This window comes from Ensifer sp. ENS09, assembly GCF_014852425.1.
In the GTDB taxonomy this organism is placed as follows: Bacteria; Pseudomonadota; Alphaproteobacteria; order Rhizobiales; family Rhizobiaceae; genus Ensifer.
Genome location: NZ_JACVBP010000011.1, coordinates 1 through 57,671 on the forward strand (window position 1 = coordinate 1; position 57,671 = coordinate 57,671).

Below are 57,671 nucleotides of genomic sequence, written 5' to 3' on the forward strand. Positions count from 1 at the left end.
CTTCAGGCGTCTTGGCAACCTGCTCCTCAAACAACTCGTGAATGCACTTCTCAGAAGGATAATCCGCTGCCGTCTGGTTCCACGTCTCCAGCAAAAGCCTGCGCTCTTCATCGGAAAGAATATCCAATCGCGCTACCTGCTGCTGCAAATCCGCGACCATCGCCCGCAACGAATTCACATAGTAGCCAACATACCGCTCAACCGTATCCGCGCCGATTCTTTCCTCGGAAAACCCGATATCTCCTATAATTCCTTCGCCACCATAGTGTAGCTTAAATTCAAGCTGGTCACCACCCTCCACATTATTTATGCCAAGACCTTTTTTATCGAAATCGTTACTCCGAAGCTTAACAATAAATCTGTTTAACCATGCATTGTCGCGTCTCGCCGTCGCTTGATCGCGAGCAAACGCCCTCTCCTGTGAGGTGCGAAGCACGTCACGCACACCCTCAAGCAAATCTACCGCTTTAACGTCCTTCGAGGCCTCCACTTGGAGGAAGACCACACTGGCGTTGTTGATAGATGAAGTTTGCATCTCGTGCGGATCGACAGCGTCACTTGGCAAGCCAAATACGAACTCATCCTGGCCAGAAATACGGTTTAAGACTATGGCCCAACCGACGAGTAAGACTGCAAAGAGGGGAGTGGCCATTTCCGCGCTAAGTCGCTTCAATTTGATCGTAAGCTCGGTGTCGATCTCAAATGGAACGACACCAGCGCACGCGGCTGCAGGAGCAAACACTGTTGAACTCCCTAGCACCGGCCCCGATTGATGGAACTCGATATTAGCGCGCACACTTCCAGAATTCTCGGATTCCATTCGAACCCCTCAAATAGTTGAGACGTGAAACAATTCCTTCGATTCACTTGACAGGCGCTGTGACAACCTACGTAGTCTGGTAGCTGGATACTATATTGGCCGACCTCAGGTTGCAACTGGACAGAACCCCCGCCGCCATTTACCAATCTCTAATATTATTAAAAACAGGAGATTTTGGCATGAACAAACGTACACTCCCCAACGGAATTTCCATAACCGAGATAAATCGATATGAGACTGACTATCTTTACAAAGAAATATTTATCGACAACGTATATCTACCACCGTTTATGACATTCGGAAATGGTACAATAATTGATGTTGGGGCAAACATAGGTTTGTTTTCCATATTCATGGCGCTGAAGTTTCCACAAGCGAGAATACTTAGCTTTGAACCAAGTCCAGAATGTGCACGTATTTATCGACTGAACACTATGCCTTTGGTGAACACACCGATTCTGGTAGAATGCGCGGCAGGTAACACAAAACGAACATGCGTATTATACTATTATCCCGGTTACACCATCATGAGTTCTATCGTCTCTAACTCAGTTCTGGACAGGACAACATTAGAGATGAGTGCTCGGAATCAGGCGCAAAAAATGGGGGCAGAATTTTCAGAAAGCGAAATGTCACTCATGATCGACGCACTGTTGTCCCGTCGCGACCCTTATAGGTGCGAAATGAGAACGATATCGGAGGAGATCGAGAAGAACCACATCTCGGAAATCGACCTTATTAAAATCGATGTTGAAAAAGCGGAACTTCTGGCGCTCGACGGCATCACTTCCGCAGATCTTTTGAAGACGCGCAACGTAATCGTAGAGGTGCATGACCTTGGAGGCGGCGAGCAGTTCATCGCTCGCGATAGGCTTCGAAGAGAAGGCTTTTCAACAAAAATTGAGGTACAGCCTGGGTTGGAAGGTCTCGCGATTTACTCTGTTTACGGTTGGCGTACTTAAATTTACTCCAACGAACTGCGGGCTATTCTAGTCAGCCGATTAGCACGAAATCCCGCTAATCGGCATCAGCAACTTCCGATTGACGCAATTAGTATTGCTGTAAGCAATTTGGGGTTGACACAAGCCTACATTGTTCACAATATTGCCCTGCAACCCAGTATTTTTTCAGATGCAATCCCCTTCCGGAGGATGTTTTTGATGAATCCTTTGCATCTCGGCACGTCGAATCTCAAACATTCCGACACAGACCTTATCCGACCGCCCGGTAGTTGGCGACAGCCCGAAAACCACCTTTCGCAACTGATGAATAGCCCGTGGTATCGGCTGATTCATGAAGTTAGGTGCTCGATTGATATTGAGACACGAGCGTTTTTTCAGGGCTTCGGCGCTGATAACCTGCATGTCCCAATAACTACTGGTAGCGTCTCGAGCCCAATGGGGTTGGGAAGCGACTCGTTACCGGTACGAGCGATCATTCAAGGCAAGGAAGTCTACCTTGCCGACTCCTTACAATTTCTCCTCGAACTTGGCGTTCGAATAGCTAAACGCCCAGTCTACTATATCTCTTCTTCATTTCGAGGAGAGGATGTCGATACAACTCATCTAGCAGAATTCTCCCATTCCGAGGTCGAAATAGAAGGCGGATTGGATGATATCATTGAACTGGGCGGGAAATATGTTTCCCATCTGGCTCAGACCCTTCTCGAGAAATGCGAGAGGCAAGTACTGGAATCTGCTGGGTCGTTAGCTCACCTGCAACACGTCGCGAGCTTAAAAGGCAACTTTCCACGGTTGCGCCACAGCGATGCCCTAGAACTTCTTCGTTTTGCGCCTGAGGCAACTAAAGAGTTGTTGCCTGGGGTGATGACGATGACACGCGCGGGAGAGCACCAAATCATGGCCGTCGTAGGATCTCCCGTTTGGATAAGTCATATGCCTAGAATGAGTTGTCCATTTTACCAACGTCCGGAGGAGGGCACGCAGGCCTGCCTGAGTGCGGACTTGCTCCTTGGGCCTGGAGAAATTCTTGGGGCCGGAGAAAGGTGCCACAATTTTCAGAGCACTGAGCGATCCATTGCGGATCATGATGTGGATCCAATACCTTATCATTGGTACCTCGAAATGAAGAAGGTCAGTCCCCTTAGGACGGCGGGTTTCGGTCTAGGAATCGAACGCTTCATTATGTGGGCACTCGACGTAGGGGATATCAGGGACTGTTGTCTCTGGCTGAGAAAGCACGGCGAAGTTATCAACCCGTAAGGTATCAATAGATGAATATCGTAAAATTGACGGCCGATAGAGTGTCGGCGATGAGCTACAACGAATTAATCAGTGTGGTGCAGGAAACTAATCGTCCGCCCGGCGGCCTCGCGACTATTCACGAAGTTGCTGCGAAAGCGTTCATTCGCGGAGAAAGTCGGATCCTCGATATAGGATGCAGCACTGGGTTCACTGCTATCGAGTTTGCTCGCTTAACCGCAGCAGAAACCGTCGGCATCGACATAAACGAGGCGAGCATCGCCATCGCTCGGGCCCGAGCTGTGCGCGCCAATACGCCCTCCGCTACGTTCGAGGTCGCAGATGCCAAGGCGCTGCCGTTTAAAGATGGAACTTTCGATCTCGTGTTTTGCGGGAATGTTACATCGCTTATAGACGATCAATCGCAGGCCTTGAAAGAGTACCTGCGAGTCCTGCGGCCCAATGGGTTTCTTGCAGCCGTACCAATGTATTACCTGGAACCGCCGCCGAAGGATCTGGTGGATAAAGTCAGATCCGCAATCCAGGTCCCTATTGCGGTGAAATACAAACGGGAGGCAACGGATTTCTTTCGATCGACCGGCTTAGACCTCGTACATCAGAGTGACTGGGCATTTGACCAGAAATCCGACACAGATATCACCACCTTCTGCCGCAACATACTGGGTCAGATAGACGATACCCGCTTCGAGAGCGACGCATGGCGAACGCTGAATAACGTCTATGTATCCTATATGTCGCTCTTTCGCGATAATCTATCGCATATGGGTTATTCAGTTATGATACTGCGCCGAGACGCCGGTATCGACGAGGGTGAACTTTTTACCGGAACGCGAAGATAGGCCAGGCGCGATGACATACGACCACCGTAGCCGAGATGCGTTTTGGCAAACGAAATGGGACGAAAACCAAGTCTTTGAATGGGACCCTAATGCGACCGACAAGACGTTCTACGTCTTAGAGATGTTTCCATATACCTCCGGACATCTACATATTGGCCATGTCAGAAATTACTCTATGGGCGACACGCTCGCCAGAATGCAGATCGCTAGAGGTTACAGCGTACTCCATCCTATGGGATGGGATAGCTTCGGCTTGCCTGCGGAAAATGCCGCCATAAAGTTCGGAGTCCCTGCCGCGCAGTTCACAGGGGACGCGATCTCTTCGATGAAGAAATCGATGAAGCTACTTGGGTTTGGTTACTCTTGGTCTAACGAGCTCGCGACCTGCAGTACGCCGTACATTCTGGCTCAACAAAAATTGTTCCTCGAGCTATACAATAGCGGTCTAATTTATAGAGACGATACTTATGTCTATTGGGACCCAGTTGAGCAAACAGTTCTAGCTGCCGAGCAAGTTATCGATGGCAAAGGTTGGCGCTCAGGCGCCGCGGTTTTTAAACGTCGGATACCGCAGTGGTTTGTCAACATAAGGTCCTACGCCGACAGATTGTTGGACGATTTGGATAAGCTCGAAGGATGGCCTACTTCCGTCCGCAACATCCAGCGAAGTTGGATTGGGCGGACGGAGGGAGCGGAAGTTGACTTCGATGTTGAGGATTCCAGCATAACAATTAACGCCTTTACGACGCGGTTGGATACACTTGCGGGATGCACCTTTATCGCATTGGCACCGGAACACACAATCATAGGCGAACTCCCTATCTCTCCCAATCTCCGGAGTTCAGTAGAAGCATACTGTGAATCAGTTCTTGTTCTGTCGGCTGAGGAGAGATCGGCCGGTGCAAAGAATGGGATTTTTACGGGCCTTTATGCAAAGAATCCTCTCAATAAAGAACGAATTCCTGTCTACGTCGCAAACTATGTCATGCCGGATTTCGGTACCGGAGCTGTGATTGGCGTGCCGTCCCACGACGAACGCGACGCTGATTTCGCTGCATTATTCGGACTTCCAGTCCACAATGTCATATCAGTGGGTGACGACTTTTCAGTGGGTGACGGCGTTACAAATTTGTTCACTACTGATGGGATCGTCACGAACTCGCACCCACTCATCGACGGTCTATGCAGTGACAGCGCAAGAGAGCTTCTGATCGCCCACCTCGAAGCGGAATGTAAGGGAAGAAGGTCCACCCATTACCGACTACAGAATTGGTCTATCTCTCGGCAGCGATATTGGGGCTGCCCCATCCCCGTCGTACACTGCGCAGAATGCGGAGCAGTCCCCCTTGATCCGGAACAGCTACCGGTTCTCCTTCCAGAGAATCTTATCGGTGAAGGAAGCGGGAGCCCCTTATCGCGCGACAAAGATTGGATGACCGCACAGTGCCCGAAGTGCGGCAGCAAGGCTGCTCGTGACCCCGATACAATGGATACGTTTGTAGATTCATCATGGTACTTCCTGCGTTACCCTTCGCCCTCTAGTCAAACACCGATTGACTCCGAGCGCTGCAATAGGATTGCGCCCGCGGATGTATACATTGGAGGCATTGAACATGCGACACTTCATCTTATTTATTCGAGGTTCATAACTAAAGTTCTCCACGATCTCGGCTACATCGAGTTTGATGAACCTTTCGTCGAGCTTTACAACCAAGGTATGGTGAACGATGCCCAGGGCAGAAAACAATCGAAATCTCTCGGGAATGTAACCGATCCGTCGCTTGTGGTTCAGAAATTCGGCGCCGACGCGGTCAGGTGTTACTTGCTCTTTAAGACGACTTACAATGCTCCCATAAACTGGGACGACAATGGACCCCAGGCAATGCGTAACTACCTGGCTCGGGTTTTCCGCTTATTCACTAACAACGTTGATCTACTCAACAATTCTACCGCTGTCGAAATTTCTCCAGAACACTGTAAGAACGAAACTGACCAAGAGGTCGCTCGGGAGTTGCAACTCGCTATTGGAAAAGTAACGGCAGACGTTGAGCGCTTTCATTTCAATGCGGCAATCGCCGCGATCATGGCGATAACAAATCTGTTGTATGAGAAGGCGAGTAAAGTTAGCCCAAATGTGTTGGCCGGCTCTCTTCGTCTTCTCGTGAGATTGTTGTCTCCATTTGCCCCACATGTTTCAGAGGAACTCTGGGCTCTTTCCGGTCGCGCCTCATTGGTCGCGTCGGAACCCTGGCCCATGATAAATCATCGTCTCTTCCACTCGGCAACGATCGTGCTGCCCATTCAGATCAACGGCAAGCTGATCCGAACTATGACTATTGCAACAGACTTGGATGAGGCGGAAATTCTGTCAGCGGCACTTGCTCTTCCAGAGGTTAAAACGCGCGTCGCGAACCGAGAAATTAGTAATTACCACTATATACCCAATCGAATTATCAACCTTGTGGTGTAGCGATGATCGGTGCGAAGGCGGTAATGGACATTTTTAGTGTCCTTAATTTCGAGAGATTGATTTGCCCGATGGTATTGCCAAAACGAAAGGGCGCTATTGATGAATTATACTACGGCCAATCCGTTCGTATTGAATCCGGCGGAGAATTGTACGTACGGAGCGCAGAAGGCCCATTCAATTTATTGCCAAAAAAAGCCGTCAAACACGGCGTGCGTAAAGTGTTTGCGATTGGCCCGGGGATAGCGGAGGGCACGGAGTTTGAGAGCTTGGTCCACGCGCAATGGTTTGATCCTCCAGATCGCGCAACAGATGAAGTCCGAGGAAATTTCCCGGACGCAATCCTTACCTGCAGCGTTAATGAGTTGTTTGGCAAACGAAATTTGATACTTTCATTTGTCTGTGGAGGATAAGGTGAGTGAAGAAGAGAATTCATTCGGCATAAGTAGAAAGTATTACAGCCTCCTCGAAGAAACAGACATTATTTTGCCTGGGTCTAGTACTGGTAAGGGCTTTCACTTCATCCGCGGCTGGGGAGCTGCTTTACTAGACCGACTTGTGACGCACTTTGAAGCCGCAGTTTCAGTCAATTCTAACGCGAAAACGAGATCCCGGAACGTAGTCATTAGCTCCGAGCTATATGACGGCGAGGTGGCTGGTTTTGGGGGATTCGACGCCGTATACAGAGTCGAGTTGTTTGGGACACAGAGTGTTTTGCGCCCCGACGCTGCATTGGCTGGACTAAAAGAGTTAGTTGGACGCCCAGAGAACGAAGATCCCCGCGAAACAATTGCCGTTTTTCAGGGCTTTAGGAGCGTCAAGGGCGGAACCCCGACTCTATTTAGAGATCGCTTTATTTACCCGTTCGTCCAATACAACCGACTCGTTAGAGCGTCATCGGTAAACAAAGAGACCCAGCGCGCAATCGATGCGCTGGTGAGTTTTTTTGACAGCCTATGTATCCCGGTAAGAGTTCTCGATTTTGGACCGTGGAAAAACTACGCCAAACGTCTACTTGCTGTTGTATCGCATAGCGGAACTGGAGCGCCCACGATATTAGCAATGTTCTTTGTTGTCGGCGATGTTTACCGCGAGATGGCGGGCATACCGGCCTCTCACGAAGCGTTCGACATCGGAATAACCGAAAAAGTCTTGGGCTTCTGTGTTTTACTTCATAGAGCCAATGATCTCCAACTTCCCTCATCGATCTCTCCCGCTCAGGTTGTTGTCCACGGAGATGCTAGCGGTTTTGGTGATCTCCCATACGACAATCGAATACGGATTGTCTTTACCAATCTACCGCAAGAGGAGGCCCTCAAAGTTTGGGTAGGCCGTCGCGGTGCTCCGCTGTTTGTTACGCAAGGGAGAAGGAAAAGACGTGTCTTCTCCCGGTCCAGGCAATGGGAAGATTTTGATGAGTCCTCTGATCTCTCGCGCCTGCTCCGGCGCGAAGACGACGCCCTTACCCAGGCGGCAGTATCTAGAATGAGCAACAGTGCTAGCCCACCCATTTTTCTGAACGATAGTGAAAAGGAAGATAGCTCGGGAGGTATTGAAATAGTCAGCTATTCCTCCTCTCTAATTGGGAATCGCAGCACAAGTCTATTGCGTCAGCGCTGGCCGGAGGGACGTGCGTTTTACTAAGCTTCGAGGTGGTGGGGGCGATGAAATTAGCGGCTCATGTTAAGGTGGCGATAGTCGTAGGTGGGACGCGCGGAATTGGCCGCGCGATAGTCAACGATCTTTGCCGTCGCGGTTGGCTAGTAGTTTCAATGGCAAGAGGGGCACCAGATACACTTTGCAATGGCCTTCCGTTGGAACCGGGCGCTCTGCTCAGCCTTGGCATCGACGTTACTAACGCCCTGTCCGTTGAGCATAGCCTGGCGATGGTCAAAAACGTTTGTGGCAGGCTTGATCTTCTAGTTTGTAGCGCAGGTCTCGCAAAACTCGGAGGCATCGAAACGACTGACCCAAGCGATTTCGAGACCATTGTCCAAACCAACCTAGTTGGACCTTTCTATTTGCTCCATTACTCCAGCAAGCTTCTCAAAGCCTCGCGCGGGAACGTGATAGTGTTAGGATCGAGGGCTGCGCGAGGAAATTTTACTAACGTCCTGGCCTATGGCGCAGCTAAGGCAGGACTGCTTCACCTTGCACAGACAGCTGCAAGAGAGTTGAGCGAGGCTGGGGTCACGCTGCACGTGATCTCACCAAGCGCGGTTTCCACACCAATGCGTGCTGCTGTCTTTCCGGACGAAGACCCTGAAAGGCACCTTTCCCCAGAGCAAGTCGCCATTTTGTGTAGCTCGCTCGTGGAAAATCAATTCCGTATTACGGCAGGGAGTGTGATCGATGTACCGTTCTGAATCCAGTGAAAATGGCGGCGGCTACTCTTCAATAGCATCCGTCTACGACGAGTGGATGGCCGATTTTGATTACGCCTCGATCATAAATTTGTTGGACGAGTGTCAGATCAAGCGTGGAGCAAAAGTTTTAGATGCCTGCTGTGGTACTGGCCGGCTCACCGAAATGCTTAGCGCATCCGGTGCCACGATCATCGGTTTCGACCGCTCCCCTGAAATGCTCACGATCGCTCTGGAACGGCTTAAAGGAAAACCAAACGTTGAGTTTCGGTTAGCCGACCTTCGAGAAGATCTTCTATTACGCGATGTAGAGCTCGTCACATGTACCCTCGACAGCATGAATTACTTAAGCCCAAATGATATTGGATCAGCTATAGGCATACTTTCATCCTATATCCACGACGGCGGAACGTTGCTATTTGACATGAATACATCATACAAACTAAAGGAAATTTTTGGTAATACAACATACGCCGAATCTAGAGAAAAATTTGCCTACATATGGTCTAATAGGCTCTCTGCCTCTCATATAGACTTTGATATAGATATATTTAAGCATGCGGAACACGATTTGTATTCACGCAACTTCGAAACTCATCGACAATTCTTCTACGACGAGGACGTGATAATAGGAGAACTTGCGAGAAACGGCTTCAGAAAAACTTTTACTTTCGACGGATATAGCACGCAACCTACCAGTCCAACGACGCAGAGAACGGTTTTTCTTTCAACGAGGTGATCATGGCGAGCGTTTTTGATGCAACACGCCTCTGGGGCATTGACCATTGGGCGAAAGAAAACAAGCCGGAGTGGGTCCATTTTTCAGGAGTTGACGAGTGGCACCATGCTCAGAAGGACCTGTGCCAGCGAGGACACGAAATTCGAGGCGCTGCTATAATGCCCTTTCCATCAACACCTGATGGAACTTTTCTATCCGCGAATTCATACGTTGCAAAAGCGTCTCCAGGAATTCAGAAGAACTTGGCGCCAATCTATGCAGTGAGACCAGACTGCGGAGCTCAGGCGGTTGATGAACTAGCAACCGCAGACGAATTGCATCCGTCAGTGGGCATTAAACTATGGCCGTACCTAGGAAAATTCAATCTCGACGACCTTCTCTTGAATGACGAGCTCCTGGGGTACTTAAGGAGATACAAAAAATCTGTCCTCATGCATGTCGGCAACGGCCGCGAGAGGGCAACGAGGCCTCTGTTTCCGGACGTTCGGGCAACCCCAGATATTGCTGTCAAGTGCGCCATCGCGTTGGACGATATCCCGGTCGTCATTGGCCATGTGGCGCGGCTGTGCCCCAAGACTTTAGACCTGGTGCGGGAAGTACCAAACGCTTACCTAGATCTGAGTGGTCTGACTTCGCTCGGCAGATGGAAAGAAAACGGTGAAGATGGCTTGCCAGTAGCTGACGGAAAAGTTCTTGCTTCCCTTGGCCCCTACGGAGTGCTCGACCGCCTAATCACGGAATTTGGGCTCGAAGATAAACTAGTGTTCGGTTCCACGTGGCCGTTTTGCTCCTGGTGGGGATTAGACGTCACCGATGACGTCGACTTTCTTGATAAATCTGACCTATCTGCTTCAATTAAACACAAAATTTTCTGGGAAAATGCCCTCATTTGCGGGCTGAGACCGGAGGTGCTTTGATGTTTCTCAAGCCTCCGCCCCTCCAAAAAGGTGACAGAGTCGCGATCTTTGCCCCTTCCTCAAGCGCTTCTTACTTTTTTCCAGACAGGTTTCAACACGCCGTTTCGGTACTACGTAACGTGCTTCACGTCGATGTTGTTGTAGGCCAAACCTGCCTGACGGAGAGAGGGTTTGTGTCAGCGTCTACCAAAGCGAGAGCAGCCGAGCTGGCGCAGTTCTTAGAAGACGACACGATTAAAGCCATATTCTTCACGACTGGAGGATTTAATAGCGCCGAAATATTAGACCTGATCGATTTCGATTCCTTAAATACTCGGCCGAAGATAGTAACTGGATACAGCGATTGCACATCCTTACTGCTCGCAATCCATGCTCAATTGAAATGGATCACGTTTTATGGGCCAGCAGTTATGACACAATTCGGTGAGTACCCCACAATATTTCCTTTTACTGTCAAGAGCTTTTTGGATGTCGTTTCCCGTCGCCCGCACAGGCTGACGCTTGAGCATCCGGAGGCTTGGACGGATGAACGGCTGGAATGGGGAAACGGTGATTGGCGAACACGCCCTAGGAGAATGATCAAACAAGACGGCAATCGAACGTTGCGCGAAGGTTCCGGCTCGGGCATAATTTGGGGCGGCAACATTGAGACTTTGAACCTCCTTGCCGGCACGAGGTACTGGAGGCCTCCCGAATCGATTGTGCTCTTTATAGAAGCGGTCGAAGCTGAAGCTTTTTTGCCACGTGTGAGGCGGTCACTATCACATCTTCGGCAATGTGGACTGTTCGACCGCGTTCGAGGTTTACTAGTTGGCAGATCTCCGGACGCAAGGGATGTCAGCGGTCTATCGCTGGATGACATTGTCGTCGAAAGGCTGGCTGACGAACACTTCCCGATAATAGCTGATGTGGCCTTCGGGCACACCGATCCGATGCTTACACTACCAATCGGCGCCACCTGCACCATCAACACTCACGATGGGAAAGGTTCGATCGTTTTGGAAGAGACCGCCGTTGGAGGAAGCACATGACCTATAAAGAATTCTTTGATTCAACCGATCTGATCGGATCGCCAGCGGCGCTCCGGCAGCAGTTGAGGATGGATGGTTATCTTTTCCTGAGAAATGTGATCCCTAAGGACGAGTTGGAGAACGTTTTCCAGGACGTGAGGACGGAGATAGCTAAAGCGAACTGGCTCCAAAACGCAGAGATATCTTCTGATCTAACCGCCAACACCAGTTTAGCCTGCGTAGAACCGGAGCCAGAGTTTCGAAAAGTCTACGATAGAGTCTACTTTTTAGAGCGGTTCCATTCGTTGCCGCACTGCCACTCGCTGAAGGCTGTCATTTCAGACGCACTTGGCATTAGCGACTTGCTCCCCCATCCGCGTCCCATTGGTCGTTTGATTTTTCCTGTGAACCCGGAAGGGGACAACTTCTCCACACCAGCACACCAGGATTATTGGGCCCTCCAAGGTTCTCCCGACACAGTCACAGTATGGATGCCCCTTCACGATTGCCCGATGGAAAATGGCTCATTGATGGTTGCGAAGGGAACGCATCGCGACGGCCTCTATGATTACAAACTGGCTCTGGGCGCCGGGGGCGTAGAGGTTCGCGATCCATTAACGGACAGCTGGCGCTGCGGAAATTTCGCTGCTGGAGATGTGCTCATTTTTTATACGTTAACTGTGCACAAAGCGTTGCCTAATTTAACTAACCGCATGCGCCTTTCAGTCGATTGTCGGTACCAATCCGCACGCGATCCTATATGCGAACTAGCTTTCAATCTCAAAGGCGAGGGGTATGACTGGGAGGATTTGTACTCCAACTGGGAGTCGGAATCTCTCCGTCATTACTGGCTCCCCCTTCAGGTGCCCCAAGTACCTTACAGTCCGAAATACTATGCGCGACGCGATGAGCTGGCCTTGGATGAAGGCGCGATCGGTAATAAAGCTGCCGTGTCCACCTTGCAACGTTTAGTGCGCTTTGGACGTGATGACAGCGTTAGGAAAAGAGCAGCAGCTATCCTAGCAACGTTTGATTCATAGTGAGGTATGCCATGGGACAACTTGCTGACGAAATCGTTGAGCGCAGGATCAGGAATGTTGCCCTCGAACTAACCGAGGCTTGTAACTACAAGTGTATCATGTGCGACTACTGGCGCTTAAGTGCGCCAAAATCGATGAGTATCGAATCCGCTCGAGCCTTCTTGGACCTATTTCCTGGAGACACCCTAAAATCTGTTCTTATGACTGGGGGAGAACCACTCCTAAATCGATATTGGCGTGATATTGCAGCGCTTCTTCCTGCTGGAGCACGGAAGAGTGTCTGCACGAATGGTAGCCCAATTCTGATGAAGAATCGTGATATCGGCAAATACTTTGATCGTGTGACAGTTTCGATCGACGGCGCAAGGAAGGAGACCTTTGCAGCGATACGGGGCTATGATCATCTATACAAAATTTTTGATGCCCTCGAGCATACTAAGAGCTCTTACCCTAATACAATTATCTATCTGAAAATGACAATCCAACGACAAAATTTTCGTGAGATTGTGGAACTGATGGAGGTCGTGTCTCAGCTCGAATTTGTCGATGGCGTAGGCTTTGGGGCATTGGATTTTTCGGAAGCGGCATTTGCATTTGATCGTGAAAAGTTCAACCGAGATCCGTATATCAAAGCGACCCTCCTCACAGAAACAGAGATTGATGAGTTTGAGCGGTATGTCATCGAATTCGAGACAAGGTATCGGACTGAGATTGAAAATGGATTTGTTTATGAGGGGGATCTCAGGCGATACCTAAATCGGTATAAGAGCCTGCGCGGTCAACCATGCACGCCGCAACCAAGAAATTGTATCATTCCAAATGTCTCCGCCGTGCTACGCGCGGATGGCAGCATCCTCGGCTGTTATTTTCTTCCCAGCATGATTACACTTGATGAAGTTCTTGCTTCAGGAGTTGAACGGCTGGAGGAAATCGCTTTCCGGCACTCGTCGGCTGGGAACCAGACATGCGCGCGGTGCGATCAGTTACTATTCAGAAATAGTCCGTTCGAACTCCCGCCAGTGTAGGTATTCCGTGAACCTTCGTGCGGGCTGAGCTCGTCGACTTTCCGAACAACTGGGATGCGGCCAAATTGGTGGCGAGGTGCACCGAATATGGGCCAGCTGGAGCTGGATATTTCGGGGTTAGGGCTCATGTCGGCGGGGGCGCCGATGAGCAACTAATGAGCGAAATCGGCACCCTGTTCCTGATCCCGCTATGTGACCGGAACTCGTTACAGTGTCTATGCCAACACTCCATCTCTGCCCACGCATCGTCACTGCTCATGAACCAGTGGGGTGCTTGCTTTAAACATCCGGTGAAGGTCGCAGGTCTTTTCAAATCGGTATCCGTAAGCTAATGCGCCTTCTGCATTGTCGATCCTAATTAAGCATTGGACAGAACGGTATACGGTAATGTAGCGATGTAAAATCCTATAGAAAAACAGCTATTCAAGCCGCGCCTAATGAAGACGAGCGTTGGCTTTACCGAAATATAAAAAGGATCCGGCGAGCGATACGAGAACTAGAACGCCAATACGATTGGCTTACACACGAGAATCTCGCAATGGCAAGTACCGTTAATAAGCTTACCTTGATCAAGAGGTTGATAGATCTAGAAATAAAACTCGACCGAACATCGTTGTTTGTCGTTCTCGCCCTTGCAATAATGAGCGCAATATTGCCCATGGGCCTCCCTTTATTGTTCGGCCTCACGATCAACCGGCTTCTGTCGGGTGACAAGTTGTGGGAGCTTTGGCCGCTATTTTGCTACATGATGTTGTTGTCGGCAACGAGCGCCATTGCAGCCATTGAATCCAGCCGCCGCGCAACAAGGATTGGCTACAGCGCAGCACAGCACGTGTCCCGAAGAGTTTATGAAAACGTGCTTAAAATGCCGTATCTGACGTACACCACGATAAATCAAGGAGTGTTGATTAGCCGCCTGACGAACGATATTCGAATGCTCGAGCCTATGTTCGTTACAGTTCCCCTGGCCGCCGTTCGCGGCTGGACTTCAATCATTACTGCTGCGTTCGCCCTAACTGCGCTTGATCCGTGGTACCTGCTTGGATTCGTTGTTGTTCCGATCTCCCTGGTACTCGTTCGTTATGCCGAAGCCCAAATCAACGAAACGATCGAGGCATCGTTTGAGGATAGCGGACGGTTGTCGAGCATAATCGAAAATACTACCGGCGTTGATGCGATCAATCTGATTAGGCAGGCCGGGGCGACGGAGACTGAGGTCGCGAACTTTGATAAAGCTTCAAGAGACGCAGCAGATAATTCGACGATCCTAGAATTTTGGCGCTCGAGCATTAGCACATTTTATGATATGAGCTTTAGTCTTGTTTCGATATTCGTACTGGGAATTGCAACACTTCTTGCATCCCTTGACATTTCTTCTGTGGGTGGAGCTATTTCGGCACTTCTGTACATAGGTATTCTGAGGCACCCGCTGAGTGAATTGATTAGTCTTCGCTACCCCATCATCAGAGGCTCTATTGGGCTGAAAAGAGTGGAAGACGTACTGACATCCCCGAACAGTGGGTTGGCGAGTATATCTAAACCAAGTGCGATGGGGGCGACGATTGACACAATCTCTGCCCAAGCAGCTTTAAGACCAGCTTCATTACTAGCGTTTGAAAGTGTTTGGTTTCGTTACCCTTCGATAGAACAAGCGTCCATCGAAGGCCTCTCCAACGTATCGGCGGCACAATCAGCAACAGGCTTTGCAGGAACCGCCTCGCTTACGTCGCTTAAGATTGCGCCCAACCAAGAAAAGCCGACCACAGTCCCAGATTGGGCGGTAAAAGATCTCACTCTTTCAATTCAACGTGGGCAGACCGTTGCGGTTGCCGGTATGTCTGGGTCAGGCAAATCAACCATTGTTGGGCTGGCATGCGGCTTACTGCGCCCTAGCCGAGGACGGGTTCTCCTCGAAGGCAACGACACGCTTTCAATGTCCGAGGAGGAAATCCGATCAAAGGTTTCTCTGGTTAGCCAAGACACGTACCTGCGAAATACAACTCTAAGAGAAAATCTTAGTTACGTCGCTCCCACATCATCGAATTCAGATCTGCTTGAGGCTTGCCATCTGGCGGGACTAACAGAACTCCTAGAAAGACTTCCAGAAGGAATGGATACGTTGGTGGGCGCGCAGGGTCGTCGATTTTCTGGCGGAGAAAGGCAACGCATATCGATAGCAAGAGCGTTGCTCACGAATAGCGAAATCTTAGTACTCGACGAGGCAACTTCACAGTTGGACGCAACTCGAGAAGCGGGCGTGCTTGAAAGCATTGATTTGCTCCGCAAATCCCGTGCTGTACTGGTTATAGCTCACAGAAGGTCGGCAGTTTCAAAAAGCGACTTCGTTGTAATGGTTGAGAACGGAGTAGTTGCAGAAGTTGGGAAGCACACAGACCTCATAAATTCACACGGTCCTTACTCAAGGATGCACGCTGCGGATTCCGGGAGTTAACCGGACGGTTTTTCCGTCCTGACGATGCCTTTGGGTCAGCAGGCTGACCATGCGACACATACGACAGATGCTGCGGCTGTCTGCCGGCGGGACAAGCGTCCGCGAGATTGCCGTGGTGCTCGGGATCGCCCGAAGTACGGTGCAAGATAATCTGGATCGGGCTAAGGCCGCCGGGCTGAGCTGGCCATTGCCAGGAGAACTGACAGACGATGCTCTGGAGCATCGGCTTTTCACCCGCGCCGGCGTCAAACAGGGACAGCGACGACGTCACGTGTCGATACCGGATCAATACTCCCCAGAAGGAGGTGCCGTTTGAATCTTCCCCAGTTTGCGCGCTAGCCGGTCTTTCTGGGCGCGCCCCGGAAGACCGGCGGCGTGTCGTCATCGATACTCGTTCCGATGGTCGGAAGGTGGATTTCGGTGATCAAACGGGGGAGACGATCATGATCCTTGATTTGCATCGACAAGGTTTGTCGGTGTCGGCGATCGCCAGGCAGACTGGCATCGACCGCAAGACGGTACGCAAATACATCGAGCGCGGTCTGGAGGCTCCGTCCTACGGCCCACGAAAGCCACGGGCGGTGGTGATCGACCCGTTGCCGCCTATCTTCGTGACCGGGTAAAGGCCTATCCCGGTCTCACGGGCAGTCGACTGTTTCGTGAGATCAAGGAACGCGGCTATGTACATTGGGATGAAACCTGAGGGACGGTTAGCAAGGTGAAAAGATTGACTGAGGCAAGATGCCGCCAAGCCCTACTATAACAATAAACCTAAGCCAGATAGCCTCCATCTACATTGAGACTCGTCCCTGTGATGTAGGAAGATTCGTCACTAGCAAGAAATCTGACCAAGTTGGCGATATCGCTGGGAAGCCCCTTTCGCCCGGCCGGAATTGCGTGCTCTGCTTCCGGATTAAGAGCAGGGGAGGGAAATTTATTTGTATCAATAACACCCGGCTGAATGGTATTGACCGTTATTCCCAAATCAGCAACGTCGCGAGAAAATCCCCGTGCCATAGAAGACAGCGCTGCCTTGGTGGCCGCATAGAATGCGGAACCTTGAACTGCTGATCTATCTGCCGCAACACTCCCTACCATGACTATCCTTCCGCCTTTTGGCATGAACGGCAGGACCGCTTGCGACGTAAAGAAAGGGCCCCTGACGTTAATGTTGAATATTTCCTCAAACGCTAAAGTGTTGAATTCTTGCAATTTTCCACGCATTACAATGCCAGCATTGTTTACGAGAATGTCAATATGCCCAAGAAGCCCTGCTGCCTCATTGACAGCCCGGTCTACGCTGGAACGCTCCCGAACATCTGCCCTAAAACAATAACAAGTACGTCCGGCTTGTCGCAGCTCGTGGCACAAATTTGTAGCCAATGCAAAGGACGAGTTATACGTGAAAAACACATCAAAATTCGACAGTGCCAGGGTCCGGACTATTTCAGCTCCGATACCTCTGCTCCCGCCAAGAACGAATGCCGTTTTTCGTGTCAATTTGGCTCCTGACGTGTTAGAGGTCCCCGACTTTTGTTACGACAACCTCTCGCTTCTCGGCGAGCCGTTCGATCTCTTTTTCTCCAAATCCGCTTCGGAGACACGAGTCCACGTTTAGAGGCAATGGAATGTGCCCGTTGACTGGACCGGACGCTTCGGCCCGTACCTTCTCCGCTTGCTCGTGAATCGCCCATATCCGCTCCTCCGATTGGCACAGATTGCGAAGCCACTTGTTCCCGATTGCCACGTGAGCAATTTCATCCTCCACGATAAAATTGAGGAGCCCCACTGTCCGTAGATCGCTGTTGGCTTCCAACCTGCGTGTCCATTCAATGGCTGCATCAACGCCAAGCCACTCCCCAATTCGTTGATGGATGGCAAGCCGCAACTCCAAAGGCTTTCCATTCGTAAGAGACCACGTTTTGTGGTCGCACGGGAAATCGCCGATATCGAAACCGGCTTGTCTACAACGCTTTATACACATTTCCGCGTGGCGTGCCTCATCCCAAAGCTGCCGGGAAATATCTACGACAAATTCCCAAGGAGTATCGGGAAAGTCACGAATCAACCCCGCCGTCATCTCGATCGTGGGAATTTCTGTGCCCATCAGGGTGTGATGCATCAGTTCAGCGAGGTTTCTGTCCGCGCTTTCAGATTTTAGCTGCATTCTGCTGTCGGGAACCACAGCAAGTCGGCCGTCGCGGAGAGGCGCTCCCTTTATAGTTTCAGAAGAAGGCGGCACGCGCTTTGCAAAGACTTTTATCCTATTGAAATCGGCAATCTCGTCAGAGAGTACCTCACTGGCAAAAGCCAATACTCTATAACTTGGCTCATCCCACAATGGATGAGTGTGTGCCTTTCGTTTGGCTATACTAGCCAGCAGTTCCGCCTTGGTTGCATAAATACCTGAAGGAAGAAGGTGGCCTGATTCATCCTCAAAGCATGTAATTGCTTTTTCCTGATCAACGACTCGAGCGGCCTGAACATCTATTGTGCGCCCAAGTTCGCGTATTCGATTATTCAGTCGAGTGACGACCTCAGTATCCCGCTCAATGTGGCGAGCAAGAAGAATTTTGGCCTCAATCAAGCCGGTTTGGGGTATCGCGTAGGCGAGCAGCTGAACGCTTTCTACAAGGCTACGGCACAAATCCGACAATGAGGCTGCGCTATCCGCCGGATCAAAAGATGCGTCGTCAATAAAATCATATTGAAAAGAAGTCATTATGGGTCTCCTATTCGGTCACAAATCTGCCTGTAATGCGACGGATAGTTGCGCTGTGGAGCATGCGAACAACCACGACTTTAAGAAAATCGAGTGTGAGACGCAAGCCGGATTTGAGTCTCGAAGAGAAGTGTAACATTTTAAGGATCATCTTCTGGAGCACTCTTGCCATTCCAGAGTGGCGTCGATGAGCAGTCCTACGGATCAACAATATTTATCATTCAGCAGCCATGATCTGATTCCTCAATCATTGTGTCTTCGCTTGGGGCAATGGTCCAACAAACGATCTATTGACAAGAGTGGCGAACAAAGTGACACATTGAAAATGACTGTGGTCTAGTTGGTTGCATATTCTAACCGGTTTCTAAAGATCACACCAAGTCAGTGGCGCCTTGGTGGCCACAGTGCCGGGTGCCTCGTATAGGTGACCGTCTTGCTGAATACTCTTTCCTCATTGTTCGGCCCCGGGGTAGCAGCGGCGACTAGCGACCCGACACAGCCGGCAGATGGTTTGCACCCTCCCGAAGTGGCGTTTGTCGCGAATGCAGTGGATCAGCGTAGGCGCGAATTTGCCGCCGGACGCCGGTGCGCACGAGCTGCAATGCAAACACTTGGTATCCCGCAGCAAACTGTCGCCGCAGGTACAGACCGCGCACCTGTCTGGCCGAATGGAATTGTCGGCTCGATCACCCACTGCGATAGTCTTTGTGGTGCTGTAGTCGCTCGAAAAGCCGACGGTTTCCGATCCCTTGGCCTTGACATCGAGCCGGCCAAATCTCTCGACAGTCACCTCGTGGAATTGATTTGCAACTCTCAGGAAATCGCTTGGCTGAATATGTTCTGCCGAGACAACCAAGGTCTCATGGCGAGGGCCGTTTTCAGTGCCAAAGAGGCTGTCTACAAGGCTCAGTATGCGCTTTCGGGGGTGATGCTCGATTTCCATGCCCTTTCGATCCGCCTCGCCGTCATGGAGAGTAGTTTTGTCGCGACGTTTCACGTCCTTGCGAACCCTTTTCTAATCGGGGATCGAATACACGGTCGGATCGCAATAGATGGCGGGTACATTGCTACAGCCGTCATCCTGAAGGCGTTGCCAAATCAGCACGTAGATCAAATAGCCTGTGCAAGGGTCCATTCTCCTATAGGAGCCGCGAATGGGGGTTATTGTAGATCTTTGGGAAGAATCCGGATCTAATGTAAATAGGCAGCAGAGGTTCACGGAAGAGCACCTCTATAGCCGAATTTAAAGGGAGCTTTTGACTAATTTGGCCGAGTCGCGGTCCGGAGGCGAACCTCGCCGGTTCTCTGAAGACACTGGTTCCATAATCCGCGTTATGCGATTAAACTATTGATATTATTAACTATTTTCTCGAAAGCCCTAGTTCACCCCGCAACGCTGGCAAGTCTTGGTTACTCACCTTCCTTAAGCCGTTCCAATAGGCAGCCAAAGGGAGCGCGGCCGGCGCCTCGTGGCTGGCGGAGGCAGCTAACGGCCGCGGCGGGCCTAGCTTTTGCACGCATCGGACGTCAGCTAGCAAAAACCGGCTCGGTCTCCAGCAAGCGCATTGCGCCATCTCGCGACACGGATGATGTTGCCACTCGGATCGCGCCTTATCGAGTGACCGTGCATTTGCGGAAAGAGATTCCGTTGCAGATCACGAACCACGCGCTTCGCGTCGCCATAAGGTGCGACAATGTCCATTACCCAGAGATGTCTGCCCGATTGCCAATGGTCCGCTGGCGGATTTCGCCCGTGAGCAAGCATGGCTTCATGGCATTCGTCGTTAAGGAAGGCCCAGGTAACAAAGGCGGCGGGACCAACATGATCGTTGACATAGAGCTTGTATTGCCCGCTTTTCAGCGCAGGAACGATGTACCGTTCGACCTCGGAAATGGACCAGTCGCTGTAGTGTGATTCCATTGCGATGGCGACGACCATTCCCAATGCTTCAAATACGTTGAACGTCGTAGGATCTGTCGTCGTGTTGTCTGTCGTCGTCATTCACCGTTCTCCGAAACTGTCTTGCAGGGTCTTAAGGATGGGCTCGAAGAAGTAGCTGATTAGTCGCCGCTCGCCCGTGATCACATCAACCGTCGCGGTCATTCCCGGTGAGAAGGAGGCCATTCTGTTGCCGACCGAGATGCCGTTCTGTTCGAGCCGAATCCGCGCCGCATAAATCCATGGTCCACCAGCCACTTGCTGCCGCGCATCAGCGCCAACGCTCGTAACGACTCCATGGACAACGCCGAAGCGTTCGGGCGGGAAGGCGTCAAACTTCACGAACGCACGCTGGCCCTCCTTTAGAAACCCTATATCCCGATTGTCGAAGAACGCTTCGAGCTCGATCTTACCGTCAGACGGGACCACCGTCATCAAGGCTGCGCCAGCCTCGACGAACCCGCCAACCGTGTGCACAGCCAAGTTCTCGACCCGCCCGGCGATTGGTGCCTCAATCGAAAGATCTGCCAGCCGACGTTCAGCAGCGCTCAGTTCGCCTTGCAGGGCTTTCAAAGCAATAGACGCTGCACTGAACTGCTTTTGATAGGTCGAGCGCACCTCTGATATTGCGCTCTTACGCTGGGCGATGACCGTCTGGGCCTCCGCCTCGAGCCCGGACAATTCGCGCTCGGCGATTAGAACCTCGTTCCTGCCGGCATTGATGAGCCGCATCCGCTCAAGGTAATCGGAATTGCTGATCGTGCCTCTTTCCTTCAGGCTTTCAGAAGCAGCAAAACGTAATGCGAGAATGTGCGCTTCGGTGCGGGCTTTCTCAATTCGAGCCACCTGCACCCCTTTCATTTTTTCGATGCGAAAGGCCTGTGCATCGATCTGCGCAATCTGGTCGCCAAGTGCCGAAAGTACGGCGATTGTCAGCGCCTCTGTATCAACAGCCTCCGTAGCACTTTCCTGCCGTAAGACTACCAGGCCCCCCTCAACGAGCCCCTGTCCGGCAGGATCACCCTTGTCAAGTGGCAACAGGATCGATTGGGCAACGGCTCTATCCATAGTATGCCGATCGATCTCCCCCTTGACGCGATCAATGTCACCTTTGACCGACGTGTCATCCAACACGACAAGCGGTTGGCCCCGCTTCACCACTCCTCCTTCGGCAACGTGGATGGCCGTAATCTTGCCGTCACCGCGCGGTTGCACCGTTTGAACCCGGCTCGTTGGTACGACCTTGCCCTGACCGCGAGCGACAATTTCGGTCTCGGCAACATAGCTGCCAATCACCGCTACCGCAAAGAACACAACAAACAGCCAAACGGTAATGCGAATGGTCGGTGAAGCTGGTGCTCCCCATTCCCGGCTAGTCATGCAGGCTCCGCCATCGCGTGTTCCCTTGGAACTGGTTGAAGGGTCGCGAGGTCAAGTAAGTTGACATCCTGTCCTAGAAGTTCTGGATGGTGTGTGATCACGATCAACGTTCTGTGACGCGCCAACCGTTTCAATGTCGCGACGACGATGGCGGCCGAGGTTGCATCGAGAGAACTGGTGGGCTCATCGAGAACTAGCGCGGCCGCATCACCAAGCAGTGCACGTGCCAGAGCGAGCCGCTGTCGTTGGCCGCCCGATAGGTAGCCGCCTCGTTCTCCGACATCAGCGTCAAGCCCCCCAGGCAACTGCGATACCACCTCGTCGGCAGCGCTATCAGCCAAAGCGTTCTGAATCTCCAGCGCCGTAGCGGCCGGGCGCGCTAGTAGAAGGTTCTCCATCACCGTACCGGAAAACAGCACAGGCTCTTGCGGCAAATAAACGATGGCACGCCGCACGCTATCGGGATCACATCCGTTGATGTCTTGCCCGTTAGCTCGGATTGTACCGCTCTCCGGCGAGTAGAGGCCGGACATCAGTTTCGCCAATGTCGACTTGCCGATGCCGGAACCACCCACGATGATCGTCGGCCTATTCGGTTCGATACTCACCGTTACGTCACGTACTACAAACCTATTTGGCACATAGCCGAACGACACTTCGTCCAAAGTGAGCCGCAAGGGGGACTCTATCCGCAACGGTGGTCGCACGACCTCTGTTTCCACCGGCGTATTCAAAAAATCGCCAAGACGGTGGCGCGCAATGCCAATTCCTTGCCACTGTTCCCATATGGATGAAAGCGACATGATCGGCCCCGATACCTTCTCGCTTAAAAGGTGGAACGCAATCAGCTCGCCGAGAGTGATCTCGTTTTGAAACACGAGCCTCGAGCCGAAATAAATAATCAAAATGACGGAAACATTTCCGAGAATATCGCCAACAAAATCGTCTCCGATGTTGAGCTTCGCGACGCGGAACCCAGCCGTAAGGCTGTCCTCTAGCGTTTCCTGAAAGCGCTCGGCTTGGCGCCGTTCAGACGCCATTGCCTTGACGGTAACAACGTTGGCGAACGTTTCGACCAGCCGCGATTGATGGCGCGCGCCTGCAAGGAACGCCACTTGCATCCGCCGCCTGAGAAATGGCCCCAGCACCCCGAACGCGACCATCTGGAGCGGCAGCATCACGAGAACTACTGTTGTCAGTAAAGGGCTGATGGACAGCAGAGCGCCGATGTAAATCGCGGCGAAAAGGACATCGAGCACATAACCCGACATGGTGCCGGTCAGAAAGGCCCGCACGGTATTGATTTCACCCATTCGCGCCAAGGTTTCCCCGACCTGCCAACGCTGCAGGAACTGCAGGGGCAAGCCAAGCACGTGCCGGAAAATTCGTCCCGCCATCTCTGCGACAAGGCGATTTCCCATGTGATTGCCGAGATAGGCCGACATCGCCTGCAAGGTCGCGCTCATAAGCGTGACGAGGACTAGTACGACGACAATCAACGTCAGCGTTGCTTCGCGTTGAAACGGCAGGACACGATCGATGATGGCTTGGAATACGAAGGGTTGGACAAGCCCAAGCAGTCGAATGACGACCGCCACGACCATGAGTTCAAGGATGAGGTGCGTGTAACGGAATGTCGATCGGGTAAACCAGCCCAACGGTGCGGGGCGCGATTGAGCTTCCTGCACGTCTCGCAAACTCATCCTCCTCCGCCGACCGCTCACCTTGCCCGCTGTCTAGCCACGAATCCAATCTTGACGCAATAAACAAAACAACCAATGCGGGATACTAATTGACATTATGCGCGTAAAATGATCGCTTACACTTGCAATCGATGCGTGTGCTCGATTGTTGGTTAATCGCTATGCGAAGGGGAGACTCGAATGGGTAGCAGAGACAGCGGCAGAAGCGACCGCGTGAACAGAGAAGCTAAGCGGAACCGTGACGGTTCGAAAAACACCCGCGACAACTTGACTGATGAGGGCCGACTGCGCCGTGACCGGACTCCCGGTGGTTGGAACGGTTACGACCACCTTTGGGCTCAGCGGAACGGCATGGGGTGCTCAAGCTGCCATTCCGGCGACCCCCACAACTCCTACCGCAGCGGCAATAACCACGACCGGGATTGAGTCGGAAACGAACTTACAATTCAATGGAGTAAAGGGCGGCACGGGACGAGAGTACGTGCCGCCGCTTGGCGTCGACGGAGTAGCTATGCGTGGTCGTATTTTGATTGGTGGGTTGGTCGTTCTATTGGCTGCAGCTAGTGTCGGCTACGTGGCGAGCCAACGACATGACTACAATGAATACGTGGATACAGCACTAAACGAATACGGCCCGTATATTAACTTCATATATGCCGTCCCATTTTCTCGAGATGAAACCGAGCGTTTCAACGTTTCTATAGACTCCAGCATGTCGGAAACGTACTCGGATTACATCCAGACGGTTTATTCCTTCCTTGCAAAAGTGAGCAATCGGGCGGTTAATTTTGAGTTAGTTTCCACGGATGTCCTAAACAAAAGCGACCGCTTTGTTTTCGTCGGAAACGACCGTATTCAAGGAATTAATCCGCACACCTACAGAAGTTCTTTTGCTGAAAAGTTACAACAGTCTATTTCGCAAATATATCAGAACCCAAAAGACGATGTTTACTGGAAGATTCTTAATATGAGCCTGATAGGGTACTACGGTCGCCCTTTGTTTTTCAACTCAGACTTTGCGACGATGGATTTTGAACTCGCGGAACGAGAGAAAAAATATGAATTGAAGAGCAAAAAGATCGAGAAAGCGGCGGTCTACATCAATGTCCCGCCAGCCGATGGCGCGACACAGTCAGAGATTGATCGCTTCACCAAATTCCTCATTCTTCAAGAAATATTCCAAGAATACAATCTAGCTGCTGACATCGCTGACAATCGCTTTCAACTGCGAACTATCCTGTACGACAACGATGAAGCCTGGTTGAACTCCAGCGGAGCGGAAGCCATGCGCGGCTTGGCTCAAACGGCCTCCTCCGCTCTATGCCCGTACGATGTGATGTTGGTGTCTCAGCTGCACGCCAGCCCGGATTCCCCTCCTCGATCCGTTGGATGGCGAAGGTATCTTAGCCTCTATGCTCAGGCGTATTGGTATCGCTACACCTCCTCTTCTGATCTGTTTGACGATCGCTGCTGGTAATTTCCGGAAAACGCGAAAATGATAAACGCAACGCCCGCCTTAATATCCCTTTCCCTCTACATTTTGATCTGGGATAAACTGCCGTTTTGGGGTAGTTTGTTCAATTATACTTTGGATAGATGCCCGACGTGGGTACAGACTTTATATGAACAGTGGCGATGCCCGTTCTGTGTAGGATTCTGGCTAGCAGGCTTTGTACATCTAACTGTGGGACTGTGGACGGTGCAGGAGCTGGAAACCTATCCGGTTTTATCGGGTTGGCTGACCTTCGCGCTTTACATCTTTCTTGATTGCCTTTCTTGCGCAACGCTCGTTTACGTCGGAAACTTGGTCGTAAGCGTGTTACTTTCCTCCACGATCAGAGGTCACGAGATAAGGATCGACTACATGCGAGCTTCTTCTGCCGGCGTTGAGCAAGAGACGAGTAGGCAAAAGGTTCATTCGCCCCCTCAGAACGAACGCGGGCACCGCGGATAGCTGAATTCCTACGATTACAGGGGCGTCTCGGATGTTCTGTATTGGGATCACATTCTGAAGCGACACCTTGTCCGACCCAACCGCCGTTGCCCGCGGCGAAGTCTTGTGACGAAACGTGGCCACGGCGAACTCGAGCCCAAAGTCTTTGTAACGAGTTTCAAAGCGAGTTTCCCACTTAGCAGCCTTCGACGTGGGGGCGGCGGCGGCCAGAGGATGCGCACCGATGCATGGATCAATGGGACGCCCGCCCATCATGAAAAGATCGCGACGTCCTGGCCGCAACAGCCCCGATCTTTTCCGGAAGCTTGTTGTCCGAAGGCCAGCTCTACATCCCCAAGCCCAACCCTTTGTTCAATCCTCGGGAAAGTTCATACTTTCGGCTCAGCTCGGCTCGGTGCGCCCGATCGACAAGCTGGGCAACCTCAGTGATGCGCTCGATCTTCGCCGTCTCCGCCAGCCCAAGGCGGTTCAGCTCCTTCTTGAACGTGCGCGGGTCTGAGCTGCCAAAGCGCTGCTCGAGAGTGTGCGCGATCTTCTTTGCCTCATCGAGCGCTTCCCGTCCCTCAGGATTGCGCGCGAGTTCTTCCACGAACTGCGCCTTCTGAGCCTGGGGCAACTGATCGAGTTGCTTCAGGATGCTCTCGCTACGCTCTGAAAGCCCGGGTACTTCGACCATGTCTCTCTTTTCCCGCCGCCAGATCTCAGCATCGCGCTCAGCTTTCAGTCGCCGCGTCCAGGTCTCGGCGGCTGCTTCAACATGGTTGCCGAGCGCGCGCGCAAACTGACGGGCTGCTTTGCGCTCCTTGTTCTCGCCAAGCAGCCCCGCCCTGCCCCGCAGCTCACCGACCTGCTCCGGACGCTCCGCCACAGTTTTTGCAAGAACCTCTCCGTCGATACCGTGGTCGACGATCGCCCCGGTAATCTTGGCAGCGGCGCCCTCCGGATCGGCAAAGACGTTCCGCGCAAGCGATCGCACGGTCTCCATTGCGCGGTCAAAATCTGGTTTGGCTTTTTCGCGGGCTCGTTCGTCGACGCTGCGCGCGTAGGACGTGATTGCCGGAACAAGCGGCTCGACGGTCTGGCGTTCCCCGCGTGGCAGGCCAGAGGACGGCGCAGCCACCTCTCTGCGTCGTTCTCGCTCGTCGGCCGCCTTCGGCGAACTTGCCGACGGCGTGAGAGCTTGAACCGTGGCAATCTGGATCTCGCTGCTGACACCCAGCTGCTCCGCGATCCCGCGCCGCTCGGCGAAGGCCCCGGTGTAGTCGAGCGTCGTTTCCTTCGCGCCTGAGCGTCCCATGCTGAGGCTCAGTGTCTTCATGTCTTTGAGCTCATCGGCCCCAGCGTAGAGCCGAACCTCGTCGCGATGCCGTGTCATGGCAACGTAGGAAAGATGACGGTCCATGGTCCGCGACGCCATGACAAAGGCCCGGTCGACCGTGGACCCCTGAGACTTGTGGATCGTCGTGGCGTAGCCATGGTCAAAGCTTTGGTAACTGTTGACTGGCAGTGTGACCGCGCGGGCGCCGTTGCTCCCGCCAGTTCCGCCGTCGAGACGTAAATGTAGTGCGTCCGGCTCGACGGCGATCACGGTCCCGAGCATGCCATTCTTCACGCCCAGATCGCGGTTGTTTTCAAGCAGCACGATGCGGTCGCCGCGCGCGAAGGACAGTTCACCGTCATTCGTCCGATAGACGACTTCCCGTCCAAGCACATCATGCTCTTCGCCGCCCTTCGCCAACGATCCACGCTGCTGAAGCCCGGCGCGGATATCGGCATTGATCGCTCTGACGTCGATCCGCCGATGCGCGAGTGCAATGCGTGATCCGGAGGGCCTGGCTTCGCCGTCCGCCAGGTAGTCGCGCACCAGTGCCGCTCTCGCCTCATCCCGATGTTCCAGAAGCTGGACGGCGCCACGCTCAGCATAAAGCGATAGCCCCTCATCCGTGCGATGGGTGGCAAAGGCAACGGACGCTTCGCGCTGCCAGGCATCCTTCTGCCGGCGGATTTCCGAGAGTTCGACCGCACCGACTTGCTCGACGATCGCCCGAAACGGCGAGCCGGCGCCGATCGCTTGCAGTTGCTCATGATCACCGACAAGAACCAGCTTGGCGCCGGAGATCTCCGCCTGGGCGACGAAGCGCGCCAGTTGGCGACTTCCGATCATGCCGGCTTCATCAATGACGAGCACGTCGTTGCTTGAGAGCTGTCCCTTGCCGTTCTGCCAACCGTATTCCCAGGACGCGAGCGTGCGCGCGGCAATGCCGGAAGACTCCTCGAGGCCCTCGGCCGCCTTGCCGGCAAGAGCGGCGCCATGCACGCGATAGCCTTGAGCCGCCCAGGCATCACGCGCAGCGGCCAGCATCGTCGACTTGCCCGCTCCGGCAAAGCCGATCACCGCGGCTATCTGCTCAGAGCCAGTGATGTGATGAACGGCCAGACGCTGTTCGTCGCTCAGGCCAACCTGGCCTGCCGTCCCGGTGCGATCCGACGCCCGTTCCTCCCCCGCAAGCCCAGACGGTTTCGAATTGGACGCGGAGGCCCTCGCCCGTATGGCATCGTCCTGAATGCGCAGCGCCCGCTCGACATGCCCCCGGTGGACCGGGTGTCTGGCTGACCGGCTCATGCGCTCCGCACGCGCCGCCATCCCATGCTCGATCTCCACCATCTCGCGGGTCGAGTATCGGGCAAGCTCCGTCTCGGTTTCAGCTTTCAGTTCGACCAGTGCCGATGATGCCATGACCGCGGCAAACGCATTGCGGAACCCTTGCGGATCGTCGATGTAACGGTGCAGCGCGCGCGCCACGTCGTGACGATCAAACACGCTCTTTTCGCCGGTGATGATCGCGAACACCTGCTCCGGTTGCCTGCGGATCAACTCGGCATTTTTCCGCGCTGCCTTCTGATCGATCCGCTCGCGAGACACGTCCAGCCCACGCCGGTCCATCTGCGAAGCATGCACGCCCATATGCTCGGTCGGCTCGATTTCCAAACCACGCTCAAGATGCGAGCGATGGTCGACCCGAATATCCAGACCGAGCCGCGCCAGATGCCGGTTGGTGTGATGTTCCCACAGCTCCCGGATCTCGCGTAGCTGCATGTGTGAGGTCGGCTGATCATGGTTCAACAGCCACTTGTTCTCGCGCTCGATCAGCGTCTTGTCGCCAAGGCCCTTTTCGGTCACCACCCGCGTCGTCATCACCACATGCGCGTGGAAATTCCGGATGTCGCTTTCGCCCTGTGGTAGGTGGATGGAGAAGTCGACAGCGGCGCCGTAGCGGTTGGCGAGGTCACGCGCAAAGTCACGCGTCAGAGCCAGCCGATCGGCCGCAATCATCTCATGCGGCAGTGCCACCTCGAACTCACGGGCGACGCGCGCATCCTTGCGGTTCTCGGCTTTCTCGACCGCGTTCCAGAGCGTCGAACGATCGAGAGCCCAGGCAGCCTCGACGCTATCCGGAAGCACGATCTCGGAATGCTCGACGCCCCGCTTGTTCGTAAAGTCATGCACGATGCCATCGCGCTCATTCAGCATCTTTGTCGCCGTGCGATAGGCGATGGCGGCAACCGCGCTACGGCCGCCGCTTCGAGCGATCGGTTTCATGCTGCAATGGTAGATGGCCAAGCGACACCCTCCAAAGTCGTACAACCATACCAAGCGCCGAGTTGCGCAGCAACTCGTAAGTGCGCCCTTCCTGACTTCGTTCGCTCCGCTCTCTCCGTCCGGGATCATGCAAGATGCACCCTCCCCATAACAATTCGGGGTTGTGCATTCCGCACCGGCGACTAACTTCCGGCCACAACGCGCAATGGCAGAAACTCTCGGATACCACAAGCATCAGGAGAATCTCATGGCACGCAAGTCGATCTCACAACGCCTCGCCGAACTGGAAGAGCGCAAGAAGACGCTGAAGGCCAGGCTCGGTAAACAGGAGCGCGCCCAGGACACGCGACGCAAGATCCTGATCGGCGCCCTGGTGCTGCATCGGCTCGAGCAATCCAACGATCCTGAGTTTACCCGCCGACTGAGAGACTGGCTGCAACGCGAACTGCCCGGATTTCTCGTGCGCGATGGTGACAAGGCGCTGTTCGACGACATCCTCGAACCCGCTCAGACTGAGGAGACCAGCAGGGCTGCAGAATGAGGATCACCTCTGTCCTGAAGTCGCTGATCAAGGCGCCGGTCTTTGCGATCATATCCGTCCTCTTCGGCCTGGTGCTTTCGGCGCTGATCCTGCTTTCCAACTTCCTCATCTACCTCATCGCCGGCGTCGAGTACGGCCTTGCCAACGACGTCGTCACTTTGATCGCGAAACACCTGCCGATCGCGCTTGGCGTGCTTGGCTTCATCGCCGCCTTCGTCTCGGGCGACATCGCAACCTCGGTATTCGGAACGGCGCGCTGGGCCAACGACCGCGAACTGAAGGAGCTCGCCGCGGGTGATGACGGCCTGCTGATCGGGCGCGATCCAGCGTCGGGAGATCTGTTGCGTTATGATGGACCGGCCCACCTCCTGACCATGGCGCCGACGCGAACTGGCAAAGGCGTTGGCACAGTTATCCCTAACCTCTTGACTGCGGATCGCTCGATCATCTGCATCGACCCGAAAGGCGAGAATGCTGAGATCGCCAAGCAGGCACGCGCGCGGTTCGGACCGGTGCACGTTCTCGATCCCTTTGAAGCCACCGGTCAGGATTCATCAGCCTACAATCCGCTCGACGGGCTCGATCCGGACGGTCTCGATGTTGCCGAAGACGCAAGCACGCTTGCCGACGCATTGGTCTATGACGAACCTGGAACGGGCGGCGAAGCACACTGGAACGAGGAAGCCAAAGCGCTGATCGCCGGGCTGATCCTGAAGATCGTTGTCTCGGAATCGCCAGGGCGCCGGCACCTTGGAACCTTGCGCGAATATCTCACGCTAGCGCCGGAACGCTTCCTCGGTCTGCTGGCGCGCATGCAGGAGATGGATGAGGGCAATGGCCTGATCGCCAGGACGGCCAATCGTCATCTCGGCAAATCGGATCGCGAAGCCGCCGGCGTGCTGTCGGCGGCGCAACGGCATACCCATTTCCTCGACAGTCCGCGCATGACCGCGGTGCTCAGCCGGTCGGACTTTGCTTTTGCCGATCTGAAACGTCTCAACGCTTCGATCTTTCTTGTGCTACCGCCCGACCGGCTGTCGAGCTATGCCCGTTGGCTCCGTTTGCTCATCGCGCAAAGCCTCTCGGCGATGGCCCGGGAACGGACCACCCCTCGCCGTCCGGTCCTCTATCTTCTTGATGAGTTCGCAGCCCTCGGTCACCTGGCGCCAGTCGAACGCGCCATGGGTCTGATGGCTGGCTATGGTGTCCAGCTCTGGCCGATCCTGCAGGATGTGCATCAGCTCAGAGCCACCTATGGCCGCCGCGCCGGAACGTTCCTGTCGAACGCCGCGATCCTACAGGTCTTCGGCGTCAACGACATCGAGACCGCCGAGCTGATCGCGCGCACGATCGGCAAGAGGGATGCCAACTACATCACCCAATCCTGGAGCAAGGGCGCCACATCCAGTTCCGAACACATCGCCGCGCGGGATCTCATCAATGCTGACGAGATCCTGCGGCTGTCGGGAAAGAAGATGATTCTGCTGCGCCAGGGCCAGTCGCCGGCCGTCGTCGCAAAGATCCGGTATTTCGAGGACAAGGAGTTCGACGGCCTGTTCACCCGGCCGCAATAGCGAGATTGCACCACTTCAAGTCTCAGCCCACACGCACTAGATGCTCTGCAACTGAAGCGATGTCGTCGGCTTGGATGTGCGTGACCTGTCCTGACCGACGGCATTTTTTGGATTGGACGGATTGCAATGGGTCATATACAGCCGACAATCAAATCTCCTCGTGGGAGCTCGAGCCTGGTTCTGGCGCGGGAACGGGAGGTCGCCAAGACCGAGGCGATCAACGCCCTTCTCATTCGACCCATCGCCGTTCTTCCCTCCAGGGTTGCCGATCCGATCCGGCCGTTTGCGCTCGGGCTCTGGAACGAGATCCGCCCTCTCCTGAAACCGGACGTGAGCGTCTCGGCTCTGCGCAAGGCGCTGGCAACCTACGTGCACGCGCGCAGCTACCAGATCGCGGTCGCACGGCCGGGTTCCATGCGCCATGACATCGACGGAGAACCGGTCGAACCTGTTTCGGATGCCGACCGTCTGGATGCGCTCAAGAAGTACGAAGGTTTTAAGGCGCGCAACGGGTCCAGCGTCGAAGCCTCGGTGTCTTCCCTTGCAGCATCAGCGTCAAAGCGCGACGCGATCAGCGCTCATCTGCTCAGACGGAAAGACGCACCGCGCTAGAAGCGGCGCAGCGCCGTCAGCAGTTCAAAAAGCCAGGCTCGCACTGTTGCGAGGATCGTTGCGAGCGAACCTCACTGACAACGCGTTCATCACGAAAATGAATCGATGGCGCCGGATCGATTCAAAAGTGTCGTTGGACGGTCGGGCTGGGACGCGCGATTCTGCGGGCATGATCACGCAGCCCTATCTTTTGTATATCGAGCGCAGAGACGCGACCCGCAACATGGCGCGGTTCTATTCGCTTGAGATCGGCAGCAACCTCTTCGGCGAAATCTGCCTCACCCGCCGCTGGGGACGCATTGGCGCGCTCGGGCAAACCGCAGCCCACGGGTTCTCTCGGGAGGACGAAGCAATTCGTCTCTTCCTTTGCTCGTACGCCGAAAGCTTGGGCGCGGGTATCGCCCACGGACGCTGGTAGAAAAGCCTAGCGGCTGATCTTGGTCGCTCCGCTCGCGGGGCGACCGCCGGCAAAATGCCTCCAGGCTGGATCTGGAACATCCAGCCTGGAGGCCAAAGACGATGAGAACATCTTCCCTATGCCATAGCCGGTTCGCCTGCGGTGGTTGCCGCATCCTCCGCAGTCGGCTGCAGACCGTGCAGGTAGGTTACGGCACGCTCGGCGTGGGCGGCCATCTGGAACACGGCGCGCTTGTCGTTCTTCAGCACTTTCAGCCAGGAGGCGATGTAAGCGGCGTGATCCTCGCGCGGCTCGATCGCGATGCCGAGATCGGCCGAGAGGAAAACACTGCCAAGTTCGGCGACCAGTTCTTCCTTCGCATATCCTTCGTCGCCCCATTGGTCCCGGCCGAGGTTCCGGTCAAGCCGGGAGCTCTTCATCGTCCAGTGGATGCATTCATGGCCGAGGGTTCCCGCATGCGCTTCGGCCGAAACGAAGGCGTCGAAGACAGGCACTTGAATGAAGTCGCCAACCGGCTGATAGAACGCTCTGTTGCCACCATGGCGGATGTCGGCGCCGAGATTGGCGAAGAACCGATCGGCAGCCTCGATGCGCTCCCTGCCCTCGCCCTCGGCCGGCGCGGTCTCAACGGCGTAGTAGTGCGCCGGCAGGCCATCGATCTGGTCGGCGTTGAACACATTGTAGCCCTTCATGAAGGGAATACGGCGTTCAACCTCTTCGCCGTCTTCGTCGGTCTCTTTCCGCTCGATCGCATTGGCATAGACGACAAGCGTGGATTTCTCGCCCTTGCGCACACTGCCGCCGAGTTCCTGCCCCTGCCGAAACGTCATCCAGAAGCGCGAACTAAATCCGCGCTCGGCCGCGGTCATCCAGAGGAGCACCGTGTTGATGCCGCGATAGGCAACCCCGTTGTGGCGCAGCGGACGAACTGGCGAGCCACCAGCGCCCCATGGCTGCATCCACGGTCGCGTTCCCGCCTCCAGTTGCTCGACGATACGGGCGGTGATGCGTTCATAGATATCGCTGACGGTCGTCGTGGTCTCGCTTGCCTTTGCCTTACCCATGTCCTTGCCCTTTCCTTGATCTCGCGAAGCGGGAGCCTTTCGCTCCTGCTTCCCGAGCTCGGGCGGACCAGCGGGGGATTGGGGTGCAAGCGGCTGCGCGGGGACCCGGCTGCACGGAACGCAGCGGCAGTGGAGTGAAGGAAGCTGGGCGGCAGCCGCTTGAAGGGGCGAAGGGGGCGGAGCTCCTCGGCCCCTCACCTCACGAAAAATGTGGCGGCACAAGCCGCACGAAAGAGATTCGCCGCGCCGACCAGAAGTGCACGGATGACACGGGCTCACGTACTGAGCGAGTGAGGATCAGGTCACCCGTCGCGCGATGTGAGGAACTTTCGCGTTGAAAAAACTTCGCAGCCTTGCGAGGCCCGCACTGCAAATGAGGATAGGCTCACTGCAGCTAGTCGGATACTGTCCCCAGAGGTGGATTTTTGGGCTTAGAAAACCGGACGCCAGCCCCGCCCCCGTTTTCGGGGATGAACTCGATGCCCGCGGCTTCGAAGGCAATACGTATCGCCTCCAGTGTCGCCGAATACCCTGGGCGCCCAGCCTCAATCCGGGAAACCGTAGCGGCCGTGATATTGGCTCGACTTGCCAGATCTCGGACACCCCACTTCAAAGCAGCCCGCGCCATTCGGACCTGATCGGCAGTCAACATTATAACCTTGACATAATCTCTGGATGATTCAAACTCACTGCGATGGTCAAAGCGGCCACGAACGGTGCTTGCGACACCGTCCGTAGCCTGACCGCAATTCAAGCTTTAGGGAGCTCGGATCATGGCTGATTCTGAGATTAGCAGAACTTTGCCTGCAATTACGCGTAGAATTAAAGACGCGGACGATGACGCCCCAAAAAACCTTCCAAACCGGATCGATCGTCGTAACCTCCTGCCCCTGGCCGCCCGCGTTCTGAGCGCGCGCATTGCGGATTTCGACAGGCTTAGAGAAAGCGGTCCAACGCCCGTCAGGGAGCTGTGGCCGCGCTGGTACGCGTACCATCATCACTGCCTCCGAGCCGCCCGCCTTCGAAAACGACTTGCTTCCGACATGCTGCAAACAGCCGGAGATTTGCCGATTTCCGAACTGGAAAGGGCTGGAGACGACGGCGCCGTCCCGATCCGGTCATTGGCCGCCATCCATCGCATCGCGCAGCTGAATGTCGGTCCCGGACAAGCCGAACTGCACGAGCGCCAGAAACGATGGAAGGAGGCTGATCGGCGCCTTGGGTATAGCGCAGTCGCCGCTTTGGAACAGGAACTCGCAGAGCAGGCCAGCGTACTGGGGCGGGTGATGTCGATCGCACCGGTCTCTTCGGTGATCGAAGTCGCCGCAAAGCTCCATTGCCTGATCGCTACGCACGATCCGGGCCTCAAGCTTGACGACGCCCCCTGGCCAGAGTTGCGGAGGATGTTGAAGGACCTGATCTGTATCACGGGGACGCAAAGTCCAAAAGCGTCCGCCCAGATGGCTGACGACGCGGTCGAAAACGAGCACGACGTTTCACTCTGACGCGGAGATCTAGCGACATGGACCTCGGCAAATCTGCGGGCGTACGAGACGTTTTGAACCTGGCGGCGCAATACAAAGCCGCCGCGATCAAACTGGGTGAGGCCCCACCCAGTCTCAACCATCTTCCGCAAAGGCTGCTGGCTCTTCATGCCATCGAGCTCTATCTGGACGCGCTTCTTCAGGCCAAGGGTCTCGATGAAGAGACGGTACGCAGCTTCCAACATGACCTTGGCGAGCGGGCGCGAATAGCGCTGGCCGCGGGGCTTGTCCTTCGCAATCGCACGCTGGCCCACCTGGCAGCGCTGTCCTCAAACACAGAATATCTTATCGTGCGATATGCTCCTGAGCTGTCGCCCACGCTCTCGCAAGTGAACCGGGTTATGGCGACGCTTGAGGAGATTTCGCGGAAGGTCCCAAAGATGGTGAAGTCGGCAAAGGTCAAGCAACTGCACCGACACTGAACTCAGGATCGCTGGGAGCGGTGGTCGCCTTGAAAGGATCTGAACCGGAGATCGGCCACGTTCAGATCGCGTAGACAGGAAGGCGATTGCGAATCTGTATCGCGCAATGATACATGCTAGTTGACTTTCACCAGTATCACCATATGATACAAACACTAAGAGCCAGGCGTGATCAGGTCATTTAAGGATGCGAAAACCGAAGCTGTTGCCTGCGGCAAAGCGCCGAAAGGCTTTCCTTCAGACATCGTGAGGTCGGCCGTCCGTAAATTGACGATCCTGAACAGCGCTGCTGCTCTCGACGATCTTCGTTCTCCTCCCGGCAATCGACTAGAAGCGCTTAAGGGGAATAGAGAAGGCCAACATTCGATCCGGATCAATGATCAGTGGCGCATATGCTTCGTATGGACTGATGCCGGTATCGAGGCCGTTGAAATAGTTGACTACCATTGAAGGCAAAGCGTGGCAGACAGGGAGCTTCAGATGACCCATATCCTTCCGCCGATCCATCCTGGCGAAATTCTCCGCGAGGAGTACCTGCTTCCTCTCAACATGAGTGCTGGTGCACTGGCGAAAAAGCTCAATGTTCCACGCACTCGCATCGAACGTCTTGCAGCAGAGCAAACACCGGTAACGACAGATACCGCCCTGCGCCTCGCCAAGTATTTCCGGACAACACCGGAATTTTGGATGAACATGCAGACCAGCTTCAACCTCAAGACAGAGGAAGTAGCGCTCCATGGCGAACTGGAGTTGATTCCGGAAATCGATAGGGCAGCGTAGCTGGAAGTACGGCATCTTCCAGACGATACATTATGCGATCTTCTGTAACGGGCGTTGCGTCAATCCCTTGGAGCGTAATCCCTCGCCGAGTGCTTGCTTCTGTCCGCAGTCGGCGCTTTGCCGCTGCTCTATGGTGTCTGCCAAGGACCGGCTGGCCAATCTTAGAGGCGCAGTCATCGCTCGCGTGCTTAAAGGCGCAGTCACTGCGTGCTGCTGATCGCATAACGGCCTAACCCATCCATCGTCCCGGCGAAGGGACCTTGCTCCGGAGGGCGGATGGCTGTGCCCGTCCGAATAGTCTGTGTTGTCGTCTTTTCCTCAAACCGCCGGGGTGGGCCCTCCCTTATGAGCAACGAAGCTGGTTCCGTCCCTAAGCATGCAATGCAACACAACGGCCAACTTGCGGGCCAGCGCGACGCGCGCCTTTCTCGGACCGGCTCGTCTGGCGACCGCCAGCGCCCAGCCCTTCAGATCGGAGCCTTTGACCGGGCGCGTCAGGATGACGTGAGCCGCCTCGTAGAGCGCGGTTCGCACGCTGCCATCGCCGATCTTCGAGATGCGACCGCTATGATCGGTCTCCCCTGATTGATATTTCCTTGGCGTCAATCCGAAGTGCGGCCCGACCGCGCGGGAGGAGCGGAAGCGCTCCGGCGCATCGATGGACGCCACAAACGTCAGCGCCACCAGGACGCCAACGCCGGGCGTCGTCATCAACCTGAGGGCATTGTCGTCCTGACGGGCGATGGCACGCAGCGTGCGCTCAAACCCTGCAAATTCCTGCACCAGCGCGTCGCGTACCTTCAGCAGCGAAGAGGCGATCGCTTCCAAGGTCGAATGGCCTGCAATCAGTTCGCGAATGCGGCCCGCGTAAGTGCACCGCGTCGTCGGCCCGACCTTGAGGCCGAAGCCGCGCAGGATGCCCCGGATGCTCATCTCGACGTCATGAAGCTTGCCCTGAATAAGCTTGCGGGCGGTCAGCAGCGCACGCACCTCCTGGGCGGCAAGCGATTTGCAGTGGACCGATCGGAACCAGCCCAGCCGCATCAACTGCGCAATGCCGCGGGCGTCCTTCTTGTCGGTCTTGACCGGCATCGTCTTGAAGGCGGCGCGCACATGGCGCGTCTCGATCAGCTCGACGGCAAGACCGGCTTTCACCATCCCGGCATGCAGCCACTGCGACAACGGCCCGGCCTCCAGACCGATGCGCTCCATCGCGTCGTGGTCTCCAAACCAGGCGATCAGTGCATCGGGCTCGCTGAGGATCTTTGCTTCCCGGACGATGCGGCCATCCGCATCCACCACGCACACGCTCGAGTATTCCAAGGATACGTCGATGCCCGCATACTGCTTCATGGTCGTTTCTCCGTGATGCTATGGAGCAGGCCACTCCTGACTCCGCGACACCATCATTGTGAGGGACGACCACCGGCCCTTCAAACCTGCCGGGCCGGGAGCCCGTTACACCATCTTTTTAGCCCATAACGTGAACATCCTCGTAACAAGCCGTGCACAGGGCTCGCGAAGAACGGCCTCCTTCGCCCCGTATCGGTCGTCAAAGCTGCGTCTACCAATTTCACAAAAGCGGACATTCCTTTTGCCGTACCCGAGAACCGGCCGGTTACCAGCATGCGTTCGAATCCCGTCTGGTGTGCCATTTCCCCACAAAACTGGGCACTGCTGCCGCAGCCGCGCCGCCTATCACCAGACGCGCAAGCGTTTTCCTTTTCACTTCAACCTGATCGATGATTGCTAGCCATTGGCGAGCGGCGGAACGTCGTGTCGCCACTCAGCACGTTAGTGAGCACGCTTCAGCTGGCCGAAGCCTGGGCGCCTAATGTGTAGTACCGGCACAACCACGATGCGGAAATTCGGATTGTCGGAGGTGATACCCAGCACGCCTGGATGAGACATCCGGTTGGTGCATTATCTGATTCAAAAAACGGGCAATTGCAGAGACTGAAGACGATTTAATAGGAGAAGTACACTGATGTTGTGCGCTTCATCCGAAGTATTCTGGGTGAACGCCTCCAACATAGCCAAAGGCTCGGCCCGACACCACGGCGCCAGTAAAGAAGGTTGAAAAACTAGCCGAATTCCCTACAAACTGTCGCTGGGGATTCGACATGGATGAACAGATCAATCGTGCCCTGAGGACCGTCAAGGACTTCAAGGCGCTAGCGCAGCTAGAGGAAAACGTTCGCAAGCGCGTCGTCTTCGACGACGAAATTGGGGCTGCGTTCAAGGAACGAGGTGAGCATATAGCTCGCGATATGATCGCCCAGCGAACAAATCTCGATCTAAGTGAACTGACGCCGGCCGAGGAAAAGATCGTTCGAGCCGTGAGCGAGTATCTGGCTATCAAGCGTCGCGAGGGAAGCGACGCTGGCCGCACCCTCAAACAACTGCGTAACCGGGGCTTGATCGAGTCGGCTGAAACTGCCGTTTCCAAGTCGAAGCCGACGCAAGGTTTCGAGACACTGCGCGACGAGGATCTGGACGAGCTCTCCTACGAACAGATCATCATCGACCACCCAGAGGAGTTTTCGCCGCGCGCTCTTTGGTACGCGAGGCGCACGCTCGGCCTGCCCAATCAGTCCGAGAAGCCACCTGCGCGGAGATCGATACCCGCGCAGATCCGCACCGAGGAGCTTCTCGATTGGCTCGCCGCCAGGGCGACCGAGAACGGTGGCATCATCGCGCCGTTCCCTAATCTGGACGCGGCGCGCGCGCTTGGGATGACCGATATGACCAGGCATGGCCGGGTATACGGCAACATCCAGTCACGCTTGGACTTCGCGTGCTATCGCTCTGAGCTGCCCCCGCTGGGTCTAACGGCGACGGCGCCTTTCACCGAGGCCTGGCGACAGGAAGACCGGTCTTGGCCATTCCCACTACAGGCGATGCGGCAAGCCGCGCGGTTGTTCCGTTGGCGGCGGCATGATTTCGAGCGCCTGGCATCCGTCACGCACACGCTGGCCGGCCAAGCCCATCTCTTGTGGAAGGCCGAGCTGCGGGACAACCAGGCATCCGTCAAAGCCTGGGCGGAAGGATTGGAACGCGGACCGCGCGAGAGCGCGCCTCCGGATGGAGGACTAAAGGGTGCTACGCCCCATAACCCGAACTGGACACGCGAAGAACATATACTCGGCCTCAACCTTTATCTTCAGCTGCGGGGGACGAGCTATCCGGACGAGCACCCGGAGGTCGTCAAGCTATCTCAGAGGTTGCTGAAGCTTGCGGCCCTGCGGAAGATGAGCGGCGCCGTGACGTTCAGGAACGCCAACGGCGTTTCGATGAAGATGCTGAATTTTCGTCGTGTAGATCCCGAATACCATGGCGTCGGACTTCCTTCCGGCAGCAAGCTAGAAGCCGAGATCTGGGATGAGTACGCAGATGCGCCGGGTAAATTGACGGCCGCCGTGGAAGCCATCCTTCAAGAACTCGAGACTTCAGGCGGTGGCGCCGGGCTCATCGAAGCGTCAGATGGTCAAACCCCAGCGTTGCAGCGCCTTGATGGCAATCCGAACGCCGTGTCCTCTGACGAAGATGTTGGGGCCGTCGCGGACGCCAGCACAGGCGACCCAAGCGACGTGGATGGACTCGCGGAGCTTGAGCGCAAGTTCATCAATGCCAGCCCCGAGGTCAAAACCCGCGTCAGTAAAGGGATCGAACGCGGGCCGATCGGGCAGAAGGTAAAGCGCCTCAACGGCTTCCATTGTCAAATATGCCAGGCGCTAGGCCAGGAGTCCTTGGGATTCAGGAAGAAGAACGGTGAGCCTTATGTCGAGGCGCATCACGTCATGCCGGTCTCATTGCAGCAGGTCGGCTCGCTCTCGGCGACCAATATCGTGACGCTTTGCGCCAATCACCATCGCGAGGTCCATTACGGTGATGTGAGCGTCTCGATCGGCGAGACAGAGTTCTCATTCCTCATCGCCCGCAAATCGCTTGTCATCCCCCGACCCAAGATCGCCAAGTCGGTCGGAGAGAATGCGGAACGGGGTGCCCGGCAAGAGAAAGAGGCTGGAACCGAAATCTCCGATCCGAAAAGGGAGGAAGGGCTTTTGGCGGCCTTAGAGTTTCCCGCGCCGCCGCTCAACCTTCATCCTTAGCCGGAGCTTCGTTCTCGAAATGAACCGAGAGGCACATGGCAAGATAGTCCTCGACGGTCATCACCCCCGCGAGGTCACCTTCTAAATGATACGTCCTGTCACGGAACAAGAGCAAAACGAGCAGCGTAAAAATGCTCTCCGAGCGGCTTTGGCAGCCAGTCCGGTGCCCGTTCCAGACGATCTTCTGAATGCCGTTGCCGGCCTGTTTGTCACCGACACACTGGACGTACTACGCGCACACCCGGGATTTGACCTCGAAGACAAGTTGCGGTCGATCCGGACAACGTTGCAGCTCTTCGACCAGGCATTTGCCGATCTGCAGGATGCTCTAGCCGCTTTCGACGCGTTCAGCCGGCAACCCGAGTTCCACTATCGCTCTCACCGCGCGCAGCACGATATTATCGAGCGGAGCATCCGGAAGGAGATATTCACATTTTCCGAACTCGCACACAGCCTTCAGGACCACTGCCGCCGCGTCAATTCCCGGTGGAAATCTTCCCTGATAACCCCTCGCATCCCGACGTGTTTTGGCGACGATGGCTTACATGACTTCGTGTGTGGGCTACGAACGGCGCTTCATCATCTTCTGATGCTTGACGCTAACTGGGCGATCCGCGGCTCGGGGGCCGCGGCGACATCCCACTATCTGTTCGACCTTCGTGAGCTCCAGGATGCTAATCCAAGTTGGAACGAGCGTGCGCGCCGCTTCTTGGCGGCCCAAACCGAAAACATCGATATCGGAACGTTGACTCCTGTTTATCATCAGCGGGTGCATGAGTTCTATGATGCTATTCTCGATGAAGCGGATGCCAATCCGCCGGCAGAGGTCGCAGACTATCGCCGCTGCTGGAATGCGCACCAACGGCGTAGCGCCAGGATGGCCTGGAATTTCATGCTTACCCAGTATCAAAACCACGGGATTGATCCCTACCTCTACCTAGACCGCTATCTGCTGCCTACCGAGCTTGAAACCGTCCGGCGACTGCCTGACCGTTCACGCACCCAGGTAGACTTCATCATTCGTGCTCTTGATGAGCTCTCAGCGTGTGATGATGCTCTTCGCCTGAAGATCTATCGATTTTTCGGCGTACCCGAAGAGGCGGCGAGCCGTGACCCAACGGAGGCTGTAGACCTATGACGTTTGTTCGCTTCATGCATGCTGACAGCGTTGGTGACCGCTTCCTGGCACTCCTGAGGAGAAATGGAATCCATCCGCCAGTCGGTTCTTTCCTTGAGGATGAGCTGCTTTCGCTGACTCAGCTGCTCGAAGTCGCTAAGAGCCCCAGTGGAAACCAGGGCGCCTGTCCGGTTTAGCCAGAACGCGACGTTAGAGGATTCGATTGGCAATAACCGCTCCTGGCGCACACTGCCGTCGAATAGCTGGTGAGCTGACGTCTCGTTCCCACCCTCTGGAGACGATCGGGGTCAGTGCGAGTCCCTCACCTTGAGGGGAAACGAACTCCTGACCCGTAGATCGAATTTACGTAAGTCACTGAAATTTAGAGAACATTATCCATCTGAAATCGGTGGCGCTAAATTAATTAGTAGTCGATCCCTGACTTGCTGCTCGATATTGGCTGCCTCGAGCATCGCCAGCAAATCTGATTGCCGCGGCTGGCCAAACGCTAGGCGATAAAGCGCCGTTGTCCGAAGAAGCCGTTGTGCCCGCTGAACGTCGCGAGAGAGTGTCGGAAGAGGAATGATCGTCTCGATTTTCGTGGGGTCTGCGGCGTCTCCGTCATAGAGCCAATGCGGTCGCATGCCATTCCGCGCTGTGCCACGTTCCATGACCTCAGCTTCGGCGGCGGCCAGCATTGCAGTCCAAGCCGGGCCTTCGTTAGCCCTTGCCGCAGCCGCGTGATTGGCCGCGATATTCAGCCGAACCGCGTGGTTGAGATACCGCTGTATACGCCCCTCGCGCTGCTCCAGATCGACAGGATTACTGGGGACGTTCCAGTGCCACAGCTGGTGGCAATAGAGGTGAAAATCGAGCCCCTCCTGACCGACCGATGTCGATGCCAGGACAAATGGCCGGAAAGGCGAATTGAAAGCGTCGCGCAATGTGTCGATCCGAGCGCTATCCCCGTCTCGATCCTGTACAGCGCTTTCAGCAAAACGAGCGGCCAGATGGGACGGCATCGTGCGATCGGCACGCTCTGTCTTCGTGAATGGATTATGCAATGTGATCTGCGCGGTGCGCAGGCCGACCGTCTTTCTCACGCGGTCGGCAAGCACCTCATGAGCAGGACGTCCATCTTCGCGATCGTTTGTAAGGCGGCCATTCGTGATCTGGAAAACATACTCGTCCAGGACGGCCTGCAAATCGTGTTCGGCGCAGTAATCCAGCGCGCGCGACCATGCGCCGTCCGTCCCGTCCGAGACGAAGAACGGACGCACCTCGCGGTGATTGAAAAGCGTGAGGAAGCCTGTTGCTATCTGACCGGCCATATTGGCGCGAGCAGCAGCGGGCGCATCGACGTGACGATTGAAGGAGCGCAGTAGGCATGTCGCCGGACTTCCAAGCGCCACCTTTGCAAGAAAGCGTATTGTCGTCTTGCTGGCGGGACCCTGTCGAAGATCAGGCTGGTCGGCGATAAACGTGTTCAGACAATCTACGGCCGCGCTCTTCTTGCTGTTAGAGGAACCAGCCTTCAGCCCCTTGCGGACTTCTTGAAACCAGGCGGTCTCACCGGCATCGAGAAAGGGAAGCACCTCCCATGGAGCGTCGCCCCTCACTGTCGGAACAACCCGGCCAGCAAGCGCCGTTGCAATAAGTCTCTCCGCTTCGGTCCGCATCGCGGCCGGCGCCATCGGCCCCTTCTCCCTCCAGATCGCGAGGGGATCAACCACCCGGCTGAGGAAGGCGGATGGGTAGAGCAGCGTCATGACCCGCATGCTCGTGCCCACGTGGCTGCTGTCGGTGCGTAGCGGCAGTAGCACCGCTTCGCGCCTGTCGGGGCGAATTGTAAGCCCCTTCTCCTGCCTGAGCCGCCGCTCAGCCTCATGGGACACGAGCGCCGCCACAGCTTCCGGCACCATTTGCCAATCCGAGAAGATCAGTGTTTTCGTCAGCCGCTTGGAGCCCCTGAGATAAGGTAGCGACGGGGGCAGCCAGAGAAGGCGATGCAGGTTCGCTTTCTCGAACACTTGATCGAACAAAGCGCGCATGCGACCGTTGCCTGGTGGTATTGGATCGAAATTTTTCCGGCCGCTTTCCGGAATCATCGCTCCGGCGCCGAAGCGGGCTAGGGCGGCGCGTTCATCGTAACCCTTTATCCGCTTCGCGAGATCGTAGTCTCTCATGAAGCTGAACAGATATGGCGCCGATTTCCAGTAATCGACCACATGATGCCGGGCATTCACCTGACGCGCGACATGATTCACGGCTTTTGCCTGTCGCAGATCAGTGGCATCCACCGTCGCCGGAATGATCGTGCGGCGGACATCGGCGTCCTCACTGTCGCTCGCCACGCGCTCCTGACGACTGATGACGGTGCGCAGCCGCGCTTCCACAGCGGACCGGGCGTCATGCGCCGCTAGTTCCGGCTCTGTCGCAAGGCGACGCAGATGGTCGCGAAAATCTCGGATCTCCTGTCGTAATGCCGTGGCTGCTTGGGGCCCATCCGTGCCGTACAGGACCGACACCGTTTTGAGGAAGTCGGCGTGATGATCCTCTCCGCCGGTCTCTTCGCGGTCGAGAGTCAGTAGCTTGTAGGGCGTGGCGGAAAGAAACAGAACACGAGCGCCACGCGATTCAGCCTCCAGGAACGTTCGCATCAGGGCCTGCGCTTCGCTATCACCTTCAGCAAAAAGATCACGAAATCGTTGGAATTCGTCGAAAATCACCAGTCGCGGCCGCAGGGCAGCCAATGCATGGCGTGCGAGACGCAACAGCAATTCGCGCACGATTGGATTGCGTGCATCCGGGTCCCTTAGATTGCAGGCGCCTATTCTCTCCGTCATGTCCCCAGCGAGAAGCAGGTCAGCAACAGGCGAGGGATCAATGGCTGGACTCACCTTGTCCAAGTATTTGTCCCATTGAACCTTCGATTGCACGGGATGCATGAGCAGCCCGTCCAGTCTGCGACTTCCGAAACGCCCACCCAACAGCTTACGCAGAAGGGCGCGCTCTTCGGCTCGACCGAGGCTGCTGGCTTTGTCAAAGCTCGTGCCGGGGGTCAGAGCGATGAAATTAGGCCCGTCCTCCCGCAAGCCAGCCCGCCGGTCGCAGAGAAGCGTAAGCCGCGTTGCTTGGATTTCACCATTCTGGAGAACATTCAAAAGCCGAAGGTTCTGTCTTGCGATCGCGCTGTTGGAACAGACATAGACGACGTCTGCCCGTTGCCCCTTGGTCAGCCTCGAAAGCGTCAGGGCGACGACGCCCTGCGCGACGCGAGTCTTGCCAAGGCCGACTTCGTCGGCAACGAGGAACCGTGGCGCACCGGCATCGAAGCGGCTCATCACATAATCGACTGTGGCGCGCTGAAAGCGCTTCAGCTTAGACAGGAACGGGGCTGGATCGAAGCTCATTTCCGCTTTCCCATCGCTTTCTTGAATTCGTTCCAGAGTTGCAGGAACTCGCGCATCGAATCTTCGGCCAGTTCCTCCTTCATCAGGCCGACGACGCGATCGAGCTCCTTGAGCCGGGCAGGGCCGTCGTCGGCAAGATAGGCTGCCAGAATAGATTCCAGTACGGGCGCCGCCGGCTGTCTTGAGCCGAACGCACTGCGTTCGCGGGACTCACCGACCATTCCCCCAATGTCCGGCTGTCTTTCCAACATAGCCGTAATGAAGGTGAAGAATTGCTCCGGCGTCGTGATCATGCCGGACAACAGCGCTTGAAGCCGCGCCTCATGCGACGGCAGACCTGTTGCCCGTGCAACGGTGACAAAGGACGCGGGTTCGCCCTCTGGTCCGCGCAGATCGAATTGAACGAAGGTTGTCGCATCCGCGATCCGAACTGACCCCAGGTCCCACGGACCTTCTCCATCGAGGTTTTTGCCGGTCTCCTGGGTGACGAGCTGAGCGTGGATGCTGGTGATCGTCGCAAGACGCGGCAGATCGACGCTCAACGATACCCGAAGCCGCTTGTCCTCCTGCTCAAATGTCAGGAGTGGCTTCGGTGTGGCAAGTAATCGCCTTGCCTCGCGCACCGCGTCTTCAAATCTCCTCGCGGCAAGCTCGTCGGCGCGTAATTCCCGCGGCATCCACGTTTGTAACAGGGGGCCGATCCCGCCGGCTCCGAGAAACCCGTCACCATCAAGGCCGATTGCGCCGATTTCTGCGGTCTTGCCCTTGAATGTGGCGAAAACCTCGATATTACGCGGACCCTTGGCGCCGAGGCCGGCTCCCGTCGCATTGCCCGAACCAAGCGTGATCGTGGTCTCGTCGCCATTTTCAACGATGTACAGCTTTGCATGCAGACCGGCGCGATCCTCTGCCGTCATCGTGCTATCCGGGTCAGGCTCCGGACTGGCATAATCGGCAAGCGTCAGGCATTTTGGAGGGTGGACCTTCAGGCCTGCAAGCCAGTCGTCGCTGGCCACGAGCGCCGTGATACGCTCAATACCCAGGCTGTCCAGCCCTTCTTCATCGCAGAACGGCGAGATCACCGCCAGTTTTCCGGGGACAGGGCGCCATTGCGCTCTCGTTGAGGTCGGGAAATGCGAATGAAAGATTGGCGACGAGAATCCCGGAATCCTGTCCCAATTTACATATTGTAGGCCGTTGCGAAGCGCACGCAAATGCTTGCTCGTTTTGGGCACTGGCAGCCAATCCAGCAGTTCGACGATCGGCATATTCGCCTGCCGAACGGACTGACGCTCCTCGCCATCAAGCTGGACCGCGACGTCCCAGGAACGGTCGCGCGTGAGGTTTCGCGACATCATGATCAGCCGCTGGCGCATGGGACCATCATGCTCGGGCGCGAAACGCAGGAGCCAAAGTTTGGGATGAAAGCTCGTGTTCCGGGGTGGAGGGACCTCTTTGACGATACTTTCCAGCAGCGTGACAAGCGGCGTGCGTTTGCCCTTCGGAGAATGGATGTTGCCGGCTTCCACGAATATGGCAAGCCGATCCTCAAGCCGCCGCATCGCGGCCAGTGCAGCAAGCGGACTCGAAAGCAGCTCGTCGCGCTGTATGCCACCTCGAAGCGCAAGAGATACCGGCACGGTGAGCGCCGTCAGAAAATCCAGCGAAAAGGTCGTGCCCAACGCGGCTTCCAGCCGGTACCCTTCGGGCGGTAGCAACGCTTCGCCAAAGTCAATCCGCTCATCGGGGGCGAACGCGGTGTCTTTATGTTTCATTGTGCAGCCGCCAGATCCTGAAGATATTGTCTCGCGCGCGTCCATCGGAAATCCAGACGTGCGGCGCCGGACTGACCGTTCCAACGATAGTCCTCTGGAATGAAAAGAAGACGGGCGCGGCTCTTGCCTTTCGTCTGGACCTCCCGGTCGGCGATCAGGCGCCGCGCTTGCTTGCTGTCGGGATCTCGCATGACTGCGATCCACTGATTGACGAAGGCCGATGTGCGGTCATTGGGCCTGAAGGCAATCGATCCCTGCTCCATCAGAGGTGCAACGAGGCTGTTCGCCGATGTTGCCAGCCCGGATATCGGTTGACGCCGCCAGGTCTGGAGTTCGGCGGCGTAGTGGTCGCGCTTCTCGTGGTGGAAGTGTTCCGCAAGCATGAGATTATATAGAAGGCTCGCACCGTGCATGGTCGTTGAGAAGGCAACGGCGTGCTCGACCTGTCGGCGCATCTGAATGGGAAGATCAAGACGGGCCACCCCGTCCAGAGTCTCGATATGTCTGGCGCGGCCGGCGTGTGACATCAAAAAACTGAGCAAGGTTGCGCGCTTTTCGATCATGCTACAGCGATCCTTGATCCACGCAGCTTCGTCCGAGGTCAAGGTGAAACCGTACTGGTCGTCATCGGCAACAGCAGGCGGCTCCTCCCAGCACTTTTCACCTTCCGCCATGCGGTCCAGAACCTCACCGATCCCGGCACGCTCCAATCCGGCCGTTCGAATGCCCCAAGCACCAAGCCCACTCCAATAGACGGCGCTCGGCATTCGCTTCAGTCTCGCGCCGGCTTCCGCTCCAATCAAATTGGTCGTGTCGGCGGTTTTCGGAAGCGATTTCAGCCTTTCCATAAGCGCCACTTCACCATCTCTGAGGCGTTTGCGACGATCGCGGGACTTGAGATCCAGGCTGCGGAAGATGTGCGGAAGGAAAATGAAGTATCGTAAGCGGGTCTGGACCGTGCTTGTCCCGGGAAAAAGCAGGTCCGAAAACCCATCCCGAATCGCGCCTAGCCCCAATTCGTCTCTAGCTTCGCTTTCGCTAAGACTGCCTATCAGGGTTTGCACCGCATCGGCTTCTGCCTTACCGAATAATATCCACCCCAATGTCGACATGATCCAACTTTATTCGCGTCGTGTAATATCTCATCCGCGTATATGTCCGAGTGCTCGAAGCAATCGGACTGTTGTAGCAAGATGATTCTTCCTCTATTTTAAATTGCACGATGTTGAAGAAACTGCGAGCGCCGTTCTTTGATATTTTTTTGTCGGCTGCGGAAAAAAACGTCAGTTGGGCGACCCGATAAGGCAGCGAAGGCGATAACTAGTCAGACCTTAAAGATGAGGTAGTTGAGGACAAGCTACCTCGCGTTTTGCTTTTAATGGGAGCTGAACCAACGACCCCCCATTTCGTAAAGTCAATTTCCTGAAAATATTCTAAAATCCCCATCACCGGCAGCCCGGTGCCGAATTGGGAACATATCCTCGCCGCGGTGGTGAAGACGGGTGTGATGTAATCGGCAAAGCCAACGTACTTTCAGAGGCTCGTCGTATCGGTCATGATGAGCATCGACGGCACCAACCCCACAGACCTCACACGTTTGCTTTCCCAGTTCGCCCGCTTTCACCGCCCGCTGAACGGCAAGGTGGGCATCATATTTGGAGGGATTGGCTCGGCGCCAATTCGCCTGGCGAGTATCGGTTTTCAGCATCGATGCACTCCAGACAGGGTTACGTCGCAACAAGCTCAGCGAGCTTGTCCGCTACTACCGCCATCGTATCCTCTCCGGTGCTCAGGCCGCTTCGCGAGGCCAGCAGGGGACTGACGTTGCGCAGAGCCTCATAGGTCGTGTTATGAACGATGGGTACGAGCTGTTCTGTCGCCAAAAGTGCTGAAAGCTCTTTGTCTGCAACGCCTGCTGCAGGAAGACGGCGCAGTAGTGCCGGCGTGACCAACACGATCCCAACCCGCGACTTCGCCAACCCTTTGTCGATTTCGCGAAGCAACGACGCACCGAGCGCAACGTCCTTTTCGCTAAACCAGACTGATACACCACGTGCTTCGAGCATATCATGCAATGTCTTCGCGTCGCTCTGCCGGTCGTCCCAGGCATGGCACAAGAATACGTCGCGGAGATCCGGTAGTTGCGCCCGGCTCTCGGCGGTTTCGCGGATTGGCGTGAGTGCCCGCACCTCGGTAGGTGTGTATAAAATGGAAGAGCCTGGCTTCGACCATTTCGCGCGTATCCGGCCTGATCCGCCGCTGCTGCTTCCCGACGATGTGCTGGGAAAAGGTGAGTAGGATCCGTAAACGCTACCGTAACTGCTATAGCTGCTGTAGCCGCCATAACGCCTGCTACCACGGCACGCAGGGCAGTTTGCAGCCGCGTTCGCTGAACGATGCCCTTCTCGAGGTGCTGTACATTGAGCCATGGGACTACCTTCTCAATCCCGCGTTCAGCTATCTTTGATGGTGGTGCGCGGGTGCGACTTGCCATAGGCCGTGGTCACAAACCTGCCAGAAACAGCACTCCTGTAGGTGCTCCCGGTGCTCCCGCCATTTTTCGCTTCTCGCACAGTCGTTCTCGGATTTGCGCGCCCAGTTCTGGCTGTGACAAACTTTCCAGTGATTGCGCTGCGGAAGTTGCTTCCGCTTCCTTTCCCTTGTGCCATCTGTCTTCTCCTTTAACAAATACCGGCGAATCGGGCCATTTCGATCATAGAGGAGCTGGGGTGTCAAAAACTGTCACCCACACTGAAGCACAAGACTGCGACCCGCTTAAAGTAGTCGTCCGCGCATCGGCTTATGGCAATGAATCGAAGTCGGTTCTGCGGTGGTTTTCGACGAAGCTACGCAACCCTTCGGGCGCGACGACTTCGACTGCATCGCCCCATGAATAAAGGTGCCATGCCATTTCAAGCCAGCCCGCCGCATGAAAGCGTACCACTAGGCTTCCATCTTCTTGCGGCTCTACGATCTGCTTTGGGTGAAAGGAGAACTCGGCCGCCCGCGCTGCGGCGTGTGGAGCGAAACGCCAGATGACTTCATCGTATTGCTTTGGATTCTGGTAAACGCCGAACGATTTCGCCGTGTAGTCTTCAAGCGAAAAACCAGGCGCAAAACTGAAGCTCTCGTCCAAACTCTGGGCACTCAGTATTCGATCCATCCGGAAGGTCCGCATTTCGTCGCTACGTTCTGGCTGGCGTGCTACAAGATAGCTTCGATGCCCAAGTAAGAAACCATGAGGCTCGACGACACGTTCCGGCGCTTCCATGGTTCCGTAACGCATCCGCAATCTAAATGGTCCCCTCAGTGCCTCAATAACAGCGTCGACGACAGCTGGGACTAGATTGACCCGCGGTCCGGGGCGCGCGACCGATCCCATGCCTAACAGGACGGCTTCGACATCTGCCTCAGTGCGAAGCGCATCTTTCGGGGTGAGGCGCGCGAGTAGTCCACGGCGCAGGTCATCGAGCGCAGCAGCGTGGCGCAAACGCCCGTCGCCGCGCGCTGTTCTGCTTGCGATCTCCAGCGCCTCGACCGCTGTTTCCTGTCTCAATTGCAGTTTTTCCAGAACCGGATCCAGAACGCGCCACCGTCGACGACGATCCGTGCCGGTAACCGCCTCCACGTTACCGAACACCGCCTCAAGCGCCTCAGTCATTCGCTGCGCTGTTCGGTGCGAGATACCAAATTCCTCGCGAATTTCATCAAGACTGATTCCCGTTCGCCGAACAGCAGCCAGCCGCGCAAGTCTAATGAGGTCCTGGGACTTGGAGAACGGCACAACTAATTTCCCTCTTGAACAAGTATGTCAGATATTGACACCCATACACGTTATGAATGAATCTCAGATCTGTCGATATGCAATTGCTTTCATCGCGGGGCCTACTGTTTCGAACGATCTCGCTTCATACAAATAGCTATTCATCGGAGGCTCCTATGCATTATCCCTTTCTCGTCGCCGATGCACGCTCTGGCCTCCATTACCGATTGTCCGACACCGCTTTGGCCGAACTGAGTTTAGCGCCAAAGGTGACCGAGTGGACACCCGGTCGCGCCATCGCAAACTCCTCTGATCCAGTTTGGGCGGATAGCCTCTCGAACGCGCCCATTGAAACGATTTCTGCGGTGACCGCAGCCTTGGAGGACCTGATAATTGCTACACCGGATTTGCAGGTGCCGATGGTCGACTCCCTGCCCGATAGCAGGGCGGGACGGCATCTGACGGCGCTGGTCGGACTGTGGCGGGAAATGGGGGATGCGCTGCCCGAAGGTCTGCCGCCGGTGCGCCATGTCCTGAATTTGTCCCATGGAAGCTTTCTGGCTCCGATCTCAGTTGTCGAGGGTTCTCTCGATCCTCTCGCGCCCGCCGCAATGCAGATGCTTTACGCCCGGTTAAAGGATGAATTCGGCTCAGTCTCCGCCTCGCCACGCGATCGCACCGCTGTGATCGGTAGCCGGCTGCACGCCCTTCAGGGCGGAGTGACGGCCCCTCAAATCGAGACCGCCCCCATCGATTTTAGCCTCTCATTTTACGGCTTAAGAGATCCCGCGGCCTGTGCGGATTTCGCCGCTGCCCATGCTCGAGCATTGATTGACCGAGGGACACCGGCTCGCGAGATTGCTGTTCTGGCAGCTGGAAGCCCGCAACAGATCGCCCGTGCTTTCTCTGCACAGGGTATCCCGCTGTCCGGTCTGCCTGCGGACCTGCCAAAACGCGATGTCGTTGGCGAAACTGCATTGCATCTGGCGCTTGCCAAACGTCCGCCAACGCCCGCAATGGCCCTGGCAAGCCTCGTACTGTCTCCACTTATGCCTTGGTCCCCTGTGACGGGCCGAAATCTTGCTGAGAGCCTGATGAACGGGGACTTCCGGGCTGAAATCCTAACGGCAAACCCGACGCACAAGGCGCTTTGGGACGATATTCGCGCCTCTGCAAGTAGCTTGGCGCAGTTACGTTTCCTTCTCAACCGCATCTGTGATCAGGTTACGGAAGGCGACAAGGTTAGAGCCCGCCTATCTGTCCCTCCGGGCGAGGGTTCGCCGGATTGGGAAGGCATCCTGCGCGGCATTCAGGTGATGGCGCCTGGAAGCGCAGATCCGCTGCGCAATTTGGAAGGCGTAAGCCTGTGGCTCGCACATGAGAGCCCTTGGCGTCCCTGCCAGCATCTGATCATCTCCGACTTTACTGACGGGCTATATCCAACCCGCCCGCGCGCCAATCCAATGTTTCTGGACAGCGAGGTCGCTATGATCCACGCCGCTACAGGTCTTGCATTGCGGGGGCGGGCCGCGAGCCTTGCACAAGGGCTTGCGCTCTTTGATCATCAACTGCAGGCGACCTCCGGAACTGTCACATTTCTGATCCCTTGGCGCGATCTGTCGGGCACTAAACTGCAGCCATCCGCAGGGCTGTCACTTATCGCGCGCTCGATCCATAACCTCGACGACACGAGCGATCTCATCACTGATTTGTCGCGGCTCTCGCCTTCAGACTGGCCAATCGTGCATCACCATCTCCCGCCATTACCCATCCAGCCAGACCTCCCCGAGGCTCTGGACTTTCCTGGGCAAAATCTTCTCTCTCTTCGTCGTACGGATGACGGAACGGCAAAGCCGCAATCGCCTTCGCGGCTAGAGAGATTGCTCGTCAGCCCACTTGCCTGGCTCCTCGCTGAGGTCGGAGCCGAGGATATGTCTTGGTCGGCCGACGAGCTTGATGTGATGGCGAAGGGCAATATCGCCCATGACGTCTTCGAACGTATCTTCTTGAAGGATCAGCCGGTCCCGGATCCCGAAACACTGACCTCTGCGGTCCCCGAGGCTTATGATCGTGCATTGATGCGCCATGCTGGCTACCTGCGAAGCCCGTCGTGGGAGATGGAACGCAAGGGACTGGAACGCGAAATCCTAGCTGCCGCGCTACGCTGGCGAGATCATCTGTTGGCGCTGAATGCGAAGATCATCGGCAACGAGATCTGGTTGGCGGGAGAAGCACACGGCATCCAGCTGCATGGCAAAGCAGATGCCATCCTCGAGCTGCCCGATGGCACTCTGTTAGTCGTCGATCACAAGAAGAGTGGAACGTCTGGTCGTCGTAAGCGAATGGAGGCAGCCTGGGATCTGCAGGCCGGGCTCTACAGAGACATGATCTCCCGGCCAAACCGGCGCGAGAATGATGGGATGGATCCATTGATTGGACGCAAGGTTGCCGTTGCTTATCACCTTATGAACGACGGAGGCCTTCTGACTTCTGGGCTTACGCTCTCCGATGGTTCTCCCGCGCGCGACATGGGAAATACCGTGAGTGATAGTGCCGTGGAAAAGCTGACGACGCGACTGGAGGAGCTGGGCGCAGGCAGGGTGGTCCTCAACACGTCCGGTGATGAAGAATTCTTTAGGAAGGAGGCAGGTTTTACGCCTTATGCGCTGACCGACGCCTCTCCCCTCGTCAAAGCCTTCATTCGTCAGGTCGAGGAGGAATGACCATGGATCAAGGATTGGTAATCGTTCCTGCGGGCGCCGGCGCCGGGAAGACGCACCGAATTAAGACCCAGCTTTCTGATTGGGTCAAACGCGGTGTGGTTAGGCCCGAGCGCATTCTCGCGGTGACTTTCACCGAGGCCGCTGCGGCTGAACTTCGTGAACGCATCCGTGCCGGGCTTCTAGCAGATGGTCTCGTTTCCGAGGCTATGGCGGTCGAGCGCGCATATGTATCGACTATCCATGGGCTGGGCCTTAGGCTGTTGACCGAACATGCGCTGGCGGCAGGTGCCTCGCCTCAACCGCGGCATCTGGGTGATGCGGAGCGAGACCTGTTGATCCGTCAGTCACTGGCGCATGCGAAATCGCTTGATCCCCTCAAGGCAGAGCCTGAGCGCTTTGGCTATGAAGCAAACTGGCAGACAGGCGATACGGTCGAAGATTCTCTACGCGGCCGGGTAATGTCGATGATTGACCTCTTGCGTGGTCTTGGTGACAAAGGGCGTGATCGCGGCCTACTCGCACCAGCTTTGTCGCGACTGGATACGATCTATGGTAAGGTGCTATCAGATCCGACAGCTGCCCGTGACGCCTTGGGCGCGGCCATTCAGACAATGGTTGCGAGCTTCCCGGAAGGCGGCATGGCTCACATCACTGCCAAAGGCAATGTCGAAAAACTCGAGAAAAATCTGGCGCTGTTCAAACGGGTTCATCGTTCGCCCGATCTTCTAGACCGGGACTGGAAGCTTTGGAACGACTTACGCGGCTTGTTTGTCTCCAACCGAAGCAGCAAGACGCCGGAAGGATACGACGATCTTGCCACCGCAATTATGGCGGCGGCTGACGTTCTTCCCGCCCACCCCGGCCCACTTGCGGATGCAAAGTTGCACCTCTCCTGCCTGATCGCCTGTGCTCAAGAGGTTATGGAAGCCTACGAGACTCGTAAAAGGGCACTGGGCCTTATCGACTTCGCCGACATGATTACCGGCGCGGAACGACTTCTGCGCACCGACCCTGCCGTACTCCAAGCTGTGCTCGGCGAGATAGATTGCGTCATCATCGATGAGTTCCAGGATACCAACCCCGTGCAGTTCGCCCTTCTTTGGCAGCTTGGCGCACATGCGACGCGCACACTACTGGTCGGCGACGTTAAACAGTCGATCATGGGGTTTCAGGGCGCCGACCCGCGCCTGTCACAGGCTCTCGCGACGGCGAATCCCGATGCAACACAGCCGCTTGATCGCAACTGGCGATCGACGCCGGCTGTGATGCAGTTCGTCAATGCAATGGGCGTTGGCCTGTTCGGCGCGCGCTACAACTCGCTGACACCAACGCGCGATCCGATCTCAGGTCCGGCACTCGAGGTGTTGATCGCCACCAAATCGCGTAGTGTTCGCAACGCATCAAAGCCACAGGTACATATTGCTGAACGCATCGCGGCCATCCTGACGGATGGTGAGACAATAACGGATCGGTTTACCAAGACATCGCGCCCTGCGCGGCCATCGGATATTGCACTGCTGGTTTGCCGGCACACGACTGCTGCCCGGTATGCCGAGGAGCTACGCGCCCGCGGCGTCCCTGTCCGCATCAGCGAGGACGGCTGGGCTACCAACCCCGTTGTCACCGCTGCTCGTGCCGCGCTTGCGTTTGCCGCGAACCCGGCCGATATTCACTCTGGGCTACTATTGCGCACGCTGGGTCCCGATCCACTACTTCTGCAGACTGCACTTTCCTCCCAGACTGCCGGGCGGTTGGCCGATGACCCGGTCCTGATCCGCCTCGCGGCCTTGTCCGATCAGATGGCAAGTCTTCCGGTCAGTGCGGCTTTGGATTTGGTGCTGTCGGTCGCAGGCCTACGCCTTTGGGCAGATTGCCAACCTGACGCCGCGGGGTGCCGCGCCGATCTCCTTCGACTGGAGGCTGAGGCAAACGAGTTTGAGGGCGCTCACCGCGACCTTAAAGCTGCTTCCGGATTCCATGGCGAAACCGCGAAGGTGTTTCTCGGCTGGCTCGATGCTCGCGCGAATGAACGCGATTTTGATCGTCGACCCGATCCCGCTGCCAACAACGCCGAGGCGGTCGAGATCGTAACCTGGCATGCCTCGAAGGGCCGCGAATGGCCGATCACTGTGGTGGCCGAGCTCGATAACGGTATTGAGGATTGGCCCGGTTCCACGACGACACGCTTCGATGCATTGGACCGGATCGACAACATGGCAGTAGTGCTCGGCTCGGCGGCGCTTGTTCATACACCCGGGTTCGCGGCGCCAGAGGCTACGCGCCGCTTTATCGAAGATCGACGGGAAGATTTCGAGGCCAATGCAAAGAACTTGCTCTACGTCGCGCTCACTCGTGCGCGCGACCGGATAGTACTGGAATGGCCCGGATTCTTGAAAGACCGAGAGGACGACGCGCCAGAAGCGGTGAGCCTTTTTCATGTTTTTATGGACAATTGTGCACCGCAGATCGGGACGAACTGCGTCAAGGTCGGTGGTGTCGATTGCGCCGCTGTCATTAAGCAATTGCCAGAGCAGGCGGGCTTTACCGAATTTGCAAATGGCGTCGCAAGCGTAACGCCCCGGTTCGGGCCCGCGACGCCTTTGGCCGAAATACCACTATCGCCCTGGCGGCTACAGCCTTCGCAAAGTCGCAGCGCGGGAGAGGTGCCCGGAACACGTAGCATCGCTCTTGGCGCACCTTGGCCGACAACCCTCAATGACGCGGCACGTGGTACTGCCTTACATCTCGCGTTGCGCACTTATCTGACCCGACCCGACCTGGCGCACGGGCTGCCGTCTGCGACGGAACTGGAAGAAGCCACACTCGATATGATTTCTGAGCGTGCCACCGCACTGAAAGACTGGCTTGCGGCGGAAGGCTATACAGACCTTGCCACTGAAATCCCGGTGCTAGGTTTCACTCGAGATGGGGCCGAGATCCCAGGTACCATTGACCTTCTCGCCATCGGATCAAAGGGGTGCCTGCTCATCGACCATAAATCTGGCGGCAGTGGTGAGGGCCTCGGATCCTACTGGCCCCAGCTGTCGAGTTATGCGGCGTTGGTGGCAGAGCTGTTCCCGCAGCGTCCGCTTAAGGGGGTGGCAGTATTTTGGGTCGATCACGGGCGGCTGGAATTGGCTGACACCAGCGTGCAGTCCGCAGATACTGCGAAAATTGGAACAGCATAATGGTTTGGGGGATGCTAACGCCCGATACGATGGTGCTGCAAAGACGCCAACACAATTTGGGCCTCGCAGCTGCGGTGAACGAGGGGTTCCTGCCTTCCTCAAGGAGCAATGGGCTTTTCATCAAAAGATGATCCTCATCCTCAACGACGACGATCTGGAAGAGATGGTGCTCGCATACACCGCCAGACAGAGGTCATCGAGTTTCGGATCGAAGGAATGCCATTTTCCTGAAGCTGTACTGGGACCGCGCTGGACAACGTAAGCGAGAAAGTCGAATATCTGCCTATGAAGAAATCGATGTCACCTGTCTCCACTATTCCGTCCCCCTTATTAACGCAGCTCGATAGTCGCGACGTCGCCCTTTGGCTCCAGGATTCAGGTGCCGAGGAACTCGACCTTGCGGGCATAGAAGCCGCTACACGGCTACCCTGGAACATGGTCGTTTCCGAGATGTCGGAAGCCACCTATCTCTCGGCTCTCGAGCAACCTGAGGAAATCAACGATCCGCTTGTACGGCGCCGTGGTCTGATACAGATCGTGGACAGCGATCCCGCAGAGTCTCTCCTGCCGCCAAGGCATCTTGCAGTCATGCTTCTGAATGGCCGCGGAACCCAGCGCAAAGGCGGCTTCGGCGCGATGGCGCGTCGGATGGCCATGCTCCAGGAACTTCGCAAGAGTCCACTGAAACAGCTGGTCGTCGCTTCCACCGGGCCCTTCGAAGTCCCGCCCGATCTCATCGAGATGTGGGCGGACGGCTTCCGTACAGCGCTGACATTCGTGTCCGACGACCCAGACGCTCAGGAAAAAATCAAACAATGGCAGCGGGAGTTTGCCGCGCCGTTTGTGGGGCTTATCGCTCTATCGGCGTCGGACTTCGGTCAGCAGCTTGCGACCTCGTACCTGCGCGGTCGCGACGGTGCGGTCCTCGTCAGAGTTCGGAACGACGTTGGGGACATGCGTCTCATCGACGTTGGCGCATTGGACGACCCGGAGCGGCCGATACTGTCCTCTTTTGATCTGATCGGCAGCCAAGCGTTGTCGCCACTAATGCCGGGTGACCTTAGCGCAGACGAAGTAGACGGTTTTTTCGCCGACCCGAGTGCTTCTTGGCGTCCTTATGCCGCAGGAATGCCCTGGGAACGCGACAGGGCAGCCTGGGAAAAGATCCGCGGGAAATTACGGGAACTCGACAAAAAAGGGCCAGAAGAAAACCGGATCTTTTACGTGAACGCGGAGTCGGGGTCAGGTGCAACCGTCTTTATCCGTGACCTCGCGTGGCGAGCGGCGGACGAAGGCTATCCCACATTGGTAGCGCGGTCGCGACAAGTCTCCACAACCGGTCTGGAGATGACGAATTTCCTCACCCGGCTTGTCAACACGGACCGCGATCAAGGAGATTCTCCCCGTTACGAGGTTCCGTGCCTGCTCGTGT

General features: G+C 55.9%; 45 protein-coding genes and 1 pseudogene (1 of these 46 running past the window's edge). 30 read left to right on the forward strand and 16 right to left on the reverse strand.

What is annotated here, in order from left to right; translation table 11 throughout:
• A partial coding sequence (locus IB267_RS32660) for a hypothetical protein (protein ID WP_192451536.1) occupies positions 1 to 820 on the reverse strand: 820 nt, incomplete at its 3' end.
• A 179-nt stretch (positions 821 to 999) separates the two neighbouring features.
• On the opposite strand from IB267_RS32660, the gene IB267_RS32665 reads away from it, so the two are divergent.
• The 15 genes and pseudogenes from IB267_RS32665 to IB267_RS32735 all read left to right on the forward strand — a co-directional run.
• Complete coding sequence (locus IB267_RS32665) at positions 1,000 to 1,782, forward strand: FkbM family methyltransferase (RefSeq protein ID WP_192451537.1); 783 nt, start codon at positions 1,000 to 1,002, stop codon at positions 1,780 to 1,782.
• A gap of 198 nt (positions 1,783 to 1,980) precedes the next feature.
• Positions 1,981 to 3,042, forward strand: a complete 1,062-nt coding sequence (locus IB267_RS32670; protein WP_192451584.1) for an asparagine synthetase A — start codon at positions 1,981 to 1,983, stop codon at positions 3,040 to 3,042.
• 50 nt (positions 3,043 to 3,092) lie between these two features.
• Complete coding sequence (locus IB267_RS32675; protein WP_246810932.1) at positions 3,093 to 3,881, forward strand: class I SAM-dependent methyltransferase; 789 nt, start codon at positions 3,093 to 3,095, stop codon at positions 3,879 to 3,881.
• 10 nt (positions 3,882 to 3,891) lie between these two features.
• A complete protein-coding gene (leuS, locus tag IB267_RS32680; protein ID WP_192451538.1) occupies positions 3,892 to 6,351 on the forward strand; it encodes a leucine--tRNA ligase in 2,460 nt (819 codons plus the stop codon).
• A gap of 2 nt (positions 6,352 to 6,353) precedes the next feature.
• The gene (locus IB267_RS32685; protein ID WP_192451539.1) at positions 6,354 to 6,761 is read left to right on the forward strand and encodes a hypothetical protein; all 408 of its coding nucleotides are present in this window, start codon (positions 6,354 to 6,356) and stop codon (positions 6,759 to 6,761) included.
• A 1-nt stretch (position 6,762) separates the two neighbouring features.
• Positions 6,763 to 7,992, forward strand: a complete 1,230-nt coding sequence (locus IB267_RS32690; protein ID WP_192451540.1) for a hypothetical protein — start codon at positions 6,763 to 6,765, stop codon at positions 7,990 to 7,992.
• A 20-nt stretch (positions 7,993 to 8,012) separates the two neighbouring features.
• Positions 8,013 to 8,714 (forward strand): SDR family NAD(P)-dependent oxidoreductase, encoded by a 702-nt coding sequence (locus IB267_RS32695; RefSeq protein ID WP_192451541.1) that lies wholly within the window; start codon positions 8,013 to 8,015, stop codon positions 8,712 to 8,714.
• Positions 8,701 to 9,450, forward strand: a complete 750-nt coding sequence (locus IB267_RS32700) for a class I SAM-dependent methyltransferase (protein WP_192451542.1) — start codon at positions 8,701 to 8,703, stop codon at positions 9,448 to 9,450. The genes IB267_RS32695 and IB267_RS32700 overlap by 14 nt, the downstream gene beginning before the upstream one ends.
• Before the next feature lie 2 nt (positions 9,451 to 9,452).
• Positions 9,453 to 10,367, forward strand: coding sequence for an amidohydrolase family protein (locus tag IB267_RS32705; protein WP_192451543.1), 915 nt, complete (start codon positions 9,453 to 9,455; stop codon positions 10,365 to 10,367).
• Positions 10,367 to 11,398 (forward strand): S66 peptidase family protein, encoded by a 1,032-nt coding sequence (locus tag IB267_RS32710; protein ID WP_192451544.1) that lies wholly within the window; start codon positions 10,367 to 10,369, stop codon positions 11,396 to 11,398. The genes IB267_RS32705 and IB267_RS32710 overlap by 1 nt, the downstream gene beginning before the upstream one ends.
• Entirely contained in the window at positions 11,395 to 12,417 is a 1,023-nt protein-coding gene (locus tag IB267_RS32715) for a phytanoyl-CoA dioxygenase family protein (RefSeq protein ID WP_192451545.1), read from the forward strand. Before IB267_RS32710 ends, IB267_RS32715 begins: the two co-directional genes overlap by 4 nt.
• Before the next feature lie 11 nt (positions 12,418 to 12,428).
• Positions 12,429 to 13,442: a radical SAM protein gene (locus IB267_RS32720; protein WP_192451546.1), complete on the forward strand. Its 1,014-nt coding sequence runs from the start codon at positions 12,429 to 12,431 to the stop codon at positions 13,440 to 13,442.
• A gap of 538 nt (positions 13,443 to 13,980) precedes the next feature.
• Entirely contained in the window at positions 13,981 to 15,894 is a 1,914-nt protein-coding gene (locus tag IB267_RS32725) for an ABC transporter ATP-binding protein (RefSeq protein ID WP_192451547.1), read from the forward strand.
• A gap of 67 nt (positions 15,895 to 15,961) precedes the next feature.
• Complete coding sequence (locus tag IB267_RS32730; RefSeq protein ID WP_246810936.1) at positions 15,962 to 16,210, forward strand: helix-turn-helix domain-containing protein; 249 nt, start codon at positions 15,962 to 15,964, stop codon at positions 16,208 to 16,210.
• A gap of 127 nt (positions 16,211 to 16,337) precedes the next feature.
• A pseudogene (locus tag IB267_RS32735) lies at positions 16,338 to 16,576 on the forward strand (helix-turn-helix domain-containing protein); the annotation flags it as partial.
• An 89-nt stretch (positions 16,577 to 16,665) separates the two neighbouring features.
• Here IB267_RS32735 and IB267_RS32740 read toward each other — a convergent pair.
• Together IB267_RS32740 and IB267_RS32745 are read right to left on the reverse strand one after the other, a co-directional pair.
• On the reverse strand, positions 16,666 to 17,394 hold the full coding sequence (locus tag IB267_RS32740) for an SDR family NAD(P)-dependent oxidoreductase (RefSeq protein WP_192451548.1): 729 nt from the start codon (positions 17,392 to 17,394) through the stop codon (positions 16,666 to 16,668).
• Positions 17,395 to 17,410: 16 nt separating this feature from the next.
• Complete coding sequence (locus IB267_RS32745) at positions 17,411 to 18,616, reverse strand: DUF455 family protein (RefSeq protein WP_192451549.1); 1,206 nt, start codon at positions 18,614 to 18,616, stop codon at positions 17,411 to 17,413.
• Between the two features lie 433 nt (positions 18,617 to 19,049).
• Here IB267_RS32745 and IB267_RS32750 point away from each other — a divergent pair, with 433 nt between their 5' ends.
• Positions 19,050 to 19,811 (forward strand): 4'-phosphopantetheinyl transferase, encoded by a 762-nt coding sequence (locus tag IB267_RS32750; RefSeq protein WP_192451550.1) that lies wholly within the window; start codon positions 19,050 to 19,052, stop codon positions 19,809 to 19,811.
• Positions 19,812 to 20,147: 336 nt separating this feature from the next.
• Here IB267_RS32750 and IB267_RS32755 read toward each other — a convergent pair whose 3' ends face one another.
• Genes IB267_RS32755 through IB267_RS32765 form a run of 3 tightly spaced genes read right to left on the reverse strand, consistent with a single transcriptional unit; the run spans position 20,148 to position 23,539 of the window.
• Complete coding sequence (locus IB267_RS32755; protein ID WP_192451551.1) at positions 20,148 to 20,618, reverse strand: toxin-activating lysine-acyltransferase; 471 nt, start codon at positions 20,616 to 20,618, stop codon at positions 20,148 to 20,150.
• Positions 20,619 to 21,935 (reverse strand): HlyD family type I secretion periplasmic adaptor subunit, encoded by a 1,317-nt coding sequence (locus tag IB267_RS32760; protein WP_192451552.1) that lies wholly within the window; start codon positions 21,933 to 21,935, stop codon positions 20,619 to 20,621. It lies immediately after the preceding gene.
• Entirely contained in the window at positions 21,932 to 23,539 is a 1,608-nt protein-coding gene (locus tag IB267_RS32765; RefSeq protein WP_246810937.1) for a peptidase domain-containing ABC transporter, read from the reverse strand. Before IB267_RS32765 ends, IB267_RS32760 begins: the two co-directional genes overlap by 4 nt.
• Positions 23,540 to 23,930: 391 nt before the next feature.
• On the opposite strand from IB267_RS32765, the gene IB267_RS32770 reads away from it, so the two are divergent.
• The gene (locus IB267_RS32770; protein WP_192451554.1) at positions 23,931 to 25,115 is read left to right on the forward strand and encodes a hypothetical protein; all 1,185 of its coding nucleotides are present in this window, start codon (positions 23,931 to 23,933) and stop codon (positions 25,113 to 25,115) included.
• Positions 25,116 to 25,917: 802 nt separating this feature from the next.
• On the opposite strand, the gene traA is transcribed toward IB267_RS32770, so the two are convergent.
• A complete protein-coding gene (gene traA / locus IB267_RS32775; RefSeq protein WP_192451555.1) occupies positions 25,918 to 29,214 on the reverse strand; it encodes a Ti-type conjugative transfer relaxase TraA in 3,297 nt (1,098 codons plus the stop codon).
• 226 nt (positions 29,215 to 29,440) lie between these two features.
• Here traA and IB267_RS32780 point away from each other — a divergent pair, with 226 nt between their 5' ends.
• From IB267_RS32780 to IB267_RS32795, 4 genes are all read left to right on the forward strand, one after another.
• Positions 29,441 to 29,734 (forward strand): mobilization protein, encoded by a 294-nt coding sequence (locus IB267_RS32780; RefSeq protein WP_192451556.1) that lies wholly within the window; start codon positions 29,441 to 29,443, stop codon positions 29,732 to 29,734.
• Positions 29,731 to 31,308 carry a type IV secretory system conjugative DNA transfer family protein gene (locus tag IB267_RS32785; protein WP_192451557.1) on the forward strand — a complete coding sequence of 526 codons (1,578 nt, stop codon included), beginning with the start codon at positions 29,731 to 29,733 and terminating at the stop codon, positions 31,306 to 31,308. The genes IB267_RS32780 and IB267_RS32785 overlap by 4 nt, the downstream gene beginning before the upstream one ends.
• Positions 31,309 to 31,434: 126 nt before the next feature.
• Positions 31,435 to 31,920 (forward strand): ProQ/FINO family protein, encoded by a 486-nt coding sequence (locus IB267_RS32790; protein ID WP_192451558.1) that lies wholly within the window; start codon positions 31,435 to 31,437, stop codon positions 31,918 to 31,920.
• A gap of 169 nt (positions 31,921 to 32,089) precedes the next feature.
• Entirely contained in the window at positions 32,090 to 32,338 is a 249-nt protein-coding gene (locus IB267_RS32795) for a WGR domain-containing protein (protein WP_371742694.1), read from the forward strand.
• Positions 32,339 to 32,454: 116 nt separating this feature from the next.
• On the opposite strand, the gene IB267_RS32800 is transcribed toward IB267_RS32795, so the two are convergent.
• On the reverse strand, positions 32,455 to 33,402 hold the full coding sequence (locus IB267_RS32800) for an ArdC family protein (RefSeq protein ID WP_192451559.1): 948 nt from the start codon (positions 33,400 to 33,402) through the stop codon (positions 32,455 to 32,457).
• A gap of 394 nt (positions 33,403 to 33,796) precedes the next feature.
• Positions 33,797 to 34,030 carry a helix-turn-helix transcriptional regulator gene (locus tag IB267_RS32805; protein WP_192451586.1) on the reverse strand — a complete coding sequence of 78 codons (234 nt, stop codon included), beginning with the start codon at positions 34,028 to 34,030 and terminating at the stop codon, positions 33,797 to 33,799.
• 145 nt (positions 34,031 to 34,175) lie between these two features.
• Between IB267_RS32805 and IB267_RS33615 the strand changes: the two genes are divergently transcribed.
• The 4 genes from IB267_RS33615 to IB267_RS32820 all read left to right on the forward strand — a co-directional run bounded on the left by IB267_RS33615 (position 34,176) and on the right by IB267_RS32820 (position 36,148).
• Positions 34,176 to 34,907, forward strand: a complete 732-nt coding sequence (locus IB267_RS33615; RefSeq protein ID WP_246810933.1) for a hypothetical protein — start codon at positions 34,176 to 34,178, stop codon at positions 34,905 to 34,907.
• Positions 34,908 to 34,924: 17 nt separating this feature from the next.
• Positions 34,925 to 35,368 carry a hypothetical protein gene (locus IB267_RS33620; protein ID WP_246810934.1) on the forward strand — a complete coding sequence of 148 codons (444 nt, stop codon included), beginning with the start codon at positions 34,925 to 34,927 and terminating at the stop codon, positions 35,366 to 35,368.
• A 168-nt stretch (positions 35,369 to 35,536) separates the two neighbouring features.
• Positions 35,537 to 35,818 carry a type II toxin-antitoxin system RelE/ParE family toxin gene (locus IB267_RS32815; RefSeq protein WP_192451560.1) on the forward strand — a complete coding sequence of 94 codons (282 nt, stop codon included), beginning with the start codon at positions 35,537 to 35,539 and terminating at the stop codon, positions 35,816 to 35,818.
• A gap of 30 nt (positions 35,819 to 35,848) precedes the next feature.
• Positions 35,849 to 36,148, forward strand: a complete 300-nt coding sequence (locus tag IB267_RS32820; RefSeq protein WP_065377029.1) for a HigA family addiction module antitoxin — start codon at positions 35,849 to 35,851, stop codon at positions 36,146 to 36,148.
• 318 nt (positions 36,149 to 36,466) lie between these two features.
• On the opposite strand, the gene IB267_RS32825 is transcribed toward IB267_RS32820, so the two are convergent.
• On the reverse strand, positions 36,467 to 37,501 hold the full coding sequence (locus tag IB267_RS32825; RefSeq protein ID WP_192451561.1) for an IS110 family transposase: 1,035 nt from the start codon (positions 37,499 to 37,501) through the stop codon (positions 36,467 to 36,469).
• Positions 37,502 to 38,271: 770 nt separating this feature from the next.
• On the opposite strand from IB267_RS32825, the gene IB267_RS32830 reads away from it, so the two are divergent.
• Positions 38,272 to 40,260 (forward strand): HNH endonuclease, encoded by a 1,989-nt coding sequence (locus IB267_RS32830; protein WP_192451562.1) that lies wholly within the window; start codon positions 38,272 to 38,274, stop codon positions 40,258 to 40,260.
• 85 nt (positions 40,261 to 40,345) lie between these two features.
• Positions 40,346 to 41,398 carry a hypothetical protein gene (locus IB267_RS32835; protein ID WP_192451563.1) on the forward strand — a complete coding sequence of 351 codons (1,053 nt, stop codon included), beginning with the start codon at positions 40,346 to 40,348 and terminating at the stop codon, positions 41,396 to 41,398.
• A gap of 371 nt (positions 41,399 to 41,769) precedes the next feature.
• On the opposite strand, the gene IB267_RS33625 is transcribed toward IB267_RS32835, so the two are convergent.
• From IB267_RS33625 to IB267_RS32865, 6 genes are all read right to left on the reverse strand, one after another.
• Positions 41,770 to 44,790 (reverse strand): hypothetical protein, encoded by a 3,021-nt coding sequence (locus IB267_RS33625; protein ID WP_246810935.1) that lies wholly within the window; start codon positions 44,788 to 44,790, stop codon positions 41,770 to 41,772.
• The gene (locus IB267_RS32845) at positions 44,787 to 46,565 is read right to left on the reverse strand and encodes a hypothetical protein (RefSeq protein WP_192451564.1); all 1,779 of its coding nucleotides are present in this window, start codon (positions 46,563 to 46,565) and stop codon (positions 44,787 to 44,789) included. The genes IB267_RS33625 and IB267_RS32845 overlap by 4 nt, the downstream gene beginning before the upstream one ends.
• Positions 46,562 to 47,677 carry a DUF6361 family protein gene (locus tag IB267_RS32850; protein ID WP_192451565.1) on the reverse strand — a complete coding sequence of 372 codons (1,116 nt, stop codon included), beginning with the start codon at positions 47,675 to 47,677 and terminating at the stop codon, positions 46,562 to 46,564. Before IB267_RS32850 ends, IB267_RS32845 begins: the two co-directional genes overlap by 4 nt.
• A gap of 302 nt (positions 47,678 to 47,979) precedes the next feature.
• On the reverse strand, positions 47,980 to 48,273 hold the full coding sequence (locus tag IB267_RS32855) for a hypothetical protein (protein ID WP_192451566.1): 294 nt from the start codon (positions 48,271 to 48,273) through the stop codon (positions 47,980 to 47,982).
• A 19-nt stretch (positions 48,274 to 48,292) separates the two neighbouring features.
• Positions 48,293 to 48,994 (reverse strand): toll/interleukin-1 receptor domain-containing protein, encoded by a 702-nt coding sequence (locus IB267_RS32860; RefSeq protein WP_192451567.1) that lies wholly within the window; start codon positions 48,992 to 48,994, stop codon positions 48,293 to 48,295.
• 371 nt (positions 48,995 to 49,365) lie between these two features.
• Entirely contained in the window at positions 49,366 to 50,349 is a 984-nt protein-coding gene (locus IB267_RS32865) for a WYL domain-containing protein (protein ID WP_192451568.1), read from the reverse strand.
• Between the two features lie 155 nt (positions 50,350 to 50,504).
• On the opposite strand from IB267_RS32865, the gene IB267_RS32870 reads away from it, so the two are divergent.
• The 3 genes from IB267_RS32870 to IB267_RS32880 form a co-directional block, all read left to right on the forward strand.
• The gene (locus tag IB267_RS32870; RefSeq protein ID WP_192451569.1) at positions 50,505 to 53,051 is read left to right on the forward strand and encodes a PD-(D/E)XK nuclease family protein; all 2,547 of its coding nucleotides are present in this window, start codon (positions 50,505 to 50,507) and stop codon (positions 53,049 to 53,051) included.
• A 2-nt stretch (positions 53,052 to 53,053) separates the two neighbouring features.
• The gene (locus IB267_RS32875) at positions 53,054 to 56,239 is read left to right on the forward strand and encodes an exodeoxyribonuclease V subunit beta (RefSeq protein WP_210336086.1); all 3,186 of its coding nucleotides are present in this window, start codon (positions 53,054 to 53,056) and stop codon (positions 56,237 to 56,239) included.
• 285 nt (positions 56,240 to 56,524) lie between these two features.
• A protein-coding gene (locus IB267_RS32880) for a hypothetical protein (protein ID WP_192451571.1) crosses the window boundary here: on the forward strand, positions 56,525 to 57,671 show its beginning. Its footprint extends 2,030 nt past the window's final position; 1,147 of the gene's 3,177 nt are visible here — the first part of the coding sequence; the start codon lies at positions 56,525 to 56,527; its stop codon lies beyond the right edge, outside the window.

Coding starts and splice junctions, on each gene's coding strand:
- IB267_RS32675 (WP_246810932.1), top strand. CDS start 3,093: ATGAGCTACAACGAATTAATCAGTGTGGTGCAGGAAACTAATCGTCCG.
- IB267_RS32725 (WP_192451547.1), top strand. CDS start 13,981: ATGGCAAGTACCGTTAATAAGCTTACCTTGATCAAGAGGTTGATAGAT.
- IB267_RS33615 (WP_246810933.1), top strand. CDS start 34,176: ATGGCTGATTCTGAGATTAGCAGAACTTTGCCTGCAATTACGCGTAGA.
- IB267_RS32695 (WP_192451541.1), top strand. CDS start 8,013: ATGAAATTAGCGGCTCATGTTAAGGTGGCGATAGTCGTAGGTGGGACG.
- IB267_RS32875 (WP_210336086.1), top strand. CDS start 53,054: ATGGATCAAGGATTGGTAATCGTTCCTGCGGGCGCCGGCGCCGGGAAG.
- IB267_RS32845 (WP_192451564.1), bottom strand. CDS start 46,565: ATGAAACATAAAGACACCGCGTTCGCCCCCGATGAGCGGATTGACTTT.
- IB267_RS32760 (WP_192451552.1), bottom strand. CDS start 21,935: ATGACTAGCCGGGAATGGGGAGCACCAGCTTCACCGACCATTCGCATT.
- IB267_RS32830 (WP_192451562.1), top strand. CDS start 38,272: ATGGATGAACAGATCAATCGTGCCCTGAGGACCGTCAAGGACTTCAAG.
- IB267_RS32765 (WP_246810937.1), bottom strand. CDS start 23,539: ATGGTCGTGGCGGTCGTCATTCGACTGCTTGGGCTTGTCCAACCCTTC.
- IB267_RS32855 (WP_192451566.1), bottom strand. CDS start 48,273: ATGCTGAAAACCGATACTCGCCAGGCGAATTGGCGCCGAGCCAATCCC.
- IB267_RS33620 (WP_246810934.1), top strand. CDS start 34,925: ATGGACCTCGGCAAATCTGCGGGCGTACGAGACGTTTTGAACCTGGCG.
- IB267_RS32710 (WP_192451544.1), top strand. CDS start 10,367: ATGTTTCTCAAGCCTCCGCCCCTCCAAAAAGGTGACAGAGTCGCGATC.
- IB267_RS32825 (WP_192451561.1), bottom strand. CDS start 37,501: ATGAAGCAGTATGCGGGCATCGACGTATCCTTGGAATACTCGAGCGTG.
- IB267_RS32665 (WP_192451537.1), top strand. CDS start 1,000: ATGAACAAACGTACACTCCCCAACGGAATTTCCATAACCGAGATAAAT.
- IB267_RS32745 (WP_192451549.1), bottom strand. CDS start 18,616: ATGACTTCTTTTCAATATGATTTTATTGACGACGCATCTTTTGATCCG.
- IB267_RS32715 (WP_192451545.1), top strand. CDS start 11,395: ATGACCTATAAAGAATTCTTTGATTCAACCGATCTGATCGGATCGCCA.
- IB267_RS32870 (WP_192451569.1), top strand. CDS start 50,505: ATGCATTATCCCTTTCTCGTCGCCGATGCACGCTCTGGCCTCCATTAC.
- IB267_RS32670 (WP_192451584.1), top strand. CDS start 1,981: ATGAATCCTTTGCATCTCGGCACGTCGAATCTCAAACATTCCGACACA.
- IB267_RS32790 (WP_192451558.1), top strand. CDS start 31,435: ATGGGTCATATACAGCCGACAATCAAATCTCCTCGTGGGAGCTCGAGC.
- IB267_RS32755 (WP_192451551.1), bottom strand. CDS start 20,618: ATGACGACGACAGACAACACGACGACAGATCCTACGACGTTCAACGTA.
- IB267_RS32730 (WP_246810936.1), top strand. CDS start 15,962: ATGCTGCGGCTGTCTGCCGGCGGGACAAGCGTCCGCGAGATTGCCGTG.
- IB267_RS32850 (WP_192451565.1), bottom strand. CDS start 47,677: ATGTCGACATTGGGGTGGATATTATTCGGTAAGGCAGAAGCCGATGCG.
- IB267_RS32720 (WP_192451546.1), top strand. CDS start 12,429: ATGGGACAACTTGCTGACGAAATCGTTGAGCGCAGGATCAGGAATGTT.
- IB267_RS32820 (WP_065377029.1), top strand. CDS start 35,849: ATGACCCATATCCTTCCGCCGATCCATCCTGGCGAAATTCTCCGCGAG.
- IB267_RS32780 (WP_192451556.1), top strand. CDS start 29,441: ATGGCACGCAAGTCGATCTCACAACGCCTCGCCGAACTGGAAGAGCGC.
- IB267_RS32685 (WP_192451539.1), top strand. CDS start 6,354: ATGATCGGTGCGAAGGCGGTAATGGACATTTTTAGTGTCCTTAATTTC.
- leuS (WP_192451538.1), top strand. CDS start 3,892: ATGACATACGACCACCGTAGCCGAGATGCGTTTTGGCAAACGAAATGG.
- IB267_RS32800 (WP_192451559.1), bottom strand. CDS start 33,402: ATGGGTAAGGCAAAGGCAAGCGAGACCACGACGACCGTCAGCGATATC.
- IB267_RS32860 (WP_192451567.1), bottom strand. CDS start 48,994: ATGGCTCAATGTACAGCACCTCGAGAAGGGCATCGTTCAGCGAACGCG.
- IB267_RS32795 (WP_371742694.1), top strand. CDS start 32,090: ATGATCACGCAGCCCTATCTTTTGTATATCGAGCGCAGAGACGCGACC.
- IB267_RS32700 (WP_192451542.1), top strand. CDS start 8,701: ATGTACCGTTCTGAATCCAGTGAAAATGGCGGCGGCTACTCTTCAATA.
- IB267_RS32785 (WP_192451557.1), top strand. CDS start 29,731: ATGAGGATCACCTCTGTCCTGAAGTCGCTGATCAAGGCGCCGGTCTTT.
- IB267_RS32835 (WP_192451563.1), top strand. CDS start 40,346: ATGATACGTCCTGTCACGGAACAAGAGCAAAACGAGCAGCGTAAAAAT.
- IB267_RS32805 (WP_192451586.1), bottom strand. CDS start 34,030: ATGGCGCGGGCTGCTTTGAAGTGGGGTGTCCGAGATCTGGCAAGTCGA.
- IB267_RS32705 (WP_192451543.1), top strand. CDS start 9,453: ATGGCGAGCGTTTTTGATGCAACACGCCTCTGGGGCATTGACCATTGG.
- IB267_RS33625 (WP_246810935.1), bottom strand. CDS start 44,790: ATGAGCTTCGATCCAGCCCCGTTCCTGTCTAAGCTGAAGCGCTTTCAG.